Source organism: Dyadobacter sp. HNCC25DJ187 (assembly GCF_056895255.1).
In genome coordinates this window covers 2363289-2420959 of sequence record NZ_JBXHAT010000001.1, presented here as the reverse complement: position 1 = coordinate 2420959, position 57671 = coordinate 2363289, and the positions used below count along the sequence as shown (strand labels likewise).

Genomic DNA, 57671 nt, shown 5'->3' with positions numbered 1-57671 from the left:
AACCCAGGAGTATCTGGATGAGCTTGCCTTTCTGGCCAGCACACTGGAGGTGAAAACGGTAAAGACTTTTACGCAGAACCTGGAGCGGGCCGATATTAAAACCTACACAGGAAAAGGGAAACTTGAAGAAATACTGATTTTTGTAACGGCCAATCCGGTGGATATGATCATTTATGATGACGATCTGACCCCCTCACAGGTACGTAACTTGGAAGCAGTATTTAAGGATATTAAGGTGATTGACAGGAGCTTACTGATCCTGGATATATTTGCCATGCGTGCACAAACGGCTCAGTCGAAGTTGCAGGTGGAGCTGGCTCAATATCAATACATGTACCCACGATTGACACGTCTTTGGACTCACCTTAGCCGCCAGTCTGGTGCAGGAGTGGGTATGCGTGGACCGGGGGAAACGGAACTTGAAACGGATAGACGTATTGTAAAAGACCGGATTGCCTTTTTGAAAGAAAAACTGGAAAAGGTAGACCGCCAAAGCACGACCCGCCGGAAAGAGCGCGACAGACTCGTGCGCGTAGCGATTGTGGGATATACCAACGTAGGTAAATCGACGCTGATGCGGAGCTTGTCCAAAGCAGATGTATTTGCCGAAAACAAACTATTTGCCACAGTGGATTCTACGGTGAGAAAAGTGAACATGGAAAATATTCCGTTTTTGCTTACCGATACAGTTGGATTTATACGTAAACTGCCCACTACGCTGATCGAGTCTTTCAAATCCACGCTGGATGAGGTACGCGAGGCAGATATATTGATGCACGTTGTGGATATTTCCCACGCGTCGTTTGAAGAACATCTGGATGTGGTAAACAAAACACTGGTGGAGATCGGTGCTGCGGATAAGCCAACTATTCTGGTATTCAATAAGATTGATCTTTATAAACCGGCTTTCAATGATGAGGAGCTGGAAGAAGAAGAGCAACCGGTATTGTCACCTGAAAGTATACTTGAACAGCTGAAAAGAAGCTATGTAGCCGATAAAGGTGAAAATGTAGTATTCGTATCGGCAGAGAAAAAAGAGAACATTGATGAGCTGCGCGAAGCGATTTTCAGATTAGTAAAAGCGAAACATTTCGTGATCTATCCGAACTGGCTGGATCTGGGTTATACACCTGTTGAAAATGTAGAAGAATAAGCGTTTGTAATTTCAACGCTTATTTCGCATTTTTGCACCCCGGAAAAAAGGCAGAGGGCATGGGGCATAGCTACCAGCGCAAAGCTGACAGACTGCGTAGTTCAACGAAGGTCGCCGTGCGATAGGGAGTGTCGTACGCGAGCCCGGAGAAAACTCTAGATATGGCTGGGGGTGCATTCACCTTCGATTCCCGTCGCGGTCACCAGGGAGATTATGAAATTAAAGACTGCGTAGTTCAACGGATAGAATAGGAGTTTCCTAAACTCTAGATATGGGTTCGATTCCCGTCGCGGTCACTGGAGGTCAGGCATTAGCCTGGCCTTTTTTGTTTAAATACATATTCTGTTGACAGAACGTTCGCCGCGCGATAATAGAGTCTTACACGAGCCTGTTTTAAACTCTTGATAACCAGTCGGTCGGTGCCGTTCGAGTCCCGTTGAACTTATGGAGGTGACTCAATAGATACTAAAATATGACAATATGGGGGCTAATTTAGCGGCAGGAGTTTTTTATTGATTAGATGTGTATATTCATATACCTGCTTAGGAGAATTTCAGAATTATAATATTTCGTACGGAGTTGGATAATTATGGGTAAGCATGACGATATCTTCACGGTCTATGTCAGGCATCGCGAGTATTACTTAATCAACAAATTCATTTTCTCATAGTGTAATCATGTCCGCCAATACTAAGATATTGCTTATGTCAGTGCTTCTATTCTTTCTATGCGGTTGGATTAGCGGTTATGCTTTTTCTGTTGTGATCGGCGATGTATCCTGGAATGAAACAATTTTCATGAGCAGCTCTTTCGGAATCATATTTTCAATACTCCTTTTTATCTACGTCCTTATACAAGAACAGCGTCAGTCGAGAATGAGCCTACATCATCAATATTCCCATACATCACCAAATAATACTCTCCCATCAACGAATAACTGTTGTTTACTTACACGTTATCGCCGTAGACATTCGTCGAATGTATTGGCATAGAACACTCGTGTGGCTTTCTAGTTAGCAAGTTTCTTAAAGTTCGTCCCTCTACCTTCCAATAACCATAATCTTAGTTTTAGCTTTTAATTTCACCGAGATTCATCTCTGCAACACAGGGACTTCCCTGTCCTGGAACCTCTCTTTTAATTAAGCTAAAGAAGTATTTGTATTCGTATTTGATATTTCCAGTATCTAGAGAGCTACTTAGCGATAGTATTTCAAAAAAGTATCGTAAGTCTTCAATACGGCGTACCCACATCCTGCTCTTGACCTCTGGATGATCGCTAGATTTATCAGTCAAGTAGTAATTTTCCAGATACATCTCCATAGCTTCCGCAAATTCAAGAACCACCTCTCGGTAGTGTACGAAGAAAACTGCAAATAGATGTTGAGTCATATAAACGTTCAGCATTCCATTTCTAGCATAATTGGACATCCGAACAACAAAATAGACCATGCTCGCAAGTGCATGATTTCGTATGAAAGTTTCATTTGTTTCTACTATAATTGGCATATCTGGACTCTCGGGGTGATTGCAAGGAAACCATGTGTGAAGATTATCAAGTTCGATCTTACGCGTACGAGATACTCTCATTTGAGTGCTGAGGGCATTTCTAACAGCCATAAACTCGGGTGAGTTTAACTCCTTAAGCATTTCCAAACCGATGCTTTTCTGTTGCCAAGAGTTAGTGATCATGACAGCTAATAAACCTCCAACGAATGTTCCGCCAATAACTTTTAATGATTCTTCCAAATATGGAAAGCTCGCTTTGGGAAACATATCAGCACCCACTCTATGAAGCCATGTCATGTTGGCTGTGACGATAAGTGTGAAAATTATCGCGAATCCAACTATGTAAAGAAGAAGTATGCTGGGACGCATCGATACAATGTACGGATACCTCTTCCAAAAGGGCACCGCTAACCAGAACCTGATTTTAATCAACATGAAATAGAGGAGTTTACCCTTCAAAGTCTTGCTGAGCTAGAAATTTACTTTAAGACACACAAAAAATCCACCATACTAGCATCTAAAATTTTATTGGTGTTGTTTAGGAATTCGGAAACAATGAGATGTCCCTAATGCCCAAAGGTTGATTTTTTACCAGAATTGCATAGATTTGTTATGTTTCAGTGGAGGCTTGTGAAGTCATTGTAATATTTTTTTTTGAAAAAGTTGAGTATATATTTTTGAAATTGTTGTTATTGTATTTACCTATAGCTTAATTTTGTTGTGGATAGAGAGTGTCGGTTTGTTTCTGCTACGAATGATCGAAAAAGAGCGATTTTCATAGATGAGGATAACAGAGAGGAAATATGGGCATACATTAATCAGTCACCGGCACACAGGAACAGATTTAGCTATCTTGCTAAAATAATTCTTGAAAATATCAGATTACCAGACGCATACGATAAAGAAGATATCAACAAGCAATGCAAAGATGTTACCGCAATGAAATTTTTTAAAGGTGGTAGCAACGACAGGATTTACTGCAAAGAGGTGAGGACTCCCGAACAATGCTATGTTGTAGTCATGGCTGTACTGAACGAGAAAAAGAAAAGTCAAAAAAATAAAGCCAAAGAGAATGCAAAAATAGAAGCAGTTGGTAGCTATGAATACTCTCCTAAGTTACCAGACAAAAAAAGCTAAGGTATGGCATAACTTTTGAATACCATACAAAACATACATAGTCTATCAATCCCCAATCTATATACATTATGATCGCAGGCAACAAAATCGAAATATCTGCTGAGTTTGCGGATCTTTTTTCAAATGAGCTATCTGATCAAAATAAGGTCGACGCCCTAGTACTTGCCGCTAAGTTCCTTGAAATTATCAACAATGAGCTGGAAGAGAAAGAAATTACTCGCAAACGCCTTGCAGAAATGCTTGGTAAATCAGGTAGCTGGCTTACACAGCTCTTTCGAGGAGACAAACTTCCTAATTTAGAGACTCTCGCGCATATCAGTAACGTTTTAGAGATTTCTTTTGACGTTAAGAATGCATCTAGACATCAGACAATTGAGGAATCCAATTCTGAAATCATTGACAATCTGAGAAAGTTTGAAAATAAAAAGAGTTCAATCTTTTCTATAGTAAAGCCAGATTGGAGTTCAGTTTCCAATGATGCTTCTTCAGAGCATGTGGATGACGATTATCAAGATGCTTATTTACCTATGACTGCTTAGTAAATGAAAGTAGACTTGTCACCATTAAAATTCGAGTCGTTTTATGTTACTGATTTTCAGTATGAATTTGACTTGCAACCGGAAGATTCGGGTATTGAAATTGAAGATCAACCATACGAGATAGACTTAGATTACATTCCAAACTTGAACCTAGATCGTGAGTTCGGTATGTATATCAAGCTATCAATTAACCGGGGAAAAAATAAACTTCCTGGACATTCCATTGCTATTAGTGCAGGAGGCTATTTTCGAGTTCAAACAAGTGAAGAGCTGACCGAAACTGCCATAAAAAATTTGACTAACCTTTCACCGCTCACGATGTTGATAGGAACAGTAAGAAGCTATTTAAAGCTTGTTACAAGTAACAATCCCTTAGGAGGCTACTTGCTTCCTTCCATAAGTGTTCATGAGATTGTAAAATCCAAAGAAAAAGTAAAAAAGAGAGCTCCTAGAAAAAAAACTATTATCAAATAGAACGCTTTATAAAGATGTAACATTCATAAGCTATGGGGGCCTACTCCTCATAGCTTTCTTATTATATGGGAGATTGGGTGGCATTTTGTCACAACCCAAAGCCTCTCATTGAAGTCTGATTAAGTCTTTCCAGCCTGTCAATTAGATCTGTCAGTAAACGAAGATGTGACAAGTGCCGGGTGTTGATCTCAATGTTACTTACGTATAACAAGGATGCTCTGACGTCGAAAGCCATTTGAGCCTGGTAGGTTCGGAATTGTCTTGGTTTAACAGATCAGTATAGATTGTGTTTCTTTTCGATACTCCCTTGATCACCTCCATGCATCGTTTGTGTTCTTGCTCCTTACGAAAACATTTGTCGAAGCACATTTTTATTTTCCAGACTTATCAAATTCTCCCATTCATCCTATTTTGCACTCCGTTGCATGGTCATCAGGCAACATTGGTTAGAGATCGACATGGATGCCGGGTGCCGATGTCCATGTTGTGCTTTCGGACCAGCAAACTCTTGTAATACTCAATGCTTATGTTCTAAATCTTGACAATAGTACCCATATGCCCGCTCTACTCTGTGAGGCTCTAACATTTTTACCCTACCCTCGCTGCAAACCTTGTTTGTCGAAGTTTAAGAGTAATGTAATACAAACGGGGTATCAGCATCTGGTTCCTCTGCTTTTTCTGGATGCTGGATAGTAAGTTAATTCAAATTCCAACTCAGATACCTTGCCCCGTTATAATCGCATTTTTTAGTGTTTAAGTACCGGATCTTTGCCGTTAAGAATCAATTCGCAATAGCATCCACGTAATACATTTCTACTAGCTTTTTAGTTCTGTTATATAATTTATTTTCATGGATACATATAAATCTATCAATCTGTATCTCAATACATTGAAATGAATTATTTCAATACTGTTAAATAATCATCAAGTGTTTTTCGTTGTTATACCAATCGTCCCTATCCGGGAACGGTATTTGTAGATTCACTATTTATAAAGGTGGAAGTGGCGTACGAACTGCGGAGATGAAAGGCTGATTTACACTTTCTGATCATTCAAAAGATTTACCCCCCTTTCAGGTGTACAATTAGACTTATTCACAACTTACTATGTTAAAAATTGCCATTATAGAGGATTATGTAATTTTCAGGCTGGGTTTGAAACACTTGCTTGAATTACATTTCGATGGTGTTACCATTTATGACACAGATCACGCAGATGATTACGAAAGCGAACTGACCCAATTTTCTCCTGATTTGATTATCACGGGGTTGGGTATGGTAAATGAACCTTTGAGGGGCCTTAACTTCTGTAGAAATGTCAAGAAATTATTTGAAAATGTACCTGTCATTGTATTTGATATGGTAGCCACTTATGGCAATGCGGTTAATTTGATCAAAGGCGGGGCGAACGGATATATCTCTAAAGGAGATAATGAATTGGAATTGCTTACGTGTATCGAGTCAGTAATGAAAGGTAAAAATTATGTTTGTCGGGAAATACAGGAAAATATCATCGAGTACCTGATTTTGGATAAACCTGCTTTTAAAACACATGCAAGTTTGTCGGCAAGAGAATCGGAAATTGCGAGTCTGGTGAGTGAAGGAGAAAAAACTTCCAATATTGCTGAAAAGTTGGGCCTTAAGTCGTCAACTGTAAGCACGATGAAATCCAAAATTTTTTCAAAATTGGGTGTACACAACGTCATTGAGCTACGGCATAAGATGAAGTTGTCGATGTACAGTCATGCAAACTGATAAAAAAAGGGTTGAACCGCTATGGCTCAACCCTTTTTATGCCGTTACATCAAACTAATGCATTGATTGTAAACATTCACGGCGTAGAATTGGTATACACTTTTTAAACTGCCTGTGCGGGTATTTCTACAGACGTAAGCGTTTATTATACTCATAATGCTGGAAATTGAGGCTTTTCGTATCATATAAACCTTAGCACAGAAGTTGCATAACAAACATAAGAAACTAACTTTATTACGCATGCAGATGTTTTCAGGCCAAGGCCGATTCAGATATGTCCCGATTCTTATAGTAGGTATGTTGATCTTGGTACAATCCTGTAAAAAGGATCCGGGAAAAATGACCAAGGAGGAGCTGGCCTCTGAATTAAGCAAGGATAAAACGTATACCAAAATATTGGAATATGCGGAGTTATCCGGAGTGAATACCGACAAATTTAAATCAGGAGAGGGGACGGCACCTGTTTTTGGTCTGCTCGAAGAAATGGGTTACGGACACAAGCCTGCCATTCGCTATACGGAAAAGAAACTAAACGCAGATACATCGCTTCTGCGAGCGGTGGCTGAAGATCTCGTAAAAGGACAGTCACCTGAAAAAGCAATGGAAAGACTGGAACCCGTTTTTCCTGTCTACCGGAATCTTAAGATCCATTATGCAAGGCTGATCAAATCAAATAAAAAAGACAGTGCTGCTATCGTTTCTGAGAGTATGAATGCATATCGTTGGGTTCACCGTCAATCGCAGGGTTCCCCGCGTATGGTCATCGTGAATATCCGCGGTGCTTATCTTACAGGAATGGACTCCCTTGGTGAAGGTACAGTAACCATGCGCACCATTGTTGGTAAAAAAGATACTCCAACACCTACTATTGATACATATGCTACCAGTATTGTTACGCATCCTTACTGGAACGTGCCCAAGAGTATTGCAATTAAAGAGCTTCTGCCAAAAGCGAAGCAGAACTCGTCTTACCTTTCCAATAATAAGATTGAAGTCATTGACAAGAAGGGCGAAGTGGTTGATCCGTCTGAACTGGATTGGGATGAACTATCCGCTGAAAATTTCCCATATCGATTCCGTCAGGAAACAGGGGAGGATAACTCGCTAGGACTTCTGAAGGTAGAAATCAAGAATCCTCTTGCTATTTATCTGCATGATACCAATGCACGGTATCTGTTTAAAAGCGAAAACCGCTACAGAAGTCATGGTTGTGTGCGTGTAGAACGCCCGACAGATCTTGCCAACTTTATGGCAGGGACTGAGCTTTTAAGCAGCGATTTTCTTACTGAACCAGATACGGTAAGTACGCCTCCGAAATGGCATAAATTACAAAAGCGAATTCCTGTCTTTCTGTTCTACTTAGGAGCAGATTGTAACGAGAAAGGTGATCTGATCTATTTTGATGATGTATACAAGAGAGGAGTACCCAAGGTTTGATTATTTTCCTCGTCTGTGAGTCCGGCCAGTAGTTGCGATTTTTTTGCATACTGCTGGTCGAGCGAATAAATAAACAGTCCCGCTCCATTATAAAGCATGTTAATCAGGGTTTTGCTATCAGCGACGGATACAGCAGGGCATCCCAAACTACGGCCCAGGCGGCCTGTATTCCTGATAAAGGATTCACTGACATAGTCAGCACCGTGCATAACAATGGCACGTTGTAAGGCTCTGTCATTGATACCTTTTTCAACTCCTTCAAGTCGCAGAGACAGCCCATGTTTTCCTATATAAGTGCCTAATGTGCGGTAAAAGCCCAGACTGGATTGATAGGACTCATTGTTATTGGAAAATTTTTCAGCAAACTCATTACCTGAATTCCGACCATGAGCAACATAGGTATGCATCACAATCTTCTTTTTGATCATATCAATTACGTACAACCTTTTATTTCGCGACGATTGGCTAAAATCGGCAATAGCCATCATTGGATTGGTCAGATCCATTTTTTGAAATCCGTACCAAGCTGCTTTGAATGCTAATTGAGACAATCCCTTTTCGCCAAGGTGCAGTGAATCATATAACGCAACCCACTCCGGCTTAGCTTTTAAAGAATCAGACTTGATTTTTAGAGAATCTGAGTAAACAGACTGGGAATGAGAAAGATGGTCAATTTTTTGGAAACCGAATGAAGCACTAAGCGCAACTACTACTGCCATTAACACTACCTGAGCTTTTGTCATTGAAGAATCGTTTAATTAAACAAGAATTTCCGGTTCAAAACGCTGGATTCTGAACAATCCGTTCATGTTGAACGAATGACTTGTATTTAAGTTGTTCATGAAAATGGAAGAAATGTCTTCCAGGGTTTTTGATTAACAGCATGTTAGCGGGGAATGGTTCCGAAGGACCCACATTGATGGATCTGCTTCACTTAAAGATGCACATCCCGATATAGAAAATCCGAAGGGGTTTTTCTTGTACTTTTTAATGCTGTCTGATTGAACCAGAAAGAGTATTATGAAGCGGGTCGGAAACAATAATGATGCTTGTGGTGTTAATCCGTAGCCCAATACAGGTTTTATTGGAGCTGATTTTTCAACCCACAATTTGTCCGTTTTAGTATAATTCCTTTTTACAAATCAGATAACAGCATGCAAATTTGTATACACAGTTTCTGTGATTATTAAAATACTGTATCTGACGCTTACCACCACAATATGATCACTTCCCGAGATAGTAAAACCATTTACGAAAAAATACTATTATTTAGCGCGGCCTCATTTTCTTCATTGCTATATTTTTTCCTGCATCGCATATTTAAATATCGGTACAATGTGGTCGTATCAAACTTGTTGTCGTCATTCCCGGATAAGAGTATTGATGAGATTAAAAAAATGACTACTAATTATTATAAACATATGGGCGATCTGATCATAGAACCCATATTGTTCATTTTAATAGGAAGCAAGGGGCGCAAGAAGCTTGCGAGGTATAGTAATATCGAATTGGTTGAGAAAATCTACGAACACAAACAAAACGTAGTGGCTTTGGCTTCGCATTATGGAAATTGGGAATACCTCATCAATATTCCTAAAATGACCAGGTTTTCTTTAATTACAGCTTATAGTCCGTTAACCCAGAAGTTCGCTGACAAGTGGTTGCTGAAGATAAGATCTCTCTACGGTGTAAATCTGATCGCGAAAAATAGTTTTTATAAAGGAGTATTGACCACGATGCGAAATGCGGTAAATCCTATTATCACAGTTGTTATCGCTGACCAACGGCCTGCTCCTGGTAGTAACAAATATTTCGTTGACTTTCTTGGACAGTCGACCTGTGTGCAGCTTGGCGCTGAGCGGCTGGCAAACGCTTCAGGTTCTGTCGTGCTTTTTCTTGAATGTAGAAAAAAGGCCAGATTCCATTATGAATATACTTTCCATTCCTTGGGCGACGAACGCGCCGGTTCTGAACCTTTGGGAATTACGCAGGCCTATTACAATATGCTGGAGAAGAATATAGTGGCATCTCCAAGTCATTGGTTATGGTCACACAAGAGATGGAAACCTGTGGCAGGTAAAGCGTGATGTATCGGTAGTTTTTTGTAAGAAATCCAGTAAGCTACTAAAAGCATATCCGATTTGAATATCTTTGTTAAATCCATCGTGATCGTATAAATCCGGGACTATCAGCATACATAATTTCCTCTTCAATGACAGATCGTAAATTTCCAATTGGTCCGTTTGTATTAAAGGATGTATACAACAGTGAAGAGCTTGAGAATTTCCTCCTAAGTATTTCAAACGCTCCGCAGGATTATTCCCGATTGGTTGCCCATGTTTCGGAAGAAGCACTATTGAAAGGTTATCGCGAAGGAAGTTGGAATGTTCGTCAGTTGGTACATCACGTTGCCGACATTGCGTTACTTCATTATTTTCGCATGAAAAAAGCCATAACAGAACCTGGTTCCGATATGGCTTTGATCAATATGGATGGATGGGCGAACACGGCTGACTCTGTACAGGGGTCAGTGGAAGATTCCCTGATGATGTTCGAAGCCATTACAAAGCGTTATGTGTTGCTTATTAATTCGCTGACCGAAGAAGAAAAAGCACTATCATACTTTCATCCTGTCAGGCAGATTATGCTGGATCAGCGTCAGGCAACTGCCATGTCGGCCTGGCATGTTCGTCATCACCTGGCTCATATACAGTTAGCGCTCGCCGATTAATTTCCTGGTCGCAGTATATTCTTAAATAGTTTGTCTCCGGTTTTGCCCAGTTGGCTCATACCTTGTTGCAGGAGCTCACCTGTACGCTCAAATTCCCCACTCGGATTCTGTGAGAATGTCGGACTTAAATCCGGGTACATCAGCAGGTAATTGTACTGGCTGAAATACTTGGCAAGATGCCGTGGTATTTCTGCCAATCCCTGATGGTAACTGATATTGCCTGGGCGGGCAGAGATAACGATGAACAGGTCTTCTTTCCGGACATCCCGGGCCAGTATCAGAAAGTCATTCCAATTATCAAACACGGTGAAACGGGCATCCGGTCCCTTATTTTCATGGTTCTGACGAGTGATTGTTTTTAATGTACTGGAAGAGCTGTAGTAATGAATATCACAATTGAGTTGTTTGGCTATTGTTGTAATTCGTTCCTGTAAGATAGGGAATGATGGTTCCATTTCTGCCCGGTCTGGACACACCACTGTCATATTTCTGATCGTATTCAGTGGTTGCATGCCGTGTATCAGGTATATGATCTGTGAGCATTTATCCAGAAGGCTCCTTGATTTTAATCCGGTTGCCGATCTGCCATTATCTTCATTTTTTTCCTGCCCGATAATAACCTCGTGAATCCGCTTCTCTTCCAATGTATGCTGGATTCCTGACACATAATTAACATCGTATCGGATCAGCGGAGTCAATATCACATCTGTAGCTGCGGCAGTCACCACCATTTTATCCTGATAGGCTTTTAAGCGCCTTTCCTCCGATTCCCGATCGTCATTGTCTGAACTGATAACAGATAGTGCGAATATATTCTGTTCCTGTTTGCGTGGTTGCATCAGCAAGGCGAGTTCTACCATAGGATCAATGGTGTCTTCTTTTGATGCAGCAATGAGAATATTGCGCGTATCTTTTTCTTCTGTATCTAGCTTTCCTTCGTTCATTTCCTGAGCAATCTTCGCGGAAGCGCTTGCTGTTGCTACCGATGCAAGTGAACAGGTGATCAGAATCATGATAATAGAACCATTCAAAACGTCTTCATTCAACAATCTGATTGGCTCGCCAAATTCGTTCTGACCAACAATGATGTTGTAACCCACGAGAACTGTTGCGAGTGTTGCAGCTGCCTGAGCGGAACTTAAACCGAATATCAGTGTGCCTTCATGCCGCTTCATCCCGTAAATTTTCTGAGTAATAGTGGCTGCCATCCATTTTGCCAGGATGGCAGCTGCTGTCATTACACCGGCTACTTTCAAAGATTCCCAGCTTTTGAACAAAACTTTAATATCTACCAGCATACCGACACCAATCAGGAAAAACGGGATGAAAAGAGCGTTTCCCACGAAGTCAATACGGTTCATTAAAGGGGAATGATGTGGAATGAGGCGGTTGAGCGCTAAGCCTGATAAAAATGCTCCGATGATGGCTTCTATCCCTGCCAGTTCCGCGAAAAAGGCACCCAAAAAGACCATGGCCAGCACAAATATATATTGAGAAATGCTGTCATCGAAACGTTTGAAGAACCATCTGGCAATGATTGGGAAGATAAACCATACAATGGCTGCAAAAGCAAGTACAGACACCGTCAGTTGTATCCAAAATGCTTGATTGACCTCTCCCTGACTCATTTTGGCAATTACAGCCAGAACAAGCAGTGCCAGAATATCGGTGATGATTGTACCGCCTACCGCTATCGTTGCGGCGATCGTTTTATGTACATTGAACCTGGCGGCAACCGGATATGCAATAAGAGTATGTGAGGCCAGCATGCTGGCAAAAAGTATACTAGAAATCCAGGTAAAATCCAGAATATAACGTGCTGCAGCTCCTGCAAGAAGCATGGGAACAGTGAATGTTAGCAAACCGAAAACAAGACTCTTTTTGCTGTTTTTCTTAAATTCTTTCAGATCTATCTCCAGCGCAGCAAGAAACATAATATAGAGTAGCCCAACAGTTCCGAACAGAACGATGCTGCTATCTCTTTTAAGTAGGTTTGCTCCATGCTCCCCGATAAGTACACCCGCCAGAATCAGGCCGATTACATAAGGTACCCGTATTTTATTAAGAAGAAGAGGAACGAAAAGGATAATGAACAGTACAAGTGAAAATATCAGTACCGGATTACTGAGCGGTAGTTGAAACATTCCCTCTGCATTGAGTAATAAGGTCATAACGATTTATTTTTTAGTCAATGTGTTGATAGAGGACTTCTGCTCAAGTACGGTGACTACTCCTTTTGAAGCATCGAAGTAGGCACTTTTGAGGACTACCTTACCACTGTCTGCCAGTGCCTTTAGTATGGGACTTTGTGCGGTGATCTGATTCAATGACAGTGTAGCCTGATTTTGGGCGATATTATTCACATAGTCTTTATTAGCCGAAGATCTGTCGGCAAATTCCTGGGCAGACGTCATGGCTTTGCCTAGTTCACGGGTAATACTTCCAAAGTTCCCGGTCTGTACGTTGTCGCATGCCGCGCCGATCATTTTACTGTTGCTGTTGGCCAAAACCATAATAACCTTTGTGCCGCTATACATAGCAGCGTATTCCATTACGGCAACGTGCTTGGGGTCGAGCAGGCAGGCCGGACTGGATAATTGCATAAACATGGATTTTCGTAGGTCAAATATCCTGTCGGGAGATTGGGGCAGATCAACGTCTGTCAGCAGGAAAAATGGTTTTTTCCGGGACAGGCTATCAGGTATCGGTTCCGATGATCGGTAAATAAATGCTGAATCCCCGGCGTACCTTTTGTTTCCTTTCAGCAATGTGGAATATACCTGTACTGCATTATTCTTGTAGATGGAGTCCAGTGCTTCCCGAAATGAGAATAATTGCTGATGATTATCCAGAGAATCGGTAGCTGACGAGTCGGTTGCAAGTGAATCAGTTTCTTCGCTGTATTCGGTGTCTGTTTTTGAATCACATGAGAAAAGGGCGCTGAATATGAACAGGCTAGCCACTATACGCCGGATTTTGGGAATGTAAACCATGTGCGTGATTTGTAGAAAATATCAACTATAAATTTTAACGAATGAATAATGTACCAAAAATACCTCAGAAAATTTCTATATCTGATGTATAAAGTTTTTCCCTAACAGGGTATCTGGCGATAAGCTATTCTTGGTTCTGACTGCTATAGCGAGTCCTTTTTGGTAAGCAAATGTTCCAGTTCCGGATGGATTTGAGAGGTTAAAAATTCGGTGACCTTAAACTCTGCCAGTTTATGAATAAAGAAGGGATCGTCGTTAATGATCAGGTTCACATCTTTCTCGGAATCAGCAATGCACAAAATGATGCCCCCTGTCCGGGGAATCTTTCTGCCTGAGGCAATAAATACATTATTATCATAATGCGATTTAAGGTACCTGACGTGATCAAACATGTACTTATCAATTTCTTCAAGCGAAGCCGTATAGTTGATGTCAATGATAAACATGGTAGGTTGTTTTTGTTTTACAGTAAATAAAAACAATCATTCCAGTTTACCGGTTTGCAAGCCGTGAGGCGGTCTACACGGTCTGTTACAAGTCTTTGAAGCAGATTGGTGAGTTATCGTTCAGCCTGCAGCCGAAGCTTATATAATTTAAGATTGTTGATGAAGTGAAAAAAGGAGGTAGTGTGGTATAGGTAAATGTCTTCGCAGCACTTCATAACACTTCAATATTCATTAACAACGCAGTACAATGTTTATCAATATGATTTATGCTGACCAAATTTTGGATGCAAAACTCTATGCTTTGATTTTCTATTTCAAGAATTAATTTCTCAAAAATTGATAAATATCAACATTCGATGAATTAGGATATAAATTTACATTGTGAGGGAATAATTTGACAAATAATTGACATTTTGCTTTTATGTAGTATCTAATTAATTCTATTTTCACGGTGAATGCTGGCATAATTAAAATACATGATTCATTTTCTATCACATTTAAAAAATCACAGAGTTCTTGGAGAATTGTCGGAGCCTGTCTTACTGAAGATATTACAGAAATGCCTGATCAGAACGATGTATCCCAGAGAAATACTTTTTGAACAGGGTGGTAATGACAATAATCTTTATTTTATCATAAAAGGTGTTGTGAAGGCTTCCTTCAAGTATAAAAATGAAAAGATAAGTTCCATGTATTTTGGTGAGGGAGAGGGGGTTACAAATGTAGACCCTGCATCTATTCCTGCCGATGAGTGTCTTATTTTTGAAGCGGTAACTCCGGTTACTGCTATTTACATCGAATATTCAAACTTCACTGAATTGATGAATGAGTTTGAAGAAATACGCGATATACATGTTGGGAATTATGCTGCAGCACTTATCAAATACGAACAACGGCTTAGGTCTTTACTATGTAACTCTGCGAAAGACCGATATAACCAGTTCATGGAAGAGTATGGTGAACATATTTCTTATTTTACACAAAAAGATATTGCTTCTTATCTTTCTATTACACCGGAAACGCTCAGCCGGTTGAAAAAAAATCAATCAAAGTCGTAGAGAAAGAACTTCTTGTAAGAAATTGGTATTTCAAAAGTCTCAATGGTCATAAAATCTTATGAACCAGTTTGTAAAATCAATCCTGATAGTCAACAAATATGTGAATCCAGATTGCTCTGGCTATTCTGATGATCATAGGTTGAAGTGATAGAAGCAAGAGTGTGATGACCACAAAAAACCAGTTCATATCCATACGCGCATACACCAGAAGTAAGATGGATAGAATTGCCATAATGAAGATTACGATCGGGAAGCTTGTCCATAAGGCACCGATGTAAAAACCTGGTTCCATTTTGAAATCCTGATCACACTCAGGACAACGGTCGGGCATATCCAATCCACCTTTGAAACTGTACGGATTGGATTTGAGAAACAAATCTCCTTTGTGGCAGCGCGGACATTTCAGTCTGATAATGCTATATAACTTAGACATACGCTATTTTTTATTGCTTTGCTGATTGAGATCACACTGCTGCAGGAGCCGAAGTTATATTGCGGATAAAACCAGGATATTGAAAGAAAAAGATTTGTATAAGGGGGCAACTTATGGCTTGATCGGCTTCAGCCCCAGCATTGCCTTCGTACCAATTTTAGGAAGGTTGGATGGAACTCTCAAAATCGTGTCATCTGTTACCGGAAACGCTTTGCGGTTTATAATATAACGATCAATGATAAAGTCTACTTCCTGCATAAAACTGATTGGCTGATCATCAATTGTCGAAAGGTTATATAGTTTCTTATGCCAGATCGCTGCATCGAGGTTTGCTTCCAACGTGTATAGATTTTGAAATCCATGGTCAAATTTGAAAAGTATACCTTTTTCTGCATTCGCAATCAGGCTGTCAGGTGCACCGGTGAGGGTAATAGGCATGAAGGTTTCTCTCCCGTACACAAATCCGCCATGGTTATTTTTGATATACTCCCGCATTTTTCTGGGAGCATCTCCAATATTAAGCACATCTACCAGCAAGATCTGGCTTGCTGCATGAAACTGACCCCTGTTTATAATAAGCGGTAATGTCGAGATTTGAATCATTGTATTGGTAAGTCATTTGATTTACAAAAGTAAGGGGTTTGGAATTAAAAACCGTTTCGGGCATTAGTCACATATTGAATATACAACCAACGCTGGCATGATAATTTCGTTTTTTTAGCTTTACTAAAATGATATAAAAATCAAGGGTATGGGAAGATATCAGCGATTTGTCGCACTGCTGGGAGATGGCAGAGAGCACTTTCACGACACCGAACTGGACGCCGTAATGCCAACAGAGCCGGTTGTTATTGATGCAAATGGATTTTCAGATGCCTATCGTTATGATGGGTATGTGTTCTTAAATAGGGACTGGTTCAAAAAGTATAGCCGGAACTGGCAAAAAGATACAACCGAGATTGACGACCTATTGGTAAAGCTGGTAAAGCATGCAAAGCCGGGATCTAAATCGGAGAATCTCATTAAAATTCAGGCTTATCTGGCTGAACCACCTGAAACCATAGAAGAAACGCTGGAACTCTGGAGCAGCTTCCATGACCCTGTATTAGCAGAGATATAGTATATAAGATATGATAGCTGAGTATGGCTTGTACCGGAATAAAAGCTGGATATAAGCCATATTTTTTTGTTGGGACAAAAAAAGAGGAACCAATTGATTCCTCCCTTTCATCTAACTTAACCCTTATTATATTTCTTTCGCTGATTTCATTTTTAGTTCTATCAGACTGGCTTTCTGGTCCGGGGAGTATTTTATTTCTGTAATTGCTTTTCCTGTCCTTGGAGCCGGAGTTTCTAAAGCCGGAATGGTTAAAGGAAGCGTACTTACGGTAGTGCTGATTTCCTTATCTTTTATTGCATACGCAAATGTGCAGGTACTCAATACAAATGTGCATATCAGGATATTTACTATGTTTTTCATCTTCGTGAATATTCAGGTGTTTCTTTTATTTGTCTAATTTGATAAAACAAATGTAGCACGAGTGTGATTCGTATTTATTAGAATATTTATAGGAGATCAAAATGCGGTATGAATGGTTTTTGTTAATTATGAGTGCATTTTGGTATATAAAATGTTTTTAATATTTATGTCAATATAAGATTCGTCTTTCTTTGCTTAAAATTGATATATTGTTAAAGTGCAATAGCGCGTGTGCAAAAGATGTATCAGTATACTATTTGGTATTTGCTGTTTCTCATACACAAGCGAAGGTATTTACCTATTTTTGACCTATGATCAGAAATATTACCTCAAGACTTTTTTCCAAGATCTTACGGTCAGGTTCTTTTGGGAGGCATCATCCTCATTTCCTGTGTAATCATCTCCATGCTTATTGCCAATTCTCAATGAGGAAATGCATTTGAAAGGCTTTTGAGTACAGATGTAGGTATCCATAACGGTATTCTGGATTTAGAGTATTCTGTTCTGATCTGGATTAATGACGGTTTGATGGCTATTTTCTTCCTCCTGGTTGGGTTAGAGATCAAACGGGAACTGGTAGGGGAGAATTATCCTCGTTCAAAAAAGCATCTTTGCCAGTATTTGCAGCATTAGGAGGGGTGTTGTTTCCTGCTCTGATTTACACGCGTTTGAACGTTGGAACTACAACTGCCGGAGGTTGGGGAATTCCCATGGCTACTGATATTGCTTTTGCTCTTGCGGTATAACTATGCCGGGGAAAAGCTACCCGACTTCATTTAAGGTATTCCTTGCCGCACTTGCCATTGTGGACGATCTCCTTGCTATTCTGGTCATTGCAGTATTTTATTCTATAGATTTGCATTATCAATACCTCGCCTATACCGTAGGATTTTTTCTTATTGCTCCTATCTAATAAACTCGGAGTACGTTCAATGGCTGCATATCTGATTCCTGGCGTTGCTATATGGTACCTGATCCCATTCTGGAATACATGCCACCATTGCCGGTGTGCTTACAGCCATGGCTATTCCCACATCACATGATCCAAAGAATTCACCGCTCGAAAAACTGGAACATAAGCTGGTAAATCCAGTGAATTTCATCATTATGCCATTATTTGCGATGGCCAATACTAACTTCGAATCAGAAATGATAAGTGGAGTAGGGACCACACTTGGATTGGGAATTATGGCAGGATTGGTAGTAGGAAAGCCGATGGGTATTTCACTCTTTTCGTGGATAGCAGTAAAGATTGGAATATGCGCCAAACCAGAAGGGGCCACCTGGAGTCAATTAGCGGGTGTGGGTATGTTAGGAGGTATTGTGGTTTTACAATGTCTGTGTTTATAGCATTGCTTTCTTTTCCGGGACAATGGCTGATTCTTTGTTAATAGCAGGAATAATCGGGTCACTGACCTTGCGTGCGTTGGGGAGAGATCAAAACTGAATTGCGTTTTTCGACTGGTAATAAGAATGGCGATCTGGAGTAATCCTGACCGCCACATTTGAACCTTAATTAAATATCAGGCAGAAAGCAAACTGAGTTTTTGATATACTTCTTGTTGACTTTCACTTACTGTATACAAGACTTTATTTTTTAAATATATGGTTGAGCCTTTTCCTGTTTCGATCGGAGCAACTTTTACAACGTCTTGCTTATGTATGATGATGTTGATGAATTTTTGACCTAATAATTTAAATGTACCTGACTGTACCATATTCTTTTTTGTTCTTGGATTAACTATGTTAAGCAATTCCATGCGACGAACTTCCTGACTTTAAATACAATAACACATAGTCTTTGGAAATAAGGAAATACCCAAGATCTGTTCTGTCACTTGATTTGAGAAAATCTGCTACTTCACGTTTCGCATCATTTTCGGTTGTGGCGCCAGTGACTGTTAAAACTGCACCTGGTTTCAAAGTAATTGTCGCGTTGTTTTCCAATGAAGCTATCATATTGTTAATTATTTAAATGATCAGTTGGTTGAGAATTGTTATTTGATTCGAGATAAAAAATAAGTGTGCCAGTCTTTATCAATCCGGGTTCTGATAGGCATCTTTTTGCTATAAATAGAAGGTTTTAACGAAAGTGAAGTTGCTTAACTATTTGATTTATAGTGAAATAATTTTTTTCATTATTTTTTATATATTTTGTTCTGCCTTGGGTTAAATGGTATTAATTGGTGATCCATTGATATCTATCCAGGGTTGTAGTGTTGTGAAAAAGATACGCATGGAGATCGTGTCAACAGTCAGCTGAGTTTGTAGTGAAAATCTGGCTACTGATCCGGCTCATCCTTCCATTCTGCATTTCATCCATCAGATCCGTCACTTCGGAAAGGTTAAGTTGATGAGCTGTATGCTTCTGTCCAATTTTGATTTAACAAAACAGACGAGGTAATGAAAATAATTTACATTTCACTTCTTATACTACTCACTTTTACAACTAGGGCACAGACCTATTTGTCAGGAAAGGTCACTGATGCAAAAGGTACAGCAATTCCGGGCGCCAATGTATATCTCAAAGGAACTTACGACGGTGCTTCGTCAGATGCCGTTGGTCAATTCTCTTTTGCATCAGATGAAATGGGGAGTCAGATTCTGATCGTTCAGGCGATAGGCTATAAGTCCTCAGAAGAGCAAATTGAATTGAAAGGAACGGCGGTCATATTAAAACCCATACTTCAGGAAACCATCAATTTGCTAAAAGCTGTGACCATTACTGCGGGAGCAATGGAAGCCGGGGATGAAAGGAAATCGGTAGTTCTGAAGCCGATTGATATCCTTACGACCTCCGGTGCCATGGGCGATATCACAGGCGCATTTCAGACATTACCGGGAACATCAACAGTAGGCAATGACGGACGCCTGTTTGTTCGGGGCGGCGATGCATCGGAAACATCTATCTATATGGATGGGCTGCAGGTTGGTAATGCCTTCGGGACAGCAGCCTCCAATGTGCCCACACGTACCCGTTTCAGTCCTAATCTGTTCAAAGGGTCTTTTTTCAGCACAGGTGGATATTCTGCGGAATTTGGACAGGCACTTTCTTCCACACTTGCTCTCAATTCGCTGGATATGCCATTGCGTAATCAGGGAGACATCAGTGTGTTGTCAGTCGGAGGCGGATATACACATACTTTGGTGGGAAAGCAAAATGCGCTGACCGCATCGGCCAACTATGTTAATCTTGCTCCTTACCAAAGTATTATAAAACAAAATTTCGATTGGGAAAAAGCGCCCGAAAACTGGGATACGGAAATTGCCCTTAAACAAAAATGGGGGAAATCAGGATTTATAAAAGCTTATTTTCATACCGAAGGCAACAATATGACTATCTGGCAAAAATCACCGGGTGAAGAGGGGAGAGGACGTAGAATTGGTATCAAAAATCAGTATTCATATGGCAATGTTTCCTTCCGGCAAGCTGGCAGGCATGACTGGTTCTTCACAGGCGGATTGGCTTATTCCTACAACCGCGACAGGATCAATCTTGACTATGTGCCGATTCGGCAGGTGAATCAGGTTGTGCACGGGAAAGTGGTTGCGATCAAAGATTTCAATCCGCAGTTTACTCTCAAAAATGGGTTGGAATATTTCGGGAAAAGCTATTCAGAAGCGCTGCCGAATGAGGGAAGGCAAAGGGACATGGCGGATCATCAGCTAAATCACTTTATAGAAACCATCTATTATTTTAATAACAATCTGGTGGCCGTGGCAGGTTTACGTACCGGATACAGCGTGCTTGCAAGACAAATGTGGGTAACACCACGGTTTTCTATTGCGTATAAGGTAAATGAGGGTCAGGTATCCATGGCAGCAGGAAAATTCAAACAACTGCCGGAGGAGAAATTGAGATTACTCGATCATAACCTGAAAAATGCAGGTTCCAACCATTACATCCTGAATTACTTTTTTGCAAGTAACAGCAGGACGTTCCGCGCTGAATCATTCTATAAAACTTATGACAATCTGACTACGTATACAGGTACTGTTTCTGCTCCGGAGAACATCGGTCAGCTTGGATCCGGTTATGCCAGAGGTTTCGATTTTTTCTATCGCGACAGGCAATCAGTCAAAAAAACAGACTTCTGGATCACGTATAGCTTTGTGGATAGTCGCCGCAGATTTGCATACTACAAAACCCGCGTGCAACCTTCCTTCGCCCCGAAACATAATGGCTCTGTGGTGGTAAAACATTTTGTAGGTCGGTTGAAGTCTCAGCTGGGCAGTTCGTGGTCTTGGAATAGCGGATATACGTATACGAATCCCAATGAACCCGGGGAGATGCAACACAAAACCAGCATGTATAGCAACCTGAGTCTGAGCTGGAGTTATCTGCCCAAACCCAACGTAATACTGCATATCGCCTGTTCCAATGTGTTGGGTCACGATAACGTATTCGGCTATCAATATTCCTCAGCTCCGGATGAGAGTGGCTCCTTTGCCAGTCAGCCCGTCGGACAAGGTGCAAAACGATTTGCGGTGGTGGCCCTGTTTATCACACTTTCGAAAGACAAGGCCGCCAATCAGCTCAATAATCTATAATTCAATCTATTTTTAAACACTTAATTCTATACTAAAATGAAAAAGCTACTTACGCTCATTGCCATCTTCGCTTTCTGTTTTACTGTAACTTTTGCACAGGAAACAGCGTATCAGAAAGCCATGAAAAAGGAAATTGCTAAGGTGATAGGAACGGATTCCGTTAGCTCATTACAACAGTCGGCGAATGCTTTTGCACGTATTGCTGCGCTGAATACCAAAGAATGGCAGCCTCTTTATTATGGTGCTTTAGCCTATACCTTTCAAGGATTTAGTCCATCTTTGAGTCTGGATAAAAAAGATGAAGTACTGGCAAAGGCGGATGAGCTTTTAAAAACCGCGGAGGCTGTATCGCCGGGGAATTCAGAAATTATTGCGCTGCAGGGATTTGTATTGATGGCTAAGCTAAGTGCTGACGCGGCAAATAGAGGACAAAGTCTGTCGGGTACCATCATGGCAACGTATGGTAAGGCACTGGCTATCGATGGGAAAAATCCGAGAGCACTGGCGATGCTTGCGCAAATGGAGTTGGGCATGGCTCAGTTTTTCGGGAATGGACCAGAGAAAGCATGTGGATTAGCGAAACAAAGTCAGGCTATATATGAAGCTCAGGATGAAGCGGCACGCATTGCCAATATGTTGCCAACATGGGGTAGAACCATGGCTAAAAGTGTGCTTAGTAAGTGCAAATAGGCATGCTCAACGGCTGATATATTTATTACATTTACCAGGTTCAGTTAACGTTTAAAAGTGAAAGTCGATGTCCTATTCCAATACCAGTATTACAGACAACAATAAGTTTTGGAATTTTTCTCTGGGCTTCTTTGGTGTGAACGCTACAATTGCGGTGGCAATAACAGTGCTTTTTACACCTGCAAGATTTTATGCTGACGCCGCCGGCCTGGAGAAGGTTGGATATAATCTGATCATTACCTTTCTGCTGTCGGTGGGACTGAGCTATGGCGGATACATTACCGAACGCTATTTTAACAACCGTATGCCATGGATTCACCATCCGGTAAAGAGGCTGTTGCTGCAGTCGTTCGCTTACATGGCGTATTCGTTTGTAATTAGTTATGTACTGATACTCATCTATGCACTATTAAGGAAGTTCTTTACCTGGGAAAATATACCATGGCGAGAGCTCATAGGTGATACAAAACAGCCAATGATTATCGCATTCATTGTGACCAGTGTATTGATTAGCCGATCGTTTCTGTTACAGTGGCGTAAAGCAGCGATTGAAGCGGAACAGCTCAAAACCGAACAATATGCGCAGCAATACCAATCCCTAAAAGATCAGCTCAATCCACACTTTTTGTTCAATTCACTGAATGTGCTCAGTAATCTGGTATATGATAATCCGGATACAGCAGCAGGGTTTATCAGGCAACTTTCGAAGATTTACAGGTATGTGCTGGATGTGCAGCATGAGGAATTAGTATCTATGTGGCAGGAACTTGAATTTGCTGAGAACTACCTGGCACTACAGAAAATAAGATTCGAAGAGGGCTTACAGTATAACATCCGTATTGATAAAAATACCTCCGGCTATCTGCCGCCACTTTCCTTACAGCTATTGCTGGAGAATGCTATTAAACACAATGAAGCATCGCGGGCAAAACCGCTGTATGTGGACATTACGTTGGACGGCAGTAGTCTGATTGTAAAGAATAATCTCCAGCCTAAAAAGAGTGTAAGTGAAGAATCTACAGGTATTGGACTGACTAATATTGAAAAACGATACGCCTTGCTCAGTGCCGAAAATTTGTCGATCAGGAATACAAATGGGTATTTTGAAGTACGATTGCCTCTGCTGAAAATGAATTGATTATGAAAATCCTTATTATAGAAGATGAAAACCTGGCGGCCAAACGCCTTGTGAAACTCATCAAAGAGTATATGCCCGAAGCGCAAATTTTCGGAAATCTGGATACAATTACCGCATCTGTACAATGGCTGGAAAATAATCCGGAACCAGACCTTATTTTTCTTGATATACAACTGGCAGACGGGATCAGTTTTGATATTTTCGATCAGGTAAAAGTCAAGGCACCGATTATTTTCTGTACGGCGTTTGATCAGTATGCCTTACGCGCTTTTAAGCTGAACAGCATTGATTATCTGCTTAAGCCTGTGGATCCGGATGAATTGAAGAAAGCGCTTGACAAGTTTAAAGATGGGAGAAAGGAGCCTGCTGTCAGTATAGATCAGATACGCCTGATGTTGGGGCAGCGTGCAAAAACTTACAAGAATCGCTTTCTGGTGAAAGTGGGTGAAAAAATACAAACTGTGAATATTCAGGAAATTGCTTTTTTCTTCAGCGAAGATAAAATGACACTATTGCAAACAAGCCACGGTAGAAAATTCATAGTAGATTATACCTTGGATGAAATCGAAGATATGGTTGATCCGGAATCATTTTTTCGTCTCAATAGAAAATATATCAGCGCTATTGCCGCTATTAAAGAGGTATTTACTTATTCAAACAGCCGGCTTAAAATTCATTTAGAAAACAGCAACGACAACGACATCCTGATCAGCCGGGAGAGAATGAGTGCTTTTAAGATTTGGTTAGGGCAGTGAAATGCTTAGCTACATTTGGTAATTTAGCCACGGACGTACGGATTTCTACGAATGTCTTTTCTTAATCAATTTTATCATTTCTATCCATGCTCATCTGTGTATCTGTGACAATAAGTGACTAGTTGCGAATGCGCGGATCTTTCTCTTGAAGCGGCTAAGTGTATGATCTGTGCTCATTCGTGTATCCGTGGCAATAAAGAACTGTAGCAATAAAGATTGCCTAGCCTGTCGAGGCACAGATTTTTATACTTCACTCTCATCGGTTTTATACACGTAAAATGTTGAAAATATGAGAGCTATATGGTCGGGGGCCATCGGTTTTGGCCTCGTTAATATTCCTGTTAAACTCTTCAGCGCCGTTCAGGGAAGTGAAATTGACCTGGATATGCTGGATAAAAAAGACAACGCCAATATCAAATTCCAACGGGTGAATGCCAGCACCGGCAAAGAAGTAAAGTGGGAAAATATTGTGAAAGGCTACAAAATAGAAGATAAATACGTAGTGCTGGAGGATGCGGATTTTGAAAAAGCAAGCCCGGAAAAATCCAAACTCATCGAGATCTCTGAGTTTGTAGATGAAAAGGAAATTGACAGCATATACTACGAAACGCCCTACTATCTTCAACCTGAAAAATCTGGGGGAAAACCTTATGCGCTTTTGAGAGAAGCTCTTAAAAAAACCGGGAAGGTGGGGCTCGGCACTTATGTCCTTCGAAACCGGGAAAGTCTGGTGTTGATAAAACCGCAGGACGACCTGCTCATTTTAAATAAAATTCGTTTTCAGGAAGAAATCCGCGATACAGATGATCTGAATATCCCCAGTGTCAAAATCAAACCTGCCGAAATGAATATGGCTGTGCAACTGATCGAATCTCTCACAACCGATTTTGACATCACGAGCTATAAAGATACCTACAATGAAAAATTACTGAAACTGATCATGGCGAAGGCGAAGGGCAAAAAAGTGGCTGCTCCCAAAATGGAAGTGGTTCACTCGAAGAGCCGCGACCTGATGGCGCAATTGAAAGAAAGTCTTAGTTCATCTAAAAGAAAAGCTTCCTGATGGCACTCAGCACCTACAATAAAAAACGTCAGTTTGATGACACCCCTGAGCCAAAAGGAAAGGCTGAAAAGGATAATCAGTTTCGGTTTGTAGTGCAGAGGCATGACGCTACACGGCTGCATTACGATTTCAGGCTCGAACTGGGAGGCGTACTCAAAAGCTGGGCAGTTCCCAAAGGACCATCTATGAACCCGGAAGACAAGCGGCTCGCAGTGATGGTGGAAGATCATCCGGTAAGCTATATTGATTTTGAGGGGACCATTCCGAAAGGGAATTATGGTGCAGGAGAGGTCGAAGTATGGGATCACGGACAGTTTTTTCCGGTAAATGGTGATCTTGAAAAGATGACTGAAAAGCAGGCGCTGGCCGCCCTGAAAAAAGGAGAACTGAAAATATTTCTGAAAGGGAAAAAGATTGAGGGTGGCTTTGTACTGGTCAAATTCAAACAGGAAGGTGATAACTGGTTGCTGATCAAACATAAGGACGAATATGCCGTCGAGAAAAAGTATGATATAGAGAAACACCGCAAATCCTGACAGATGAAAAAGGAAGCTGAACTGACGAATCTGGATAAAATATACTGGCCGGATGAAGGCATTACAAAAGGTGAACTATTGGATTACTACAGCAAGATAGCGCCCTATATTCTTCCATATCTGAAAAACAGGCCATTATCATTGTTGCGTCATCCAAACGGTATCAAGGAGAAAGGTTTCTTTCATAAAGACGCCGGTGACAGTGCGCCTGGCTGGGTCAAAAAAAAGGAAATTCATTCGGAGTCCACCAATAAAATGATCAATTATCTGGTATGCAATGATGTCGAAAGTCTGCTCTTTATTTCCAATCTGGGTTGTATTGAAATGAATCCGTGGAACTCAACCATCAACAAGTTGGATCGCCCTGACTACATCGTGATGGATATTGATCCTTCAGCAAAAAATACATTTGAAGAAGTCATTGATGTTGCGCTTGTCATCAAGGAAATTATGGATGAAACCGGCATGACGGGCTATTGTAAAACTTCCGGTTCGAGCGGTTTGCACGTGTATATTCCTTTCAATAAAAAATACACCTACGACGAAAGCAGGGATTTTGCGCACATCCTGGCAAGTATGGTTACGGAGCGCTTACCTAAAACTACAACTCTTGAACGCTCATTGAGCAAGCGTAAAAAGAACCAGATTTACGTAGATTTTTTGCAGAACAGGGAAGGACAGACACTTGCTTCTGCGTATAGTGCAAGACCGAAACCGGGAGCTACCGTCTCTGCCCCACTGGAATGGAAAGAGGTAAAGCATGGTTTGCAGATCAGCGATTTTACTATTCACAATATGATTGAAAGAGTGGAAAAAAAAGGTGATTTGTTTAAAGGAGTTTTGGGAAAGGGGATTGACATGAACAAAGCGCTCACGAAGATGGAGACATTGCATGCAGGCTGATAGATGCATGTATGTTTGAGCTGATACTTATTCCGGCAAAATAGGTACAGCGGACTATTATGCTGCTATTTTTGTGGGAATAATGATGTAGAACAACTCAATTCCTGAACCATGCAACTAATTCCAAAATCATTAAGAAGCCATCTGGCCTTTTTACTCACCTTATGTATCCTGCAAGTGTTGGCGGGCTGTAATACTTCCTCCGGGGAGCAAGAAACCACTAAGAAAAATAAACCTGTAGTCATCGGCTACGTAGGCGGCTTCCATGGATTGCTGAATGTAGCGAATATTGATGTGCAAAAGCTGACTCATATCAATTATGCATTTGTCGATATCAAAGAAGGAAAGGCATTTTTGACCAATGAGAAAACAGACTCCACCAATTTTCGAAAATTAAACCTGTTGAAAGAGAAAAATCCGGATCTGAAAATACTGATCTCCATTGGTGGCTGGGCCTGGAGTGAACATTTTTCGGATGCAGTGCTTACGGCAGATGCCAGAAAAGAATTTGCAAAAAGTTCGGTAGATATCATCAGGAAATACAAACTGGATGGTGTCGATATTGATTGGGAATATCCTGCATTACCTGGCGAAGAAGGTAATGTATATCGTCCCGAAGACAAGCAAAATTATACGCTGATGTTTGAAGAAATCCGTAAAGAGCTGGATGTAATGGAAAAGGAGACGGGTTCCAAAAAGCTGCTTACTACAGCCGTGGCAGGTTGGGTGGGATTTCTGAATGCTACCGAAATGGACAAAGCACAGCAATATCTCGACTTTGTAAATCTGATGACTTATGATTTGTTCCAGGGCGATACGGTAGTGCATCATGCGCCGCTTTACACTACAAATATGTATCCGACAGAAAAATCTGCGGATACTGCTGTGAAAGGGTTCGTGAAGGCAGGTGTTCCTATCGAAAAACTTGTGATGGGAATTCCATTTTATAGTAGAAAATTTACAGTAGCAGGCACCTTGGAAAAAGGGCTTGGACAAAAGCAGTCTGCACAGACCTATTATAAAGGCTACACATTTATCAAAGATAGTCTGGTGAACCAGAAGGGATTTAAATCATACCGGGATGAGGTAGCGAAAGTTCCTTATCTGGTGAATCAGCAAACCAAGGAAATCATCAGCTACGAAGACGAGGAGTCGATTCAGGAGCGCTGTAAATATGTGTTGGAAAACAAAATGGGTGGCGTGATGTTCTGGGAGTATGACTCAGATCCCAAGCGTTATTTGCTGAATGAAATTGATCGTAGTTTGAAATAAAACTTGCTGCATTAAAACAGGGTCATTTTCGGTATATCATGGTATCCTTCTTTTAAGTTACCGGTTCTGAAAAGATTTACAAATTCATGCGCCTTCCTGGTCGGTTCAGGGAGGCGGTGCTTCCTGACACAATTCATGGCGATGGAAATACTGTCAGCCAGACTCATCCCATTTCCCGGCGATATAAAAACCGGCTTCACATTCACCTTTGTTCGGAGGGCAAATCCAATTGTTTCATTTTTGTCTATTACCGGCGTGTAGGTTCCTTTGTAAGCATCAGGTTCTGTGTATTTTCCTGCCAGTTTTTTCTTCGCGCATCCCATGGTAACGGTTTTTGTGAGCACACCGAAATGTGAAGCAATACCCATTCTGCGGCTGTGTAGAATACCATTTCCGTCAAACATAATCACGTCAGGCCGGTTGGCAACAGGGATCTGTTCGAATGCCCGGGTAATGGCCGGAATCTCACGGAAAGCCAGGTAACCCGGTATGTAAGGGAATGTGTTTATTGCCGTTACCAAGGAATAGGCAATAGGTTGTAAGTCGTCCATATCCAGAATTACTAATCCCGCAAAAACGGTTTCCCCATGTAAGTCCAGCGAAATATCTGCTCCTGCAATCGTTCTGATTCCGGAACGTAACGGTTTTAGGTTAACTTGATGGCGCAGGGCGTTCTGTAAATTAGTTGCCTCTGTGATACTCAGGTTGTTATATTTATCAACAGGTATTTGTAATTCCAAAAGATCCGAAAGTTCGTTCATAACGTTTATAGGTGGCATGATATTCTTATATAAAATGAGCATCATTATCCCTAAAAAATCGAACCATTAAAATGGAAAGAAGTAGCTTTAAAAAGAAGTGGTACAATTGGCGAATGTTTGCTCTGATTATTATCCTGGCTGGTATTTTTATTAAGTTCTATGTATTAGAGGACAAAGATGAGAATGCACCTGTAACCGTTCAACTGGAGCTGGATAAAGTGGCGTTCGGAAGTGAGCAGGAGGTGGAGGCGTTTCTCGGCAAAGGGAAGCTTTTGAGCTACTTTCATGACGAAAACTTAAACTGCCAGCAGTGTCCTAAAATGGCTTATAAAGACGGGAAAGTCGAGATTATTTTTATCAATCAGGCGGCAGATCGTATTACGGTAACTGGTGTTTCGGATTACAATTTTGACAGACGTGTAATACTCGGACTACTGGATTTGAAGGAAGATATCAAACCAGCAATTGATAATCAGGAACTTAAGCAATGGGACAATTATCAGAAATATTCTCAGATTTCGGCATTTGGAAGAAGGGGTAAAATTGAGTATATATTGGTTAAAGCCAAAGCCCGCGCAAATGCCGATCCCAATAAGTAATTAGGTTTTTTTCTGATAGACATATTAAAATCTGTTGTGAAGCAACCAAATCCCTGCTTTTTACATCGAGTAAAGGCAGGGATTCTGTTATATTGCCAGCTCAAAATCAGATTTGATATATGCCAAAAAATTACCTTCCATTACTCCTTATTCTCCTGATCACCATTATTTCTCATTCGGCAGAAGCGCAAAAGATTTCATCCGGTATACAGGGAACTATTAAAACCAAAGATGGTCAGCCGCTGCCATTCGCAGCTATTGCTGTAAAAGGCACTGAAATTGGCACAATCTCCAATGAAGAAGGTAAGTATCAGCTTGACTTAAAGCCTGGTTACTATGAGATCATTTTTCAGTATCTGGGTTTCAAAACAGGAATGAAGTCCATGATGGTTGAAAACAAGATTGAAATTTTCAATCTCACCATGGAAGAACAGGCACTGAGCCTGGGTGAGGTGCGTATAGGGAGTAAAGATGAAGATCCTGCCTATACCATTATGCGACGCGCAATCGCTAAGAGTCGCTATCATTTTCTTCAAGTCGAAAGCTATACAGCCAAAGCATATACCAAATCGTCTTTCGTGATCACGGACTTGCCGATGGAATTTATGTATAAAAAGGAGTTGAGAGAAATTGAAAAGGAGTCCAACTTCAAAAAAGGAGTGCCGATTTTGAACGAAAGTGTTTCTGAAGTAACTTTTAATCAACCTAATTCATATAAACAAAAAGTAATCGCTGCAAGGAACAGTCAGGATAAAAACTTCGCCAGTGCAAACGCTTACTTCCTGACCAGCTTTTACCAGCCTGAAGTTGTAAAAGCCGTTTCTCCCTTGTCACCTAAGGCTTTTGGTTATTATAAATTTGAATATTTGGGTGCTTTTCGGGAAAACGGAATTGAAGTGAATAAAATTAAAGTGATCCCTAGATCCTACGGAGAGGGTGTTTACCGGGGGACGATTCATATCATAGAAGGTGAATGGAGCATTTATAGCCTTGATCTGGAAACGGTCAATACAGGTATCTATATTGGGATCAAGCAGGTATACAGTCCGGTACAAAACGTGTGGATGCCGGTGAATCAGCAGTTCCATGTACAGGGTGGGATCTATGGCTTGAAAGGAAAAGGGGATCTGGTCATTTCTCAGACTTTCTCAAAACTGAAAGTAAATCCTGCTTTTCAGCCTGATATTGTTGTCCTTGATCCGAAGAAGGAAAAGGAAGAAAGCAAAAAAGTGAAGCTGACTAACCGGGAAATCAAAAGTGGTAAACTGGAAGAGGTTGTTGCAAAACAAAAGAAATTTTCTTCGAAAAACCTGCGCAAAATGCTGAAGGAATATGAGAAGAAGGAGTTGAAAGAAAAAGAAGAAAAGGGGAAGACGTGGATCTCAATTTCACCAGAAATGATTCTACAGTAGTGGATTCTATGGCTGGTAAGCGTAGTATGGCTTTTTGGGATTCGATCCGGACGGTACCTTTGACGGCCGCTGAAGTGAAAAGCTACACCCGACTGGATAGTATCATTGTGGTGCAACAGGGAAATAGGTCGCAAGGCGATACTATCAGAACTTCCAGGTCGGATAGCACAAGGAAGAAGAATAACTCAGGCTTTTTCAGTGATATTCTGATAGGATATCGGTTTGGATTCGGCAAGAAAAGTCCATGGAACCTGGAATATGTTGGCCCTGTAAAAGGTTTGTCAGTAAATACCGTGGAAGGGGTTGTTCTGAATGGAACAGGATTTAAGCTGAGGTATATGAAACGCGGGCAACAGGTTAAGCAGTCGGACCAAATTGTAATATCTTCCAACGGTATTAAACATACCTCAAACAGAGACAAAGGTGCCCTCACAATCAGTGGTCTTACCAGGTATTCCTTCGCCCGGGAAAAACTGATGGGAACTGGCGGTATCGACTATGCATGGAAAAGGTCAACGCTGAGTGTATCCGGAGGGCAAACAGTCTCACAATTTAATTCTGAGAATCCATTACACCCGTTGCTGAACAGTTTTACCACATTGTTTTTGGAACAAAACTTTATCAAACTCTATCAGAAGAACTTTGCCAGAATTGATTTCAGAACTACCCGTGAAAACGACCATTTCGAGTTACGTGCAAATGTAGAATATGCGGATCGTTCGCCACTTCAGAACCTAAGGAATACAGATCCCTATCGCTGGATTAATTGGGGAAGAAGAGATTTTACATCTAATGTTCCCTTCAGTGAAGAATTGTTAAGCTATACTTCTAGTGCAGCACCTTTCGAAATAACACGTCACAATGCATTGGTGGTGGGTATCCATGCCTCATACAAACCCTGGCAGAAATATAAAATCGTGAAGGGGAAAACGAGTTATTATGACGACGATTCTCCTAAACTATCAGCAGGCTATAGAAAAGGTATCAGTGTTTTGGGCAGCGAGGTTAGCTACGATTTTTTACAAGTCGGCATTACACATGGCATTCAGACAGGCGTTCGAAGCAAAATAAGTTATAAAGTAGCTGCCGGAGCATTCCTTCAATATGATGCTGCTGGTTTCCAGGATTACCAGCATTTTGCCGGGAATCAGTTTTTCTTCCAGTATGGCGATCCTGTGGGTACATTTCGAATGTTGGATTACTATCGTTTTAGTACCGGAGAAAAATATGTGGAGGCGCATGCGCTTGCTGAGTTAAGGCAGTTTTTACTCACGCAGATTACCTGGTTCAGGATCATGGGAATCAAAGAGAATTTCTTTGTGAACTACCTGGCAACTCCCTACTCCGATCACTATGGAGAGCTTGGTTATGCCCTGGATATTGGTTTACGTTTTCCACTCAGACTCGAAGTGGCCAATAGCTTTGAAGGATTCAGGTATAGACATACTGCCTTCCGCATCGGGACTACGATGAATCTCAACTTTGGTAAGTAACGGAGGGATGAAGAATGAAGAATAGAAGAATGAAGAATTAAAACCGGGCCGATGCGATTGATAATTGGCGCCGAGTTCCGGTCTGTACACATTTTTGTGGACTGAACGGAGTGACTTCATGTTTTCGAACTTTTATTTCCTAAACACATCAACTTTTCTGGAATCAGAGAGAATCCAGAAAAGTTGACTTTTCTCTTTTGTAGAGAAGTTGAGAAAATTACATTTTCTGTAAAAACATCGTTTTCAATACAATTACGCTCTTTTCTACCTTTCCTTCGATTTCCTCTGCATCATCGGTGAGACGGATATTTTTCACTACAGTCCCTCTTTTGAGTGTGAGTGAGCTGCCTTTTACTTTCAGGTCTTTGATTAATTTTACTGAATCTCCTTCTGCGAGGGTAGTGCCATTACTGTCTTTTACTTCCATTATTCTCCGTGATTGGGTATAAACTTAATTCCTGTAAAGGTAAGGAAATGATCCGATGTTGAAATTGAGTATTAAAACTCCTACCTTTAACGCATTCGAATCTCTTTGTAAAATATCAAACTCATCGTTACAGCCTTACAAAAGTCGCTGTGACAACCAGATCTTAACCATATTAGGGATCTGGTGTGTAATCGTGTATTTTATATTTTACAAATCAGGAAATGAAGACATATAATAGCATAGCGGTCATCGGTGGTGGCGGCAGAACCGGAAAATATCTGGTAGATCAATTACTCGATCGTGGATTTCAACTTAAATTACTCCTTCGAAATCCGGAAATCGCAGCACAAAGTATTCCTCTACAAAATTCTGCCATAGAGGTTATCAAAGGAGATGTACTGGATTACGAAGCCGTATATGCGCTGGTCCGTGGCTGTGACGCGGTGATCAGTACTGTGGGGCAACGAAAGGACGAGCCTTTGGTAGGAAGTCAGGCTACAATAAATATCCTGAAAGCATTGTCGGAGTCGGAAGGTTTGGACGGAAAAGAAAGGAGACGCTATCTTCTGGTAGCTGGCTTAAATCTGGACACACCTTTTGACCGCAAAGGGCCGGAAACTTTGGCAGCAACAGAATGGATGAAGGCCAACTACGGAGAGATCCACAGGGATAAGCAAAAGGCTTATGAGATTTTGCAGAAAAGTGACGCGGACTGGACAGTGGTGCGCGTACCGCTAATCGCATTTACAGAAGCCAGGAGCGAAATAGGGGTAAGCCTTGAAGATTCGCCGGGACAAAATATAGGTGCTGCTGATATTGCCGCATTTCTCATTGACCAGCTGCATGACACAAGCTATATCGGAAAAGCGCCATTTATAGCAAATATTTAAACGCAAAAAGGGAGTTCTTTTTCTGATTTTTAAAGCTATTGATAATACTTCCCAGGTCGTCAAAAACCTGGGAAGTATAATTTACTTAAGCAGCATCTAATGCCTCGCGTAATTCTTTTGCAGCAGCAGCAGGATCAGCCGCTCCATAAATGGCAGCTCCGGCGACGGCAACTTTCACGCCTGAAGCCTTTACAGCCGCAATGTTGCTCAGCTTCACACCACCTGCAATAGAAACCGGCACGCCTGCACGTGCTGCTTCGTCGATCAGCACCTGAATAGAATAGCCTGGCTGTGCCTGCTCGTCTAGTCCGGCGTGTAATTCTACAAACTCAACACCCAGTGCAATTACTTCCTGCGCGCGTTTCACACGATCAGCAACACCGATTGTATCTACAACGACACCTTTCCCATGTGCTTTTGCAGCTTTAACTGCACCAACGATGGTGGCGTCTCCTGTAGCTCCCAATATAGTGATCAGGTCGGCACCTGCTTTAAATGCCATGTCCGCTTCGAGTTCACCAGCATCAGCGGTTTTGAAATCAGCGAAAACGATCTTATCCGGAAAAGCTTTTTTCATTGCTGTAATTACAGCCAGACCTTCGCTTTTAATAAGTGGCGTTCCCAGTTCAATAATATCAATATAAGGAGCAACTTTGGTTGCCAATGCAATTGCATCTTCTGTTGTCAACAGGTCGATTGCTACTTGTAATTTTGCCATGTTTGTTTGAATTGATTGTTAATAAGCTGTTAGCTTTTAGCTATTGATGTGTTTTTTTATTTTAATCTGCGGTTTGAATCTTCTCTGTGCGATTAGACGACAGCGCTACTCAAGATTCGCATGCCTTTTCCAAAGCTCTTCTGCTGGTGTCTCTTCGTTTTGCCACAAAGATTGAATGACGGCATCAGTCAGCAGCAGAACCGATTGCTCAAAAAGACTACCCGCATATTGTTGTGAAATAGTAGATCCATGATCTTGTTTTTGAGCAGCCGGAATGATGGCGATTTTGTCTGATAGTTCTGCCAGCGGCGATTGATCAGTAGTAGAAAAAGCCAATACTTTTGCTCCTGCTTTTACTGCTTTCTGAGCGGCGCTAACAATACTTCCTGTAGTACCTGATCCCGAACCTGCAATAAGCAGATCACCCTTTTGAATAGCAGGTGATACAATTTCCCCCACTACATACACACTGAAACCCAAATGCATCAGGCGCATAGCAGCCGCTTTCAGAGCAAGTCCTGTACGACCGGCGCCTGTAATGAATATATGATTGGCTTCCTGTATCAAAGGAATAATAGCAGCTACCTGTTCAAAATCAATTTTTGTAACAAGGGATTGGTTTTCTGTCAGAATTGTTAACAGATTTTCTTCAATTTGTTTTGCTGAAACTTGATTTTGCATTGCTGTTCTCAAAAAATGAGTGATTTTCTGCTTGCAAAGTTAAAGTGAACAGCAAGAGGAAAGGTTATACAATCAGCTACATATATGGTACTATTTGCCAACAATAAATCTTTTGGTTGCATTATTTGCTAATTTTGGTATCTAATTCGGAATAGGACAATATTTCATGCAAACAGATACTAAAAACGGACTCAGCAATACACCGATCTTTATCAGGAATCTGGACAACTGTCCACCAAGCTATCTGGACGATCCGGGTCGCAAGGAATTCTTCGAAATTGTATGGTTGAAAAATGAGAATGCGCTCCATACTTTGAAAGGTGGGGAGATAATGCGAGGAGACTGGATTTATCTGATTCCGCCCTATCGGGTGCATCAGCTTAATAAGGCTGGGAAAAAGGGAGTACTGCTTTCGTTTAAACGGGATTTTCTGGATGAAGACGTAAAAGAATTTCTGCTGGATGTGTTTAAGATTTTCAACATTCAGGGTGAATTTTCCTGTTTGCGGCTGGACGCAGATACTGCCGGGCAGCTGGCGAAGGTATATGAAATTATGGAGGAGGAATATCAGCGGGAAGGTACGAGTCCAACAATCCTAAAGGCGCTGCTAAAAGTATTTTTATTACAACTGGTGCGGATCAAGGAGCAGGATTTCACCATTCAGGATATCAATCAGAAGCGGGTATATGAGTTTATGGTTTTGCTGGAAATGAATTATCAGCAGGTCCGGAACACGGATTTTTATGCAGGGAAATTAGGTATAAGCTCGAAACGGCTGAATCAGATTCTGAAAGAGAAACTTGATAAAACCGGTATGCAACTCATTCATGACCGTATTGTGCTTGAAGCTAAACGCCAGATTATTCACAGCGAAAGTACGATCAAAGAAATTGCTTATGATCTGGGTTTTAAAGACAGGCCTTACTTCAGCCGTTTTTTCAAACAGCATACCGGACAATCGCCTGAGCAATTTCAAAATGAAGCCAAGACGCATATTGCAGCCAAGTTCAATACGCTTGTCTAAACCCCGAAGATGAGTTTGTCAGGTGTGGGATATTCGAGTAATTTCGAAAAATCGACTTTCCAAAAATCCAGATCCAGCAGTTTGCCTGTTTCGTCATGCGTAAGCGTGATGACAACGGGTGTCTGGTCGGAATCAATATATTCCACTCTGATGAGATCGCCTGCATAGGCATCAGGATTTCCACCCAGACTTATACTTCCCATTTTGCCTCCTTCGTATTCATCAACCAGGTCATCAATAGAATAATCGGCCAGGTTTCGATCTAGTTTTATTAGTAAAAAACCGATCAATTCAAGCTCATTCTGGCGGATGGGTCTTTTTTCTCTGGGTGTGCTCATACAGCTTTTTTCTCTTTTTTATGCCATTGTTCGGCCTTTCTGGCAACCAACCAGAACGACAATGCCATTAACGCAAAGAATATTCCTTTATTGGTTCGGTCCCAAAAATATTCAAAATATCTGGTATAGATGTTCAGTAGGAAAAATACCAGGGAAACATCGCGTAGCGTGTTTTGATCAGTTTGAAATGAATAGGCGATCATACCGGCGAGAACAAGCGTGAAGCCCAGTGACCAATACCAGAAGTGACTTTGTTTGATCAGATTCCAGGCCTGATAATCATCGTAGTTGCCAAAGATAGACAAAGTCCAGGCGGCAATAAGAAAGAGGATAAGTCCGGCGGTATAAGTGTGGTCTGCGAAAATGCGTAACTGGCTGATTTTCCTGACAAGCCAGTAAGAACCCCATATGACGAGGCCGAAAACCGTCATCCGCAGTGGGTAGTTCATGCCGGCAAACCTATAATTTCCTCCTGACCAAAGGTGCGTTTGTGCGCCCCACCATCCTGCCAGCGAAGCAATCATAACCAGCCACAGTAATTTGGATTCAAGTAAAACCGCAACACCTCCATATGCTATGGCTGCCAGCAAAAGCGGAAGTGCATAATTACCATCGAAGTTGGCAAAACTTCTTGTCCAGTAGGTAATGGCAATACCAATAGTGAGTGCTATTGTAATGTTATAGGTTTCATTACTGGCTGAAGCATCCGGAAATCTAACTTTTCGCCTCCTAGCTAAAAATACAAATAGTACAGCCAGCAATGTAAATCCAATGCCGACAATAGTCTCCGAGAATCCCCATTTTTTTCTTAAAAGTTCAATCCATTTTTCATCAATCACCAGTGCCCCAAAGGCAAGTAGTCCACAGGAAATGGCCGATATAAGTGCGTACACAGTAATTGCATCAATATTGGAATTTCTGAGTGTAACTGAGGAGCGTAGCGAATCGGCCAGCTCCGGAGAGATTGTATTCTCTTTTTCCCATGTGCTTATAGCCTTATCAACCACAGCAGCCTCCTTTTTATCCAGTTCCATTCAAATACTATTAAGTCATTTTGAACAGGCAATATATTCATACCAATGCTGTATGCAAGCAAATTATTTTTTGACTGTATACAGTATTAAAACCCCTTATCACTATAAAAGCCTGACTTTTAAGGCCAGGCTTTTATAGTGATAATAAAATATCCAGTCGTGCAATAGATTACTTTTTTAATCCCGATAGGAATTCTACTACATCGCGGATCTCACGTTTTGTCATAATATGGCCCATTGGCGGCATGCTCGACGGTACGTTATCGCGCTTGGCGATACGGGCCACAGCGATTTTCAAAGGCTCAGCTTCTGATGTTTTAAGAATCAGCTCGTGATCATTTTCAGAAGTCAGAATCCCTGCAGCCGATGTGCCGTCTTTAAGTGTAAGGACAACCATTCCATATCCCGGAGCAATACGTGCACTTGGCTCGACCAAGGCCTGAAGAATTTGTTCCCTGCTCAGAGTATTCCCGATATTGGAAAGGTTTGGTCCTACTTCACCGCCCTGTCCGCCTATTGAATGGCATCTCACACATTCAGCCGATGAACTGGTCAGGAAGAAGCGACGACCCAGTTGGCTGTTTCCACCAAATAATGCATCCTGATAATCAGCCACTGTTTCTCCGTTTTTACGGAGAGGAGCAAGTTTGGCAATTAATGGAGCTGATTTAGTGGAATCAATCGCTTCACCAAGATCCAGAGCAAGACTCGGAGCCAGTTTTTGATCTGACAATTGCGTAATCAGCCCTGTGAATATAGATTCTGTTTTGCTGATCGGCAGGGTGCCCAATACTTTCAATAACTGCTGCTGTTCTTTTACACTTCCTTTTTCAAAAATAACGCCTGAAATATCTGTAAGCGTTTCTTTCGACATATTTACACTTCCAACCATACCAAGCGCGGCAGTACGCACATCGGCATCATTGTCTGTCATGCCTTTTTTCATTACAGTCTCCATGTCGCTGTATTTCAGGTCATTCAAAGCTGTCAGCATGGCGGCGCGTACCTTCGGGTTATTGCTTGAACCAAGAATTTTTACAAGCACATCATTATTTTCAGATACATTCAGGTTAGTAAGCATCTGTGCTGTCGCAATCAGTATAGCAGGATCCTGATCTGTAAGCAAGTCGGTAACCACAGGCTGAATTTTACTTTTAACGCGTGCAGGATTTCTTTCAATCACACCACGGTAACGGCCATCTACGCGGTCCAATACAGATGGGCTTGCCCATGACCCCAACGTTGCAAGTGCTTCCGCACGGAGTTCTTTATCCACATTTTTTCTTTTTGCAAATGCAATCAGATCATCCAGTTGCTTGTCACCACCCACACGCAATGCAGCATTGATGGCACGACGTAACAAAGGCTCAGAAGTGAATCGACTTTCATTAAGTGTTGCAGCCAAAGCAGGAAGTGCAGAAGTAATAGACAGATCATCGTTGATGGCTCTTGCTGCTTCCGTGGCGATATATTCGTCTTTGTCCTGAAGGAATATACTTACTTTGTCATTTTTCAATCTTCTTAAAACCAATACTGCAGCAGTGCGCAGTGATTTTTCAGGACTGTTGCTCAAAGCGACCATTGCTTCTGCGTTTCCTATACGTGACAATGCAAGTACAGCTGCATGGCGCAGGTACAGATCCTGGTCGTTGTTTTTCTTAATCATATCCAGCAACGGAGCCACTGCCGATTTCTCCTCTATTCTTCCCAAAGCCTGAGCTGCAAAGAATTGTACGCGAGGGTTTTTACTGGTAAGCATTGGAATCAGCAATGGGCCGGCCTCAGCAATTTTCTCATCGCCCAATACTTTTGCAGCCTGAGCAGTAATTTCTTCATCCGAATCTTTTAACAATGCCAACAAAGCATTGCCGTAAGACTTGTCCGTTCTGGCCAGTTGCCCGGTTCCCCATATTCCGTGAACACGTGCGATCTGACTGCCTGTTTGAGTAATGGCCTTTTTAAGCGTTTCAGCGCCTTTTGCGCCACGCGTTGCCAGTTCAAACTGTGCTTTCAGGCGAATACGCATATCCTCATTCGACAGCAGCGATAATAACATATCTTCTGTTTGTGAAGGATAATTCAACTGAATCAGACGCTTCGTTTCTGCCCGGAGTTCCTTAAGATCGTTTTTTTCACTCGTTACATCCAGCTTCCATACACGGCCATAATTTTTAGTATCCCAGCCATTAATCCAGTCAGCTACATAAAGTGCGCCATCAGGACCGAAACGAATACCTGTCGGTAGAATTCCGCTGAGGATATTTTTCTCTCCATCCAAAACAAACGAAGCACCTTTGGCCTTAAGTCCGAACGACCAGATCGGCGAACGGGCAGGATTTCCTACAAATTCAACCAGGAAAAATTTATTCTTCCACTCTTTACCCAATGCCGTACCCGGATTGTACTGCATACCCGTAGGGCCATTGTGGTAATTTTGAATAGGAGGTATGATGTACGCAGCCTGTCCGTCCCAATGCGGAACATAAAGTTTTTCATCCATCCATACCTTATAGTCGTTATTTTTGGGATCCGTGTATTTACCATATTGCCAGTTCGAACGCCAGCCGGCATCGGAACCTTCCACCACGTGTACCAGACGTTCGCTTTCACCAGGGTGGTCACCATCGTTGTCTGAGCTGATCAGGTTACCAAATTCATCGAAAACGAATTCGTGGGTATTCCGAAGACCATGTGCAAATATTTCAAAATGACTGCCGTCCGGATTGGAACGGGCAATAATTCCTGAGTTAGGATGCTCATGTTTTACGCCTTCTGCAGTAGTGATATTCGCGCCAATATCACCGATGTTCCAGTAAATTTTCCCATCCGGTCCTTCAATAGGGTTGGACATACCATGTCCGCCAAAACCGATATGTACGCCGTAACCGTGGCTTATTGAAGTCTTTTTATCATAAATGCCGTCGTTATTGGTATCTTCAAATCTCCAAAGATCTGGTGCAATGGCTACAAACGCATCTTTCGCACGCACCAGAATTCCTCCCGCAACGTCAGATACTTCATCAAAAAAATCATTGATGACACGCATGGATACATCCGCGATACCATCATTGTCGGTATCTTCGAGTCTCCATACTTCATCTTTTTCTACAGTAAGGTCTTTCCAATCATGCGAGCCGTCGCCGTTCAGGTCTTTCAGCCAGCTGTTCTCCTTACTTTTTTCAGGAGCAAAAGTGCTGCGAAGAAATGCCCGCCGATCTTCCACAGTTTGCATAGCGATGGAAGGCGTCATCCAGTTCCGGTGACCACGGATGTCAAACTCAGAGTTTTTCTGACGGTTGGTTCTGTTCAGGTACACACGTCCCATATCATCAACCGTGATGGAAACAGGATCCGGAGCGAGAGAATCTGAAGCCCAGAGGTCGAGCTGTAATCCATCAGCTACTTTTATAGCTGTTTTCTCACGAATTTCTTTGGCTCTTGCTTTACCGGTGGCGGCATCTTCACGGATGACCAGTGCGTCAGCAGGGAGTTTACTGGTGCCCGTGGGGGTCATTTTCATACAGGAAACAACAGCCAGGGCAACAAGTGCAGCAATGGATAAAGGTTTTTTGAGAATTGTTTTTGGGGTCATTGAGATTGACTTTTGAAAGAGCACGCCAAACAGGTGTTTCGGACCTGAATCACGAAGATTTCATTTAAGAGTAGAAATAGGTATTTATTTACTGTAATAATAATGATCGGAAGCAAATCAAACCGGTGAAGCGAGCAAGTCATTGACTGATACATTGAAATCTGTCAATACAGGAGCCGCGCTGCAAATATCGAGATCAGTGCAAATTTTCACCTCCTTGCGTGATGTGTAAACATAAACGACGCCGTTTTCGGGATAAATATGCCAAACCACTTTAACGGTCGATTTGAAATATTCGGCCAGTTTCTCCTCTACCTTAATGGCGTCATCGGTTGGTGACACTATCTCTATAATAAATTCCGGAATCGGTTCTTCGTCTGAATTGACAGAATCATCTATTTGGCTTCCGCTGAAATAAGCCAGTTCAGGACGCCGCATTTGAATGCCCGTGAGCATTACATCCTGCTCGCTAATTAATTCTCCACCACTTCTATGTGCAGTAGTTGCAAGAAAAAGTCGATTGAGGATTCGTAGGATTACAAGATGTTTTTTCTTCATTTTTTCAAATCTGATTACTTCACCGTCATTCCATTCATATTTGAAGCCATCAATAGGGTCCCATTGAAGAAATTCCTCAAAGGATTTGGGAAGTGCCATGGTGGATGGTTGAAGTATCATAATCTGATTTTTAGAATTGATAAATTTAAAAAAAAATAAACGCAGGAAAAAATTGATTATGATTTAATTGACCACCGTTGAGCTTGTTTATCAAACTGTAAATCTCTCGTGTAGTCAATTAAAGGTTACTAAATAGACGTTTGTAATAGAAGGGATAAATATTTGGATTGAGGTTATAATCCAAATATTAAGGTATTAGGAACTACTGTTTGCTTAAATGAATAAATTGTTAATTGTTTTTGCACAAAGTTCTGGCTTATAATAGATTATAAATTGAAGGTTGTGGTCTAGTTTTAAGATAAATAGCATTTTTTCTAATCTTGCACCGCAAATTTATCACCCCTGCTATGTTATTAATCCGGATCTGTACTTGCTTTGCGATTCTTCAGGCAACGCTCACAGGAAATGTATTTTCTCAGGAACTTTATACGGTGAATATGCCGGGCAATATGTCTCAATCTGCCACATCTGTTGAAACTTACTTATGGGAATTTCATGAACTGAAAAATGCTGGTTTGCAGGCTCCTGAATGCAATGAAATAGATACTGCTGACTTTGGAAAGGAAGCAGCATGTTTAAAAGCACTGGCGGATGCCCGTTATATTGAGAAAGAAGAAGTGGTACCGGGTGATCCCAACTTGCGCACAATTGTTTTGAAACCAGATATTTACAAGGCAGTCAGGAATATTGATAAGTATTTGAGGAAAGCATCACGCGATCAGAAAGCGGATCATGAAATAGTAAAAAACTACATCTACGTGATGCGTGTTGCACTTGCCGTTGTATATGCACCTGGTACCGGAGATTTTGAAAAAGCGCTTAATCAGGAAAAAAAGAATCCCCGAAACCAGATTGCTCTGTTCAGAAAAGTGAAGTTACTCTAAATAGCTATCGTTTATACTAAGCGTTTGCCTTTCAGTTTATTATCTGTTGTACGTCTGTGTGCGTATAAGGGTATGGGTTTGTATTGTCTTCCAAACATTTTTTGAATATTAATTTTAACTAACTCCCCTAATTGTATGAAGAAAATTTCTATTCTTTTTGGGTTGATCTGTTTGATCATACCCGGGATTACCTTTGCCCAAATCTCCATTAAAGGTACTGTCAATGATGCTCAGGGATCGCAACTTCCTGGTGTTAACGTTTTGCTGAAAGGCACTACTTCAGGAACGATAACAGATTCCGAAGGAAAGTACAATTTAAATGCACCGTCAGACGGAATACTTGTTTTTTCTTTCATAGGTTATACCGCACAGGAAGTGAAAATTGCCGGTAGAACAGAGGTAAATGTCTCTCTTGCAGAAGATAATCAGAAGCTGGATGAGGTAGTTGTAACGGCGATAGGTATTAAGCAGCAGAAGAAAAAGCTTGGATATACCACTCAGGAGGTAAATAATGAGGCACTTGCTCAGGCCAAGACTATGAACGTCGGTAATGCACTGGCGGGGCAGGTAGCAGGTTTGACCGTCAATAATCCTACCGGTATATTTCAGTCGCCCAGCTTCGTATTACGAGGTAAAAAACCATTGATCGTTCTGGACGGTATTCCGGTGGAAACTGATTTCTTCGATATTACCGGTGAAGATATTGAAAACATCAACGTATTGAAAGGTACGGCAGCTTCTGCACTGTATGGTTCCAGAGGAAAAGATGGTGCAATTTTGATCACCAGCAAAACGGCAAAAAAGGAAGGGCTGGAGATCAATGTTGGTACCAACAACATGGTTACTGCCGGATTCACAGTTTATCCTAAAACTCAAACAGCATATGGTAGCGGTTCCAATGGGAAATATGAGTTCTGGGATGGAGCTGATGGAGGTATTTCTGATGGGGATATGACCTGGGGGCCTAAATTTGGAACAGGTGTGAAGATACCGCAATGGAACAGTCCGATTCGCAATAAACAAACCGGAGAAACAATTCCGTGGTACGGTGATGTGAAAGGTACTGTGTACGACGACAGATCTAAGTATGAGCGTGTGCCAACAGACTGGATTCAGCACGACAATCTCAAGGATTTTCTTCAGACAGGTTATGTGACATCAAACAATCTTTCGCTGGCTTACAAAGGACAGAAGGCGAAATTTTATGTATCCGGAAAATACGCTAAACAAAAAGGGCAAACGCCAAACTCATCACTCACAACTGGTGGACTGACCTTCAACTCGACTTTCCAGGTTGCAAAAAATCTGGAACTGGATTTGTCGATGGCTTACAATAAGGTGAATTCTCCAAATTATCCAAGATACGGTTATGGTCCTAAAAATCATATGTATACGATCCTTATCTGGATGGGAGATGATGTGAACGGGCGCGATTTGAGAGACCATATGTGGGTGCCGGGGCAGGAAGGTTACCGCCAGGCAAATTACAACTATGCCTGGTACAACAATCCTTATTTTGCTATTACTGAACTGATTCAGAAATATGATAAGGATGTACTGGACGGACAGGCGAAACTGAACTGGCAGATATTGCCGAATCTGTCGATACAGGGGCGTGTGAATAGTAGAAATCAGCGACTTTTTGAAAGTATGAAGAGTCCGAAATCTTATATGAACTACGGAGATTCCAGAAATGGTGATTACAAAATGTGGAATTCAAGCCAGGTGAACGTGGATGCTGATGTGCTTGTATCTTATACCCAACCCATCACAAAGGATATTGAGTTCAGTATGAATGGTGGCGCCTCTAATCTGAATAGGGTGTACAAGCAGGAGTATCAGTCCACGGATGGTTTGATCGTTCCGAATGTATATAGCTTAAACAATACCCAAGGGCCGGTGCAGGCATCCAACCAATATCAGGAGAAAGCCATCCGAAGCGTATATGGCTCGGCAAATCTTGATTTCTTTGATGCAGTATTCCTGAACTTCACCGCTCGTAACGACTGGTCTTCAACTTTGCCAAAAACCAACAGATCGTATTTTTATCCGTCTGCGTCATTGAGCACCATGGTTTCTCAATATATCAGCATGCCAAAGGCTGTTGACTTTCTGAAATTATATACTTCGTGGGCACAAGTTTCAAGTGATTTGAATCCATATAGTATCTATTCAGCATATGCAAAAGATGTTACGTATGGTAGTACACCTTCTGTCAACTATCCGAACGGCCTGATTAATCCTAACATCAAGCCTGAACAATCTACCTCTTTCGAAGTGGGTATGTCTACCTCTTTCTTTAAAAACAGATTCAGTTTGGATGCGACGTATTACCACGTTAAAGATGAAAACCAGATCATTGACCTGCCTATTTCTGAATCATCGGGTTTTGCGACGCGTAAGGTAAATGGCAATGTGTATGAAACCAACGGTCTTGAATTGATTGCGAACTTTAAAGCAATTCAGAAAAAAGGATTTACCTGGGAAGTAGGAGCCAACTGGAGCAGAAACGTGCGCAGAATTACAGAGATATATAATGATCAGGCTCGATTCAACAACCTTTCGAAAGGTGAACGCGCCGATAGCTATTACCGTACAGTATGGATGAAAAGTGCAGATGGAGAGGTCATTCTGGATGCGAGAGGATTACCAACGAGAGATCCTTTCCCTGCAAGCGTAGGACATCTGGATCCGAACTGGCGCCTGGGAATCCAAAATAAGTTTAAGGTAAAAGGATTCAATATAGCCGTTGATGTTGATGGTGTATGGGGTGGAGTAATGGGTTCAACCACCATTGAGAAAATGTGGTGGGGTGGTAAGCATCCTAATTCAACTGAATTCCGTGATGCGGAATATGCAGCAGAGAAGCCGGTATATGTGCCTCAGGGGGTAGTGGTGACAGGTGGAGAATATGTACGTGATGTTACGGGTGCGGTGATCAGAGATACACGTACTTATGCGCCAAATACAACTGCTGTTGACTGGCAGACATGGAGCCAGCAGTATCCTTACCGTGCTGCAGTTACCGAAAGTGAAAACAAGAAATTTGCTAACGTATTCGACAGATCATTCTTGAAACTGAGAAGATTGTCTGTGGGCTATGACCTTACGAAGGTGATTAAATTTGGTCCTGCTGTGAAAGGACTGGAAGCATCGGTATTCGGATACAACCTATTGATGTGGAAAAAAATGCCAATACTTGATCCTGACTATGGTAACGATACTGATTTGCAGGATCCGTCGTCACGTTTCCTTGGATTTTCGCTTAACCTCAAACTGTAGTTACAGCGAGCCAAATCTTTCAAAGACTTAATTCAAGACTATTATGAAAAAGATTATATATCAATTATTAGCCTTTACGCTTGTCTTCTTTTCATGTGAGAACATGGACGAGATGAATGTGGACCCGAACCGTCCTACTTCTGCCCACCCGCAGCTTTTGCTCACTAAAATACAATGGAACGCATTTCAGGATAATGGTGGAACCGGCCCTTTGTATGCACAAAAAATGCTGGTACAAACGGATGGAGAAAGTGCATCTCAATACTACAAATGGGACCGAGGAGATTTCTCTGCCTATTCCAGGTTAAGAGATGTTACCAAAATGATTCAGGAAGGGGAAAAGATCAGCGATAACTCTTATGTTGCTCTGGGTAAGTTTTTTCGTGCTGTCTACTTCTATAATCTTACAATGACTTTCGGAGATGTTCCTTATTCAAAGGCATTGAGAGGAGAGCTGGATCCTGTTTACACACCTTCATCTTACGATTCACAGAAGGCTGTATTCCAGGGGATATTAAAAGAGCTTGAAGAAGCTAATACGCTTTTAAAAGCCGAAAACAAGATCATTGCCGGGGATGTCATTTTTAAAGGTGATATTACTAAATGGAGAAAAGTAGTAAATGCATATCGTCTGAAAGTATTGATGGCACTTTCGGGGAAAGAGTCAGAAGCTGATTTGAATGTGAAAGCTACTTTTGCACAGATTGTTGCCAATGAGCCTATATTGGTGAGCGAGAGTGATGATGCACAACTGGTATTCCTTGATCAGCAGGGCAATCGCTATCCTGAGTTCAACTCCAGCAGTTTTGGTTCAGGGATGTATATGGATTCTACCTTTATCAGAAGATTGCAGGATCGAGAAGACCCAAGGCTATTCATCTACTGTACCCAAACCAAGGTAGGGAGTGAAGCTGGTAAGGCACTGACCGACTTCTCATCTTATGAGGGTGGAGATCCTGCAGTACCATATGCGCAGGTCAATATCAAAGCTACGGCCGGCCGTACTTCCAAAGTAAACGACCGTTATCATAAAGATCCTACTACTGAACCACGGGTATTGCTTGGATTTGCAGAACAGAATTTCATTCTTGCCGAGGCTGTGGTAAGGAACTGGATCACTGGTTCGGCTGATACATATTACCAAAAAGGGGTGAAGGCTTCGTTTAAATTCTATGAAACCTACTCAAAAGGTACGATGCCTTCATACGTAACTTCTGCAAAAGCGGATACATATCTGGCAAAGTCAATCAATGATATTTCAAAAGTGACTACAACAGCTCAGAAAATTGAGATGATTGCGATGCAGAAGTACCTGAGGTCTTTCTTCCAGTCAGGGTGGGATTCTTACTTCAACACCTTGCGTACAGGTTATCCTGAATACCGCCGTCCTGCCGGTGTCGCGCTGCCTTTCCGTTGGATTTATCCTCAGGCCGAATACAACAATAACAGGGAGAATGTTGCAGCGGCTATCAAGAGTCAGTTTGGCGAAAATAATGACCTGATAAACCAGAGAACCTGGTGGCTGAAATAGTCGCGGAAGCTTGAATACTGAATGGACGGATGAGCCTTTTGTAAGGTTTGTCCGTCCATTTGTCATTTATTAAAGTGCAGGGATTAAGTCAACATGTATCATTGAATTCTAAAAAATGTATAATTTGCCGGTTAACGATATTTTACGGAATTATTTGTAACCAAAAATAGACAATGACTAATAACGATATCCTTAAAAAACTTCGCGTTGCACTGCATTTACGTAACGACGAAATCATTCATATTTTGAGCCTTGTGGACTTCAAAGTGACAGCCAGTGAATTGGGTGCGCTTTTCAGGAAAGAAGGGCACGAAAATTATAAACCTTGTGGAGATCAGTTGCTGCGCAATTTTCTGAATGGTTTGATCATACACATGAGAGGACCGGCTGAGGATGGTAAAAAGCATGAAGATTAGTCACAACAATTAAATTCACTATACATCACTTACAATGATCACTCAGGTTATCATAACCCTTGTTCTGGTATTTTTAAATGGTTTCTTTGTCGCAGCAGAGTTCGCAATAGTTAAAATCCGTGCTTCACAACTGGAACAAAAAGTGCAGGATGGGAATGCCATGGCCATTTTGTCCAAAAAGATTGTTTCAAATCTGGATGGTTATCTGGCAGCTACGCAGTTCGGAATCACGCTGGCCAGCCTTGGACTGGGATGGATAGGGGAGCCGGTAGTTTCAAAAATGCTGATTGCCGGTATGGAACTGGTGGGGATCTCACTTAGCCCTGAACTTGCCCATCAGATTGCGTTACCTGCAGCATTTGCGATCATCACCGTTCTGCATATTGTGTTTGGTGAATTGGCTCCGAAATCCATCGCCATCCAACGTCCTGAGTCTACGACGCTTTTTCTTTCTTATCCGCTTCATGGCTTTTATCTGGTTTTCAGACCGGTGGTGTGGTTGCTCAATGGTATAGCCAATTTTATTCTCAAAGGTATTGGTATTACACCTACTCACGGTAGTGAAGTACATAGTAGTGATGAGCTGCGTTATCTGGTGCAACAGCAAAAAGACAGCGGAATGATTGAAGCAGCGGATTACGACCTGATCAAAAATGCTTTCAACTTTTCAGAAATTCTTGCCAAACAAATTATGATTCCCAGAGGCCAGGTAGTGGGTGTGGATATCAACGATTTCAATGAAATAAAGCTGGAAAAGATTATTGAGGAAGGTTATTCCCGCATTCCTGTTTATGAAGATACGCTGGATCAGATTGTAGGAGTGCTGCACCTTAAAGACCTGTTACTGAAAATGAGACAGGGGAAAAGTATCGTTTTACAGGAACTGATCAGACCTATATCCATGGTGCATGAGTCTAAGCCTATCGGTGCATTGCTGCGGGATTTTCAGGTAAACAGACAGCAGATGGCTGTGATCGTAGATGAATATGGTGGTGTGGACGGCATTGTGACGATGGAAGATATTCTGGAAGAACTGGTAGGGGAGATCCAGGATGAATATGATAATGAAACACCGATTATCAAAAATGATATAGATAACTCATTCATTGTGTTAGGCTCTGCATCGATTACGGATCTGAATGATAAACTACCTTACGATATCAGAAAGGAAGCGGAGTATGAAACTTTGGCTGGTTATCTGATCTGGAAATTCGGCAGAATCCCATCTGTTGGCGAGAAATTAAAGACGAAGAGATACGAGTTTACAGTTTTGAAGAAACAGCGAACAAGTATCTCTCAGGTAAAAATTACAGTTTTGGACACTGGCGATCAGGATATCTTTTAAGTCCTGATCAATCTTTGTTGTATAACCTGATAATTGTTTCGTGGGCTTCGGTATGTTGTATGATTGAATCGATGTTTTCTGCAATGTCGGCTGGTGAAACCCATTTGGTGAAATCGGCATCGGGCATTGCTTTGCGATTAACAGGCGTGTCGATAATTTCTGGCGCGATCATCGTAGCGGTAATGCCTGCAGACTGATATTCAGCATTGATCATATCAGCCATCTTTAAGAGTAGAGATTTGGACAATGTATAGGCGAAACTGGCATCACCGGAATTCTTTTCAACAGCAGCTTTTGCACCAATGAATATCAGTTTTCCTCCGCTACCCTGCTTTTTGAAATGAGCAATAAGCGGCTTTACGAGATGAAAGGCGGTGAAGAAATTAAGATGAATCATCTTTTCCAGTTCTTCATCGTTGGTATTTAGTATATCGCCGTAGGTGTATCCTCCAACCAGAAAAATGCCTGCCTGGATTGAGCCTGCATTGGCGATTACATGGTCTACAAAGACTGATGATCCTTGTGCTTCAAGTAAATCTATAGAAAAAGTTTTGACGCCGGAAAGGTGATCAAATCCGCCATCATAATGTGATCCCGTAGTGACGTACAGTTCATGCCCCGAACCCAGCAACTTCTCTGTTACTTCTTTTCCCAGGTTTCCTGACGCACCACTGATAATGATATTTGACATGAGTGTATAGTTTCGATGATTGTAAATACAGAAGAAGCCAGAGGTCCGGCTTCTTCTGTATTGTTATAACGGTAAAATTCCTTCTTTACGATAAATAGCTTCGCTTAATTTGCGGCCAACAGGTCATTCAAAAACTTCCTGAAAGGCTCAGCGAATTCCTTACGTTTCAGCGCAAACTCAACGGTAGTTTTCAGGTAATCGAGCTTGTCACCGATATCATGGCGTTTGCCCTCAATTCTGTGAGCGAAAATATTTTCTCTTTTCAGAAGCAAAAGCATTGAGTCGGTCAACTGAATCTCATTGTTTTTGCCTTTCGGAGTTTGTTCAATAGTTTTAAAAATCTCAGGGGTCAGGATATACCGACCTGCAATTGCCAGATTGGAAGGGGCCAGGTCAATAGCAGGTTTTTCTACCAGTGTCGATAGCTCCATAATTGTGTCACTCAGTGTAGTTCCGCCTACGATACCATAGCGGTTTACTTTGTTAGCAGGCACTTCTTCCACAGCGATGACAGAACCGCCGTATTGCTCATACGTATCCATTAATTGTTGTGTAACCGGAATCACAGAGTCCATAATAGTGTCGCCCAGCAGTACAGCAAAAGGCTCATTGCCTACATGGTGACGCGCATAGTAAATGGCATCTCCCAATCCGTTGGCTTCTTTCTGGCGTACAAAGTGAACATTGGCCATATCAGCAAGTCTGCGCATTTCATTGAACCAAAGCAGATCTTCTTTTTCTTCCAGACGGCTTTCCAGTTCAACGTTACGGTCGAAGTGATCTTCAATCGCTCTTTTGCCCTTTCCGGAAATGATCAGAATATCTTCAATGCCTGAATCAACCGCTTCCTGTACTACATACTGAATGGTTGGAATATCGATGATAGGAAGCATTTCCTTTGGCATCGATTTGGTTGCAGGTAAAAAACGGGTCCCAAGTCCCGCGGCGGGTATAACGGCTTTACGAATCATAATTTTGTGACTTTCGGCTTTCGGCTATCAGCTGTCGGTACTCCGCTATCAGCTATCAGTTTAAGCACGATGTATAAATTTTTAATATTGGTCTGTATACTAAAATAAATAAGGATAGAGCCGATGGCCGAATGCTGACAGCTCATAGCCGTTACACTACAAACGGCCTGATTACCCTTGCATTGAATTTTTTGAGCTGAACGAAAAGCTGATTGAGCATATCGTCATTATGATACATTCCGATGATCGTTCCTCCCGATCCGGCGAATTTTGCGGATGCACCGCATGCTCTTGCCGCATTGATCAATTGCTTATTGGATTCCGGGACGTCGTAAATCTGGCATCGCAGGTCGAAATTTTCATTCATAAGCTGATGCAGATCATCTGCCCGGCCTTCCAGCAGTGCTTTCTGACCTTCTTCTGCCTTTTGCGCTATAGCAGCCAGCGTATCAATAACCTCTTTTTCTCCCCGGTCAAATCTGGCTCGGACATCACTGTGCACCTTCCCTGAAACCTTACTCAGATTCGTATTATACGCAACATATAGTTTTGGTAACAATTCAGGATTAATTCTTTCGTACTTCCCATGTCCTTTTTCCTGAATCATGTCTTTGTCAAAATCCATGTATACGCAACCCTCATAGCATTGTATCACACGATCCTGCAAACCCGCGGTGATGCCAAGTTCTTCAGTTTCGGTAACCATGACTAATTGAGGCAGAATTTCAATCGGGATTTCTACCTTATAGAATTGCATCAGCGCACGGAACAATGCTACAACAATGGCACTTGAACCAGACATACCTACCTGACGTGGAATGGAAGATCTGTAGCGTACCGTGAAGTTTCTGTTGGGAAGTTTGATATTGTTTTCTTCACAATAGTCACCAAACTTTTTGATTCCCGCTTTAATCAGTGGAATGCCGCCATTATAGCCCAGCATACTTACCGATTCGCGGAGGTGGTAGATACTTCGGAAAGTATTTACATCCTGCGGCTGAGGCTCAATATGAAGTTCAGGAGATTCGTATAGGGAAATGGAAGCACCAAAATTTCTGACAGATATAGAAATTGTTTTTCCAAAAAAACCATCAGAAGGATTACCCAAAAGCCCGGCGCGGGCGTAAGCGCGTGTCTCGATTATCAAGGCTAAGTTCTTTTTTTGTTAAATGTAGTAACAAATTGACGAGCTTTCGTATTATTTGCCCTGAAAATAAAACGGATATAGGAGTAATTTGAAAGTGGGATATAAAAAATACGGTATCAATAATCCTGTGATTCTGATACCGTATTTTTTGCATAATCTTTATATAAAAGAATGATGCATATATGTTGAGAACTTATTGTTTTACAACCTGGATGTTAGCAATCAATTTCACGTCGTCGCCTACAACTACTCCACCCGCTTCGGTAACAGCTCCCCATGTCAGACCGAATTCCTGACGGTTGATTTTACCAGTAATTTCAAAACCTGACTTGTTATTTCCGTAGAAGTCAGTCATATTTCCGCCATACTCTACTGCGAACTCGAAAGGTTTTGTGATGTCCTTAACAGTTAAATCACCTTTCAATGCGTAGCTGTCGCTTCCTTTCTTTGCCAATGTACCAGCGAAAGAGATTTTTGGATATTCCTCACTTGCAAAGAAATCGGCTGATTTTAAGTGCTCATCACGTTGAGCTTGGTTGGTATCTATGCTTGCAGTATCTGCTGAGAAAGTAACGCTTGCACCATCGAAATCTTCAGCTTCGGTTGAAACACTTCCTTCAAAAGTTTTGAATGAGCCAGTAACTGTAGAGATAACAAGGTGTTTTACTTTAAACTGAATTTCTGAATGTGTCGGGTCAATAACCCATGTTGTTGCAGTTGCCATGTTAGTGTTATTTGTGTTGTTACATTTAATGTATATACATGTAATAATACGAAGTAGTTCCGACAAAAGAAAAAAATCTCAATCTTTTGTGATTGAGATTTAAAGTTTAATAGCAAAGCATCCTTTTATCTTGCTGAATTTTTATTGCTCTTTAGGCATTTCAAAAATACTTTCATCAATTTTCGGATTGACTTCGAGAGACGTAATTCTGTTTACCATGGTCATACCCGGCATGGCGGTGGTAGTAACTTCAAGTACGAATGGAAAAACGATTCCATCAATTTGTCTGAAGTCAGACTGTGTACTCTCAGTTTTGATAAGCTGCCCTTCAACAGGCATGGACGCTTCTATTTTAAGAATATAGAAAGTGTCTTTGGAGATATAATTAATTTGTTTAACCCCGCTGTTCAGTGTGGCTGTTACTTTGTAAACCTTAGCTCCGTCGAGATCTTCTTCTCCATCCAAAGTAAGTTTGTAACCTTTTTCTTTATAGTTATACAGCCCAGTCAGATCCTTTTGAGATTCCATTGATTTAACAGCCTCTTCAGGCATCACAGTCGCTTTTGTCTGGCCACCCATTGGGTTGATCATCCATCCTGTATTGCCGTTAACAGCCTGTATAATTGTCATTCCCTGAGCTTTAGTTTCTGTACGAAATGCCTTATTCTGCACAATGGTGGTATTAACAGGCATATCCATATTCATTACTTTCATGTTAGCTGCTATTTTGACCCCTTTCAATTGTGCTATTTTGTCTGCCCCGCCCATGGCTTTGATATGTTTGTAAACGATATCATCTACAGTTTGAGCTGATGCATAACATTGGATCAACACAAGCGAAGTAATCAGCAGCGATTTTATGGTGAAAGAGAGCGACATAGGATGTGCAGGTTCAGTTCTAAATTTATAAAATGTATACAGAATTGGATCTAAAACTAATAAAAAAAACGAGCGGATCAATTGATCCGCTCGTTTCCAGTTCGATAACTATATTTTTTATGATGCCTTTAAAGCTTCTGCACCACCAACGATTTCCAAAATCTCGGTAGTAATTGCAGCCTGACGCGTACGGTTGTAAATAAGCTTCAGCTCTTTCAAAAGATCCTGAGCATTCTCTGTTGCTTTTTCCATAGCAGTCATACGTGCACCTTGCTCTGAAGCATAGGATTCAAGAGCTGCTCTGTACAACTGAATTTTAAGCGACTTTGGAATCAGCTCAGCCAGAATCTCCTCTTCTGTAGGTTCGAAGATGTAGTTCACTTCAGCTTTTTTTACTGTTGAAGTTGGTTGCTCCGAAACAATAGGAAGATATCTATCTGCATGGATGATCTGAGTAGCCACGTTTTTGAATTCGTTGTAAACGAGATCCACCGCGTCATAACGCCCATCAGAAAATGCGGTCATTATTATTTCCGCAGCTTCTTTTACAGCGACAAAGCTAAGTCTTGTAAATAAATCTGTATAGGTAGAATTCACCTTAAAGCCTCTGCGGCTAAATGATTCTGCACCTTTTTTACCGATTGCAAAGATCTCGACATTTCCTTTTGCAGCCTGAGCAGCATATCTTTCATCGATCAATTGCATAGTAGCTTTAACGACATTGGTATTGAATGCTCCACACAATCCACGGTCGGATGTCACAACCACGATCAATACTTTTTCGATCGAACGGACTACTTTCAGCGGGCTGTCCACAGAGTTTTCTGATCCTGCGGATACAGTGGAAAGCATTTCTCCCAGCTTTTGAGCGTAAGGGCGCATCTGGATAATATTATCCTGTGCTCGACGCAACTTAGCTGCGGCCACCATTTTCATGGCCTTTGTAATTTGCTGGGTAGAGTTAACCGATACAATCCGGTTACGTACTTCTTTTAAACTTGCCATTCTTGGGAAATTAAAAACGGTTCGCCGTTGCGGTTATAACTGCCACATGCAAGTTGCCTGCGGCAGTTATAATGAGTGATGGATTAGCTTAGTATTTAGCTGATATTTCTTTTGCTACGCTATCGATTACGTCAGTAACACTGTTGTCCAGTTTACCTGCACGCAAAGCGGCCAAAGTTTCTTTATGCTGAACAGAAAGAACAGTCAGGAATTCTTTTTCGAATTCTTTCACACGCTCAACAGGAACTCTGTCCAAAAGTCCTTTTGTAGAAGCATAAACAGTTGCAACTTGCTGCTCAACAGGAACAGGAGCATACTGGGGTTGCTTAAGGATTTCCTGGTTACGACGTCCACGATCAATGGCAAGTTTTGTAGCAGCATCAAGGTCAGAACCAAACTTAGCAAAAGCTTCAAGTTCACGGAACTGTGCCTGATCAAGTTTCAGCGTACCAGAAACTTTTTTCATTGACTTGATCTGCGCATTACCACCCACACGTGATACCGAAATCCCTACGTTGATCGCAGGACGGATACCAGAGTTAAACAGGTTGGATTCAAGGAATATCTGTCCGTCAGTAATCGAAATTACGTTGGTAGGGATATAAGCAGAAACGTCACCCGCCTGGGTTTCAATGATTGGAAGGGCAGTCAAAGAACCACCACCTTTTACGATATCCTTCAATGACGGAGGAAGATCGTTCATATTTCTTGCGATGTTATCGTCTGCGATTACCTTCGCTGCACGCTCCAAAAGGCGGCTATGCAGATAAAATACGTCTCCTGGGTAAGCTTCACGGCCCGGAGGACGACGAAGCAGAAGGGAAACCTCACGATAAGAAACAGCTTGTTTTGAAAGGTCATCATAAACAACCAATGCAGGACGACCTGTATCACGGAAGAATTCACCGATCGCAGCTCCTGTAAACGGTGCGTAGAATTGCATTGGAGAAGGATCAGAAGCACCAGCTGCAACAATCACTGTGTAATCCATAGCACCATAACGACGTAGCGTAGCTTCAATACCTTTAATTGTAGAAGCTTTCTGGCCGCAGGCAACGTAAATACAGAATACAGGCTCTCCTTTATCAAAGTATTCTTTTTGATTGATAATGGTATCAATGGCAACAGCTGTTTTACCAGTCTGACGGTCACCGATGATCAACTCGCGTTGTCCACGTCCGATAGGAATCATGGCATCGATTGACTTGATACCTGTCTGAAGAGGTTCAGTTACAGGCTGACGGAAGATTACCCCCGGAGCTTTACGCTCAAGTGGCATTTCGTAAGTTTGTCCCAGAATCGGACCATGACCGTCAATTGGTTCTGCCAGCGTGTTCACTACACGTCCGATAATTCCATCACCAACTTTAACAGAAGCGATCTCTTTGGTACGCTTTACAGTAGCGCCCTCTTTAATTTCGCTGTAATCACCGAGCAAAACAGCACCGACATTATCTTCCTCAAGGTTAAGTGCGAGTGCTTTAAGGCCATTTTCGAAAGCAAGCAGCTCACCTGCCTGAACCTGCGAAAGACCGTAAATGCGGGCAACGCCATCACCAACCTGAAGGACGGTTCCTACTTCTTCGAGTTCCGCTTCAGATTTAGCGCCTGCAAGTTGCTCACGTAGAATGGCTGAAACTTCATCTGGTCTAACAGATACCATAGTATAATTGACTTATTTAGAGTATAGTAGTAAGATTTTGAAATCAGCCGCAAAGGTAGGTTTTTATTTTGGTTTATAAAGAATGTTTTGTGTAAAAAACTATCTCTGGAAATTAGATTTTTCCAAGTTTAGGAGATTAAACATATCAGCTCAGTTTAAATGGCCGTTTATCAGCCTGATTAAACGTTTTTAAAACTTTTTTAGGTACTAATTGTGTTTTTGTTGTAATTGAGTTCGTTTAGAGTAATTACAGAATAAAACTTAAACTTCCGACTATCTTTTTTTAGCAGAATGTACAAATTAGAAAAAATGATTATAGCAGGTGTTGTATGCGGTATTGCGGCGGCTGCACCTTCTTTGGCACAAACAAACAAACCAGCAACTAAGGCACCTGTGAAGAAGGTTGCTGCAACAACAGCAAAGCCTGCTGCAAAACCAGTTCCGGCTCCTGTTTTACTTAAAACCCAGATGGATTCCTTGTCTGCGGCAATAGGAGTAAGTTTTTCGAATTCGGTAGCATCTCAGGGAATCGGGAATCTGAATACCAATGTACTTACAAAAACCATCAGTGCCGCTCTAAACGGAGAAAAGACAGCATTGAGCCCGGAAGCCGCAAATGCTTTCCTGCAAACTTATTTTGAAAAGATATCAGCCGTTAAACAAAAGGAAATGGAAGAAAAAGGAGCAGTAGTACGCGTTGAAGGAGAAAAGTTTTTGGAAGAAAACAAGAAGAAGGCCGGCGTAACCACTACAGAGAGTGGTCTGCAATATGAAATTATAAAGGCAGGTGAAGGTGCTAAGCCTACTTCTACCGATAAAGTAAAAACACATTACCATGGTACTCTTATCAATGGAACAGTTTTTGACAGTTCTGTTGATCGCGGAGAGCCTATAGAATTTCCTGTTAATGGCGTGATCAAAGGATGGACGGAAGCTTTGCAACTGATGCCTGTTGGTTCCAAATGGAAATTATTTATTCCTTACGACCTTGCTTATGGAGAGCGTGGGGCGGGAGGCCAGATACCACCCTATTCAGCACTGGTATTTGAAGTTGAATTATTGGATATTGTTAAATAGAACATTCAACAATGAAAAAGTACTTAATAACTCTTATTCCGGTTGTTTTGCTGGGTTGGCAGAGCGGTCCCACCAGGGAGAAAAGCTCACTGAGGTTGGCGGATTCGACAACAACCGGTGATATAAAGCCGATCGCTTCGCAGTTTAAGGCGGAAGAACTTACTACTCGTATCTTATCCAATTATCATTACAGAAAAACGAAACTGAATGATTCGTTATCAGCTGTGATGTTTGATAAGTATATTGATGGTATAGATCATGGTCGTTTATATTTCCTGGCTTCAGACATCGCGGATTTTGAGAAGTACAAACTTTCATTTGATGATTTCCTGATCAGAAAAGAGCTTGATGTTCCCTTCG

General features: G+C 41.5%; 56 protein-coding genes, 1 tRNA gene and 1 pseudogene (2 of these 58 cut by a window edge). 33 read left to right on the top strand and 25 right to left on the bottom strand.

Annotated elements, in window-relative coordinates; translation table 11 throughout:
• A protein-coding gene (hflX, locus tag AC1XUE_RS10135) for a GTPase HflX (protein ID WP_483355812.1) crosses the window boundary here: on the top strand, positions 1–1153 show its 3' portion. The gene continues 92 nt to the left of window position 1, outside the view; the window shows 1153 of its 1245 coding nt (coding positions 93–1245); its start codon lies off the left edge, out of view; its stop codon occupies positions 1151–1153.
• A 224-nt stretch (positions 1154–1377) separates the two neighbouring features.
• A tRNA-Arg gene (locus AC1XUE_RS10130) sits at positions 1378–1449 on the top strand.
• 772 nt (positions 1450–2221) lie between these two features.
• Here AC1XUE_RS10130 and AC1XUE_RS10125 read toward each other — a convergent pair.
• A complete protein-coding gene (locus AC1XUE_RS10125; RefSeq protein WP_483355811.1) occupies positions 2222–2956 on the bottom strand; it encodes a hypothetical protein in 735 nt (244 codons plus the stop codon).
• 423 nt (positions 2957–3379) lie between these two features.
• Between AC1XUE_RS10125 and AC1XUE_RS10120 the strand changes: the two genes are divergently transcribed.
• The 5 genes from AC1XUE_RS10120 to AC1XUE_RS10100 all read left to right on the top strand — a co-directional run bounded on the left by AC1XUE_RS10120 (position 3380) and on the right by AC1XUE_RS10100 (position 8000).
• Positions 3380–3796 carry a hypothetical protein gene (locus tag AC1XUE_RS10120; RefSeq protein ID WP_483355810.1) on the top strand — a complete coding sequence of 139 codons (417 nt, stop codon included), beginning with the start codon at positions 3380–3382 and terminating at the stop codon, positions 3794–3796.
• A 68-nt stretch (positions 3797–3864) separates the two neighbouring features.
• On the top strand, positions 3865–4335 hold the full coding sequence (locus AC1XUE_RS10115; RefSeq protein ID WP_483355809.1) for a helix-turn-helix domain-containing protein: 471 nt from the start codon (positions 3865–3867) through the stop codon (positions 4333–4335).
• 3 nt (positions 4336–4338) lie between these two features.
• On the top strand, positions 4339–4809 hold the full coding sequence (locus AC1XUE_RS10110; protein WP_483355808.1) for a hypothetical protein: 471 nt from the start codon (positions 4339–4341) through the stop codon (positions 4807–4809).
• 1106 nt (positions 4810–5915) lie between these two features.
• The gene (locus tag AC1XUE_RS10105) at positions 5916–6563 is read left to right on the top strand and encodes a LuxR C-terminal-related transcriptional regulator (protein WP_483355807.1); all 648 of its coding nucleotides are present in this window, start codon (positions 5916–5918) and stop codon (positions 6561–6563) included.
• A gap of 240 nt (positions 6564–6803) precedes the next feature.
• Positions 6804–8000, top strand: coding sequence for a L,D-transpeptidase family protein (locus AC1XUE_RS10100; RefSeq protein ID WP_483355806.1), 1197 nt, complete (start codon positions 6804–6806; stop codon positions 7998–8000).
• Here AC1XUE_RS10100 and AC1XUE_RS10095 read toward each other — a convergent pair.
• On the bottom strand, positions 7958–8743 hold the full coding sequence (locus AC1XUE_RS10095) for a murein L,D-transpeptidase catalytic domain family protein (protein ID WP_483355805.1): 786 nt from the start codon (positions 8741–8743) through the stop codon (positions 7958–7960). The genes AC1XUE_RS10100 and AC1XUE_RS10095 overlap by 43 nt on opposite strands.
• A 477-nt stretch (positions 8744–9220) precedes the next feature.
• On the opposite strand from AC1XUE_RS10095, the gene AC1XUE_RS10090 reads away from it, so the two are divergent.
• Together AC1XUE_RS10090 and AC1XUE_RS10085 are read left to right on the top strand one after the other, a co-directional pair.
• Entirely contained in the window at positions 9221–10087 is an 867-nt protein-coding gene (locus AC1XUE_RS10090) for a lysophospholipid acyltransferase family protein (protein WP_483355804.1), read from the top strand.
• A gap of 125 nt (positions 10088–10212) precedes the next feature.
• Complete coding sequence (locus AC1XUE_RS10085; RefSeq protein WP_483355803.1) at positions 10213–10731, top strand: DinB family protein; 519 nt, start codon at positions 10213–10215, stop codon at positions 10729–10731.
• On the opposite strand, the gene AC1XUE_RS10080 is transcribed toward AC1XUE_RS10085, so the two are convergent.
• The 3 genes from AC1XUE_RS10080 to AC1XUE_RS10070 all read right to left on the bottom strand — a co-directional run bounded on the left by AC1XUE_RS10080 (position 10728) and on the right by AC1XUE_RS10070 (position 14170).
• Positions 10728–12902 carry a cation:proton antiporter gene (locus tag AC1XUE_RS10080; RefSeq protein WP_483355802.1) on the bottom strand — a complete coding sequence of 725 codons (2175 nt, stop codon included), beginning with the start codon at positions 12900–12902 and terminating at the stop codon, positions 10728–10730. The two genes, AC1XUE_RS10085 and AC1XUE_RS10080, sit on opposite strands and share 4 nt — an antisense overlap.
• Before the next feature lie 6 nt (positions 12903–12908).
• A complete protein-coding gene (locus tag AC1XUE_RS10075) occupies positions 12909–13724 on the bottom strand; it encodes a carbonic anhydrase (protein WP_483355801.1) in 816 nt (271 codons plus the stop codon).
• 143 nt (positions 13725–13867) lie between these two features.
• Positions 13868–14170 carry a YciI family protein gene (locus tag AC1XUE_RS10070; protein ID WP_483355800.1) on the bottom strand — a complete coding sequence of 101 codons (303 nt, stop codon included), beginning with the start codon at positions 14168–14170 and terminating at the stop codon, positions 13868–13870.
• Between the two features lie 476 nt (positions 14171–14646).
• Here AC1XUE_RS10070 and AC1XUE_RS10065 point away from each other — a divergent pair, with 476 nt between their 5' ends.
• Positions 14647–15228: a Crp/Fnr family transcriptional regulator gene (locus AC1XUE_RS10065; RefSeq protein ID WP_483355799.1), complete on the top strand. Its 582-nt coding sequence runs from the start codon at positions 14647–14649 to the stop codon at positions 15226–15228.
• 76 nt (positions 15229–15304) lie between these two features.
• Here AC1XUE_RS10065 and AC1XUE_RS10060 read toward each other — a convergent pair whose 3' ends face one another.
• Both AC1XUE_RS10060 and AC1XUE_RS10055 read right to left on the bottom strand, forming a co-directional pair.
• Entirely contained in the window at positions 15305–15661 is a 357-nt protein-coding gene (locus tag AC1XUE_RS10060; RefSeq protein WP_483355798.1) for a DUF983 domain-containing protein, read from the bottom strand.
• A gap of 111 nt (positions 15662–15772) precedes the next feature.
• Positions 15773–16264, bottom strand: coding sequence for a hypothetical protein (locus tag AC1XUE_RS10055; protein WP_483355797.1), 492 nt, complete (start codon positions 16262–16264; stop codon positions 15773–15775).
• 148 nt (positions 16265–16412) lie between these two features.
• Between AC1XUE_RS10055 and AC1XUE_RS10050 the strand changes: the two genes are divergently transcribed.
• Positions 16413–16781, top strand: coding sequence for a hypothetical protein (locus AC1XUE_RS10050; protein WP_483355796.1), 369 nt, complete (start codon positions 16413–16415; stop codon positions 16779–16781).
• Positions 16782–16907: 126 nt separating this feature from the next.
• On the opposite strand, the gene AC1XUE_RS10045 is transcribed toward AC1XUE_RS10050, so the two are convergent.
• Positions 16908–17141, bottom strand: coding sequence for a hypothetical protein (locus AC1XUE_RS10045; RefSeq protein WP_483355795.1), 234 nt, complete (start codon positions 17139–17141; stop codon positions 16908–16910).
• A 450-nt stretch (positions 17142–17591) separates the two neighbouring features.
• On the opposite strand from AC1XUE_RS10045, the pseudogene AC1XUE_RS10040 reads away from it, so the two are divergent.
• Together AC1XUE_RS10040 and AC1XUE_RS10035 are read left to right on the top strand one after the other, a co-directional pair.
• Positions 17592–18054, top strand: a pseudogene (locus AC1XUE_RS10040) (Na+/H+ antiporter NhaA).
• A gap of 107 nt (positions 18055–18161) precedes the next feature.
• On the top strand, positions 18162–18491 hold the full coding sequence (locus AC1XUE_RS10035) for a Na+/H+ antiporter NhaA (RefSeq protein ID WP_483355794.1): 330 nt from the start codon (positions 18162–18164) through the stop codon (positions 18489–18491).
• A 173-nt stretch (positions 18492–18664) separates the two neighbouring features.
• Here AC1XUE_RS10035 and AC1XUE_RS10030 read toward each other — a convergent pair whose 3' ends face one another.
• Together AC1XUE_RS10030 and AC1XUE_RS10025 are read right to left on the bottom strand one after the other, a co-directional pair.
• Entirely contained in the window at positions 18665–18901 is a 237-nt protein-coding gene (locus tag AC1XUE_RS10030; RefSeq protein WP_483355793.1) for a hypothetical protein, read from the bottom strand.
• Positions 18888–19100 carry a hypothetical protein gene (locus AC1XUE_RS10025; protein WP_483355792.1) on the bottom strand — a complete coding sequence of 71 codons (213 nt, stop codon included), beginning with the start codon at positions 19098–19100 and terminating at the stop codon, positions 18888–18890. The genes AC1XUE_RS10030 and AC1XUE_RS10025 overlap by 14 nt, the downstream gene beginning before the upstream one ends.
• A gap of 444 nt (positions 19101–19544) precedes the next feature.
• On the opposite strand from AC1XUE_RS10025, the gene AC1XUE_RS10020 reads away from it, so the two are divergent.
• From AC1XUE_RS10020 to AC1XUE_RS09985, 8 genes are all read left to right on the top strand, one after another.
• On the top strand, positions 19545–21692 hold the full coding sequence (locus AC1XUE_RS10020) for a TonB-dependent receptor (RefSeq protein ID WP_483355791.1): 2148 nt from the start codon (positions 19545–19547) through the stop codon (positions 21690–21692).
• A 36-nt stretch (positions 21693–21728) separates the two neighbouring features.
• A complete protein-coding gene (locus tag AC1XUE_RS10015) occupies positions 21729–22382 on the top strand; it encodes a hypothetical protein (RefSeq protein ID WP_483355790.1) in 654 nt (217 codons plus the stop codon).
• Positions 22383–22449: 67 nt separating this feature from the next.
• Positions 22450–23520 carry a sensor histidine kinase gene (locus AC1XUE_RS10010; RefSeq protein WP_483355789.1) on the top strand — a complete coding sequence of 357 codons (1071 nt, stop codon included), beginning with the start codon at positions 22450–22452 and terminating at the stop codon, positions 23518–23520.
• Positions 23521–23522: 2 nt separating this feature from the next.
• Complete coding sequence (locus AC1XUE_RS10005) at positions 23523–24275, top strand: LytR/AlgR family response regulator transcription factor (RefSeq protein WP_483355788.1); 753 nt, start codon at positions 23523–23525, stop codon at positions 24273–24275.
• Positions 24276–24564: 289 nt separating this feature from the next.
• Entirely contained in the window at positions 24565–25338 is a 774-nt protein-coding gene (ku, locus tag AC1XUE_RS10000; RefSeq protein WP_483355787.1) for a non-homologous end joining protein Ku, read from the top strand.
• The gene (locus AC1XUE_RS09995) at positions 25338–25874 is read left to right on the top strand and encodes a DNA polymerase ligase N-terminal domain-containing protein (RefSeq protein ID WP_483355786.1); all 537 of its coding nucleotides are present in this window, start codon (positions 25338–25340) and stop codon (positions 25872–25874) included. Before ku ends, AC1XUE_RS09995 begins: the two co-directional genes overlap by 1 nt.
• Positions 25875–25877: 3 nt before the next feature.
• A complete protein-coding gene (gene ligD, locus AC1XUE_RS09990) occupies positions 25878–26777 on the top strand; it encodes a non-homologous end-joining DNA ligase (RefSeq protein ID WP_483355785.1) in 900 nt (299 codons plus the stop codon).
• 111 nt (positions 26778–26888) lie between these two features.
• Positions 26889–28049, top strand: a complete 1161-nt coding sequence (locus tag AC1XUE_RS09985; protein WP_483355784.1) for a glycoside hydrolase family 18 protein — start codon at positions 26889–26891, stop codon at positions 28047–28049.
• 11 nt (positions 28050–28060) lie between these two features.
• Here AC1XUE_RS09985 and AC1XUE_RS09980 read toward each other — a convergent pair whose 3' ends face one another.
• A complete protein-coding gene (locus AC1XUE_RS09980; RefSeq protein ID WP_483355783.1) occupies positions 28061–28810 on the bottom strand; it encodes an endonuclease V in 750 nt (249 codons plus the stop codon).
• Between the two features lie 71 nt (positions 28811–28881).
• On the opposite strand from AC1XUE_RS09980, the gene AC1XUE_RS09975 reads away from it, so the two are divergent.
• The 3 genes from AC1XUE_RS09975 to AC1XUE_RS09965 all read left to right on the top strand — a co-directional run bounded on the left by AC1XUE_RS09975 (position 28882) and on the right by AC1XUE_RS09965 (position 32314).
• On the top strand, positions 28882–29409 hold the full coding sequence (locus AC1XUE_RS09975; RefSeq protein ID WP_483355782.1) for a hypothetical protein: 528 nt from the start codon (positions 28882–28884) through the stop codon (positions 29407–29409).
• A gap of 119 nt (positions 29410–29528) precedes the next feature.
• Positions 29529–30821, top strand: a complete 1293-nt coding sequence (locus AC1XUE_RS09970; protein WP_483355781.1) for a carboxypeptidase-like regulatory domain-containing protein — start codon at positions 29529–29531, stop codon at positions 30819–30821.
• On the top strand, positions 30785–32314 hold the full coding sequence (locus AC1XUE_RS09965; protein ID WP_483355780.1) for a DUF5686 family protein: 1530 nt from the start codon (positions 30785–30787) through the stop codon (positions 32312–32314). The genes AC1XUE_RS09970 and AC1XUE_RS09965 overlap by 37 nt, the downstream gene beginning before the upstream one ends.
• 217 nt (positions 32315–32531) lie before the next feature.
• Here AC1XUE_RS09965 and AC1XUE_RS09960 read toward each other — a convergent pair whose 3' ends face one another.
• A complete protein-coding gene (locus AC1XUE_RS09960) occupies positions 32532–32741 on the bottom strand; it encodes an alkylphosphonate utilization protein (protein ID WP_483355779.1) in 210 nt (69 codons plus the stop codon).
• Between the two features lie 221 nt (positions 32742–32962).
• On the opposite strand from AC1XUE_RS09960, the gene AC1XUE_RS09955 reads away from it, so the two are divergent.
• Positions 32963–33631 (top strand): NAD(P)-dependent oxidoreductase, encoded by a 669-nt coding sequence (locus AC1XUE_RS09955; protein ID WP_483355778.1) that lies wholly within the window; start codon positions 32963–32965, stop codon positions 33629–33631.
• 85 nt (positions 33632–33716) lie between these two features.
• Here AC1XUE_RS09955 and hxlA read toward each other — a convergent pair whose 3' ends face one another.
• Together hxlA and hxlB are read right to left on the bottom strand one after the other, a co-directional pair.
• On the bottom strand, positions 33717–34349 hold the full coding sequence (hxlA, locus tag AC1XUE_RS09950; protein WP_483355777.1) for a 3-hexulose-6-phosphate synthase: 633 nt from the start codon (positions 34347–34349) through the stop codon (positions 33717–33719).
• 105 nt (positions 34350–34454) lie between these two features.
• Positions 34455–35030: a 6-phospho-3-hexuloisomerase gene (gene hxlB / locus AC1XUE_RS09945; RefSeq protein WP_483355776.1), complete on the bottom strand. Its 576-nt coding sequence runs from the start codon at positions 35028–35030 to the stop codon at positions 34455–34457.
• A gap of 166 nt (positions 35031–35196) precedes the next feature.
• Here hxlB and AC1XUE_RS09940 point away from each other — a divergent pair, with 166 nt between their 5' ends.
• Positions 35197–36054 (top strand): helix-turn-helix domain-containing protein, encoded by an 858-nt coding sequence (locus AC1XUE_RS09940; protein ID WP_483355775.1) that lies wholly within the window; start codon positions 35197–35199, stop codon positions 36052–36054.
• On the opposite strand, the gene AC1XUE_RS09935 is transcribed toward AC1XUE_RS09940, so the two are convergent.
• From AC1XUE_RS09935 to AC1XUE_RS09920, 4 genes are all read right to left on the bottom strand, one after another.
• A complete protein-coding gene (locus tag AC1XUE_RS09935) occupies positions 36051–36392 on the bottom strand; it encodes a DUF6984 family protein (protein ID WP_483355774.1) in 342 nt (113 codons plus the stop codon). The genes AC1XUE_RS09940 and AC1XUE_RS09935 overlap by 4 nt on opposite strands.
• Entirely contained in the window at positions 36389–37426 is a 1038-nt protein-coding gene (locus tag AC1XUE_RS09930; protein WP_483355773.1) for a hypothetical protein, read from the bottom strand. The genes AC1XUE_RS09935 and AC1XUE_RS09930 overlap by 4 nt, the downstream gene beginning before the upstream one ends.
• Before the next feature lie 169 nt (positions 37427–37595).
• On the bottom strand, positions 37596–41018 hold the full coding sequence (locus tag AC1XUE_RS09925; RefSeq protein ID WP_483355772.1) for a DUF7133 domain-containing protein: 3423 nt from the start codon (positions 41016–41018) through the stop codon (positions 37596–37598).
• 117 nt (positions 41019–41135) lie between these two features.
• Complete coding sequence (locus AC1XUE_RS09920; protein ID WP_483355771.1) at positions 41136–41696, bottom strand: Uma2 family endonuclease; 561 nt, start codon at positions 41694–41696, stop codon at positions 41136–41138.
• A gap of 347 nt (positions 41697–42043) precedes the next feature.
• On the opposite strand from AC1XUE_RS09920, the gene AC1XUE_RS09915 reads away from it, so the two are divergent.
• From AC1XUE_RS09915 to AC1XUE_RS09895, 5 genes are all read left to right on the top strand, one after another.
• Positions 42044–42580, top strand: a complete 537-nt coding sequence (locus AC1XUE_RS09915; RefSeq protein ID WP_483355770.1) for a hypothetical protein — start codon at positions 42044–42046, stop codon at positions 42578–42580.
• Positions 42581–42715: 135 nt separating this feature from the next.
• A complete protein-coding gene (locus AC1XUE_RS09910) occupies positions 42716–45862 on the top strand; it encodes a SusC/RagA family TonB-linked outer membrane protein (protein ID WP_483355769.1) in 3147 nt (1048 codons plus the stop codon).
• A 43-nt stretch (positions 45863–45905) separates the two neighbouring features.
• Entirely contained in the window at positions 45906–47393 is a 1488-nt protein-coding gene (locus AC1XUE_RS09905; RefSeq protein WP_483355768.1) for a SusD/RagB family nutrient-binding outer membrane lipoprotein, read from the top strand.
• Positions 47394–47566: 173 nt separating this feature from the next.
• Positions 47567–47809, top strand: coding sequence for a DUF1456 family protein (locus AC1XUE_RS09900; protein ID WP_115832882.1), 243 nt, complete (start codon positions 47567–47569; stop codon positions 47807–47809).
• A gap of 34 nt (positions 47810–47843) precedes the next feature.
• Positions 47844–49154 (top strand): hemolysin family protein, encoded by a 1311-nt coding sequence (locus AC1XUE_RS09895; protein ID WP_115832883.1) that lies wholly within the window; start codon positions 47844–47846, stop codon positions 49152–49154.
• Between the two features lie 7 nt (positions 49155–49161).
• On the opposite strand, the gene AC1XUE_RS09890 is transcribed toward AC1XUE_RS09895, so the two are convergent.
• The 7 genes from AC1XUE_RS09890 to atpA form a co-directional block, all read right to left on the bottom strand.
• The gene (locus tag AC1XUE_RS09890; protein ID WP_483355767.1) at positions 49162–49845 is read right to left on the bottom strand and encodes an SDR family NAD(P)-dependent oxidoreductase; all 684 of its coding nucleotides are present in this window, start codon (positions 49843–49845) and stop codon (positions 49162–49164) included.
• A gap of 104 nt (positions 49846–49949) precedes the next feature.
• Positions 49950–50816 carry a UTP--glucose-1-phosphate uridylyltransferase GalU gene (galU, locus tag AC1XUE_RS09885; RefSeq protein WP_115834421.1) on the bottom strand — a complete coding sequence of 289 codons (867 nt, stop codon included), beginning with the start codon at positions 50814–50816 and terminating at the stop codon, positions 49950–49952.
• Positions 50817–50967: 151 nt separating this feature from the next.
• Positions 50968–51963, bottom strand: a complete 996-nt coding sequence (locus AC1XUE_RS09880) for a mevalonate kinase family protein (RefSeq protein ID WP_483355766.1) — start codon at positions 51961–51963, stop codon at positions 50968–50970.
• 193 nt (positions 51964–52156) lie between these two features.
• Positions 52157–52687: a YceI family protein gene (locus AC1XUE_RS09875; RefSeq protein ID WP_483355765.1), complete on the bottom strand. Its 531-nt coding sequence runs from the start codon at positions 52685–52687 to the stop codon at positions 52157–52159.
• A gap of 141 nt (positions 52688–52828) precedes the next feature.
• Positions 52829–53566, bottom strand: coding sequence for an outer membrane lipoprotein-sorting protein (locus AC1XUE_RS09870; protein WP_483355764.1), 738 nt, complete (start codon positions 53564–53566; stop codon positions 52829–52831).
• A gap of 117 nt (positions 53567–53683) precedes the next feature.
• Positions 53684–54571 carry an ATP synthase F1 subunit gamma gene (gene atpG / locus AC1XUE_RS09865; protein WP_483355763.1) on the bottom strand — a complete coding sequence of 296 codons (888 nt, stop codon included), beginning with the start codon at positions 54569–54571 and terminating at the stop codon, positions 53684–53686.
• Between the two features lie 88 nt (positions 54572–54659).
• On the bottom strand, positions 54660–56234 hold the full coding sequence (atpA, locus tag AC1XUE_RS09860; protein WP_483355762.1) for a F0F1 ATP synthase subunit alpha: 1575 nt from the start codon (positions 56232–56234) through the stop codon (positions 54660–54662).
• Positions 56235–56525: 291 nt separating this feature from the next.
• On the opposite strand from atpA, the gene bamJ reads away from it, so the two are divergent.
• Both bamJ and AC1XUE_RS09850 read left to right on the top strand, forming a co-directional pair.
• Positions 56526–57311 carry a BamJ family beta-barrel-assembly machinery protein gene (gene bamJ, locus AC1XUE_RS09855; RefSeq protein ID WP_483355761.1) on the top strand — a complete coding sequence of 262 codons (786 nt, stop codon included), beginning with the start codon at positions 56526–56528 and terminating at the stop codon, positions 57309–57311.
• A gap of 11 nt (positions 57312–57322) precedes the next feature.
• On the top strand, positions 57323–57671 hold the 5' end (the start) of the coding sequence (locus AC1XUE_RS09850; protein WP_483355760.1) for a carboxy terminal-processing peptidase. 1766 nt of this gene lie beyond the right edge of the window; only the first 349 of its 2115 coding nucleotides appear in the window; the start codon lies at positions 57323–57325; the stop codon falls past the right edge of the window.

Coding starts and splice junctions, on each gene's coding strand:
- AC1XUE_RS10125 (WP_483355811.1), bottom strand. CDS start 2,956: ATGACATGGCTTCATAGAGTGGGTGCTGATATGTTTCCCAAAGCGAGC.
- AC1XUE_RS10115 (WP_483355809.1), top strand. CDS start 3,865: ATGATCGCAGGCAACAAAATCGAAATATCTGCTGAGTTTGCGGATCTT.
- AC1XUE_RS10110 (WP_483355808.1), top strand. CDS start 4,339: ATGAAAGTAGACTTGTCACCATTAAAATTCGAGTCGTTTTATGTTACT.
- AC1XUE_RS10105 (WP_483355807.1), top strand. CDS start 5,916: ATGTTAAAAATTGCCATTATAGAGGATTATGTAATTTTCAGGCTGGGT.
- AC1XUE_RS10100 (WP_483355806.1), top strand. CDS start 6,804: ATGCAGATGTTTTCAGGCCAAGGCCGATTCAGATATGTCCCGATTCTT.
- AC1XUE_RS10095 (WP_483355805.1), bottom strand. CDS start 8,743: ATGACAAAAGCTCAGGTAGTGTTAATGGCAGTAGTAGTTGCGCTTAGT.
- AC1XUE_RS10090 (WP_483355804.1), top strand. CDS start 9,221: ATGATCACTTCCCGAGATAGTAAAACCATTTACGAAAAAATACTATTA.
- AC1XUE_RS10085 (WP_483355803.1), top strand. CDS start 10,213: ATGACAGATCGTAAATTTCCAATTGGTCCGTTTGTATTAAAGGATGTA.
- AC1XUE_RS10080 (WP_483355802.1), bottom strand. CDS start 12,902: ATGACCTTATTACTCAATGCAGAGGGAATGTTTCAACTACCGCTCAGT.
- AC1XUE_RS10075 (WP_483355801.1), bottom strand. CDS start 13,724: ATGGTTTACATTCCCAAAATCCGGCGTATAGTGGCTAGCCTGTTCATA.
- AC1XUE_RS10070 (WP_483355800.1), bottom strand. CDS start 14,170: ATGTTTATCATTGACATCAACTATACGGCTTCGCTTGAAGAAATTGAT.
- AC1XUE_RS10065 (WP_483355799.1), top strand. CDS start 14,647: ATGATTCATTTTCTATCACATTTAAAAAATCACAGAGTTCTTGGAGAA.
- AC1XUE_RS10060 (WP_483355798.1), bottom strand. CDS start 15,661: ATGTCTAAGTTATATAGCATTATCAGACTGAAATGTCCGCGCTGCCAC.
- AC1XUE_RS10055 (WP_483355797.1), bottom strand. CDS start 16,264: ATGATTCAAATCTCGACATTACCGCTTATTATAAACAGGGGTCAGTTT.
- AC1XUE_RS10050 (WP_483355796.1), top strand. CDS start 16,413: ATGGGAAGATATCAGCGATTTGTCGCACTGCTGGGAGATGGCAGAGAG.
- AC1XUE_RS10045 (WP_483355795.1), bottom strand. CDS start 17,141: ATGAAAAACATAGTAAATATCCTGATATGCACATTTGTATTGAGTACC.
- AC1XUE_RS10035 (WP_483355794.1), top strand. CDS start 18,162: ATGGCTATTCCCACATCACATGATCCAAAGAATTCACCGCTCGAAAAA.
- AC1XUE_RS10030 (WP_483355793.1), bottom strand. CDS start 18,901: ATGGAATTGCTTAACATAGTTAATCCAAGAACAAAAAAGAATATGGTA.
- AC1XUE_RS10025 (WP_483355792.1), bottom strand. CDS start 19,100: ATGATAGCTTCATTGGAAAACAACGCGACAATTACTTTGAAACCAGGT.
- AC1XUE_RS10020 (WP_483355791.1), top strand. CDS start 19,545: ATGAAAATAATTTACATTTCACTTCTTATACTACTCACTTTTACAACT.
- AC1XUE_RS10015 (WP_483355790.1), top strand. CDS start 21,729: ATGAAAAAGCTACTTACGCTCATTGCCATCTTCGCTTTCTGTTTTACT.
- AC1XUE_RS10010 (WP_483355789.1), top strand. CDS start 22,450: ATGTCCTATTCCAATACCAGTATTACAGACAACAATAAGTTTTGGAAT.
- AC1XUE_RS10005 (WP_483355788.1), top strand. CDS start 23,523: ATGAAAATCCTTATTATAGAAGATGAAAACCTGGCGGCCAAACGCCTT.
- ku (WP_483355787.1), top strand. CDS start 24,565: ATGAGAGCTATATGGTCGGGGGCCATCGGTTTTGGCCTCGTTAATATT.
- AC1XUE_RS09995 (WP_483355786.1), top strand. CDS start 25,338: ATGGCACTCAGCACCTACAATAAAAAACGTCAGTTTGATGACACCCCT.
- ligD (WP_483355785.1), top strand. CDS start 25,878: ATGAAAAAGGAAGCTGAACTGACGAATCTGGATAAAATATACTGGCCG.
- AC1XUE_RS09985 (WP_483355784.1), top strand. CDS start 26,889: ATGCAACTAATTCCAAAATCATTAAGAAGCCATCTGGCCTTTTTACTC.
- AC1XUE_RS09980 (WP_483355783.1), bottom strand. CDS start 28,810: ATGAACGAACTTTCGGATCTTTTGGAATTACAAATACCTGTTGATAAA.
- AC1XUE_RS09975 (WP_483355782.1), top strand. CDS start 28,882: ATGGAAAGAAGTAGCTTTAAAAAGAAGTGGTACAATTGGCGAATGTTT.
- AC1XUE_RS09970 (WP_483355781.1), top strand. CDS start 29,529: ATGCCAAAAAATTACCTTCCATTACTCCTTATTCTCCTGATCACCATT.
- AC1XUE_RS09960 (WP_483355779.1), bottom strand. CDS start 32,741: ATGGAAGTAAAAGACAGTAATGGCACTACCCTCGCAGAAGGAGATTCA.
- AC1XUE_RS09955 (WP_483355778.1), top strand. CDS start 32,963: ATGAAGACATATAATAGCATAGCGGTCATCGGTGGTGGCGGCAGAACC.
- hxlA (WP_483355777.1), bottom strand. CDS start 34,349: ATGGCAAAATTACAAGTAGCAATCGACCTGTTGACAACAGAAGATGCA.
- hxlB (WP_483355776.1), bottom strand. CDS start 35,030: ATGCAAAATCAAGTTTCAGCAAAACAAATTGAAGAAAATCTGTTAACA.
- AC1XUE_RS09940 (WP_483355775.1), top strand. CDS start 35,197: ATGCAAACAGATACTAAAAACGGACTCAGCAATACACCGATCTTTATC.
- AC1XUE_RS09935 (WP_483355774.1), bottom strand. CDS start 36,392: ATGAGCACACCCAGAGAAAAAAGACCCATCCGCCAGAATGAGCTTGAA.
- AC1XUE_RS09930 (WP_483355773.1), bottom strand. CDS start 37,426: ATGGAACTGGATAAAAAGGAGGCTGCTGTGGTTGATAAGGCTATAAGC.
- AC1XUE_RS09925 (WP_483355772.1), bottom strand. CDS start 41,018: ATGACCCCAAAAACAATTCTCAAAAAACCTTTATCCATTGCTGCACTT.
- AC1XUE_RS09920 (WP_483355771.1), bottom strand. CDS start 41,696: ATGATACTTCAACCATCCACCATGGCACTTCCCAAATCCTTTGAGGAA.
- AC1XUE_RS09915 (WP_483355770.1), top strand. CDS start 42,044: ATGTTATTAATCCGGATCTGTACTTGCTTTGCGATTCTTCAGGCAACG.
- AC1XUE_RS09910 (WP_483355769.1), top strand. CDS start 42,716: ATGAAGAAAATTTCTATTCTTTTTGGGTTGATCTGTTTGATCATACCC.
- AC1XUE_RS09905 (WP_483355768.1), top strand. CDS start 45,906: ATGAAAAAGATTATATATCAATTATTAGCCTTTACGCTTGTCTTCTTT.
- AC1XUE_RS09900 (WP_115832882.1), top strand. CDS start 47,567: ATGACTAATAACGATATCCTTAAAAAACTTCGCGTTGCACTGCATTTA.
- AC1XUE_RS09895 (WP_115832883.1), top strand. CDS start 47,844: ATGATCACTCAGGTTATCATAACCCTTGTTCTGGTATTTTTAAATGGT.
- AC1XUE_RS09890 (WP_483355767.1), bottom strand. CDS start 49,845: ATGTCAAATATCATTATCAGTGGTGCGTCAGGAAACCTGGGAAAAGAA.
- galU (WP_115834421.1), bottom strand. CDS start 50,816: ATGATTCGTAAAGCCGTTATACCCGCCGCGGGACTTGGGACCCGTTTT.
- AC1XUE_RS09875 (WP_483355765.1), bottom strand. CDS start 52,687: ATGGCAACTGCAACAACATGGGTTATTGACCCGACACATTCAGAAATT.
- AC1XUE_RS09870 (WP_483355764.1), bottom strand. CDS start 53,566: ATGTCGCTCTCTTTCACCATAAAATCGCTGCTGATTACTTCGCTTGTG.
- atpG (WP_483355763.1), bottom strand. CDS start 54,571: ATGGCAAGTTTAAAAGAAGTACGTAACCGGATTGTATCGGTTAACTCT.
- atpA (WP_483355762.1), bottom strand. CDS start 56,234: ATGGTATCTGTTAGACCAGATGAAGTTTCAGCCATTCTACGTGAGCAA.
- bamJ (WP_483355761.1), top strand. CDS start 56,526: ATGTACAAATTAGAAAAAATGATTATAGCAGGTGTTGTATGCGGTATT.